The sequence below is a fragment of the Yersinia vastinensis genome (assembly GCF_044905075.1).
Taxonomy (GTDB): domain Bacteria; phylum Pseudomonadota; class Gammaproteobacteria; order Enterobacterales; family Enterobacteriaceae; genus Yersinia; species Yersinia vastinensis.
The window spans coordinates 4607212-4664882 of sequence record NZ_CP173260.1; the positions used below are offsets into that span (position 1 = coordinate 4607212).

Here is a 57671-nt window from a genome sequence, read left to right on the forward strand (position 1 = left end):
TAAAAATCACCAGCATCGCCAACAGCCACAAGCCAATCCAGATCCAAAAATCTCGTCGCCCTATACGGCCTCTAAACGAGAAACACCATTGCTGTATTGTCATCGATGACTCTATCCATTTACCTGATATAATTTTGCCAAAGTGTAACCTAACACCCCAACTAACCTATAATCTTTGCAGTGAATTTTGACATTCACTGCCCATTACCGCTTTAATCCCCTATACACTTCGAACCACGGCGTAAGTCATGAGAAATGAAATAACCGCAATGCTGACAATACTGCTGCTGATAGCAACGGTCAGCCGCGCTCATGCCGACCCTACCGATGGCGATGATAAGCCAGCAGTAGAAACGCAGCCAACAGCCCCTTATCTGCTTTCGGGCGCCCCCACCTTTGATTTAACACTGGTGAAATTTCGTGAGCGCTATAATCGTGCTAACCCGACACTCCCCATCAGTGAGTTCCACGCCATCACCGTGAAGGGTGATGCTCCGCCACTGACGCGTGCGGCCAGCAAGATTAATGAAAATCTTTATGCTTCAACCGCATTGGAAAAAGGGACAGGTAAGATTAAGACTCTCCAAATTACCTATTTGCCCATTAAAGGAAATGAAGAAAAAGCAGCTCGGCGTGTTGCAGTGAACTATATGGCGGCGCTGATGCGCCAATTTGAGCCGACACTCACTGTCGAACAAAGCCTCGACAACGTGCAGCAGCTGCTGACACAAGGTAAAGGCTTGCCTTTCTACGCCCATCCTGTCGGTGCAATTCGCTATGTTGTAGCAGATAACGGCGAAAAAGGGCTAACCTTCGCTGTTGAACCGATTAAGCTGTCACTATCTGAAGCATAATCTCGCTGCAATTAATGACGAAAAGCAAAGCCATTACCGCTAATCATCTCTATACTGTTGGACAGGTAAACTGCCTGTCGGGCAGTCATTATTATTGACCCTCGTGTCCCCTTGTTGGAGGAAGAAACATGCGTCATCCATTAGTTATGGGTAACTGGAAACTGAACGGTAGCACTCACATGGTTAACGAGCTTATCGCTGGCCTGCGTAAAGAACTGAGTACCGTTGAAGGCTGTGGCGTAGCTATTGCCCCACCCGCTATCTACCTGAGCCAAGCTAAACATGCCTTAGCAGGCAGCCGTATCGCTCTGGGCGCACAGAATGTTGATGTGAATCTGTCTGGCGCATTTACCGGCGAAACCTCTGCTGAAATGCTGAAAGATATTGGCGCGCAATACATCATTATTGGCCACTCTGAGCGCCGTACTTATCACAAAGAAAGTGATGAGTTCATCGCGAAGAAATTCGGCGTGTTGAAAGATGCGGGTCTGATCCCAGTATTGTGTATCGGTGAGTCCGAAGCAGAAAACGAAGCGGGCCAAACTGAAGCGGTTTGTGCTAAACAACTGGATGCCGTGCTGAACACTCTCGGTGTCAAAGCGTTCGAAGGCGCAGTGATTGCTTATGAACCCATCTGGGCTATCGGTACTGGCAAATCAGCGACGCCAGCACAGGCTCAAGCGGTTCATAAATTCATCCGCGACCATATTGCTAAACAAGATGCTGCTGTTGCCGCACAAGTTATCATTCAGTACGGCGGTTCTGTAAATGATAAAAATGCAGCAGAACTGTTCACCCAGCCAGATATCGATGGCGCGCTGGTTGGCGGTGCATCTCTGAAAGCGGATGCTTTCGCTGTTATCGTGAAAGCTGCTGCAGAAGCTAAAAAAGCTTAATCTTTGCTTTTAAGTTGCTGATAAAGCCGGGGTCATAGCTCCGGCTTTATATATATATTTCTTCTGGTCTCTCTTTCCATACATCAATCCCCTCAGCCCCGACTGAACCGAGGAATTTCTTTATCTCTGCCCCCTTTTTCTCAATCTCCTTCAAGTTACAGCTAAAATGTGTTCTCTTTTGAGTATCAAGAAAATGAATAACATCGCTATCTTTAAATTTAATGAGATTACAAGCATGCCCTTGTGTCGCACCCGGTAGCATACGCATTATTGCTGGACGGTTAATGGCGAGAAGAGCATTGAGTTCATCACTTTTTTGATAATAACTTAATTGAACGATCAATTCTTCCGTGAATATCCCTTGATGGAAGCGGATGTTCATATTGTCTGCAACAGAGGCCCCCCGCAAATTAGGTAGAGCAGTCAATGGGATATCTTTTTCTAATGAATCAATAACGGCGGTGGCACAAGATATGCAATTCTGTTGTCCAAAACCATGAATCCCAAATAAGGCAAGTAAAGCCGCCAAAGGCCTTAATAATAAAGGGGCTTTACCATTACGATTGATGTTTTCTAATAAATAACGCTCTACATAACTATTTTTACTATTCATCTCCTCGCACTCTACGTATTTATTTACATTACCTACGCATGTTTTTACATTACCTGCGAATTGACTTAGTTTTACCCCGTAGGGGTCCTTTTCATTTTCTATTGCGGCAGACGAATGATAGGTCTCAATATTGCTCACATGCTCCGGTTCTAATATCCCATATGCAGACCTAAATGACGCATCTATTTCGTACTCCGTCTGTATAGATTCGCTTAATAAAGGTTGTTTCTCGTCACTTTCCAGTATTGGATTCAAGCTACTATGGTTATTAGTAATTTGCATATCCCTCTCCCTATAAAGTTGTCAGCTCAATCAGTTGAGATAAATAGCGCATTTAGTTCCATATGCCGAATCGAGGAGTTCTTATCTGTAAGAATGAGAGAAATAATGAAAATAATGAGGAAATGGGGATCATCAACAAAGAGATATAATTTACCAAGTAAAACGCCCGTAAGAATTAACCTACGGGCGCTGAGTCAATTAAGACTTCATGTTAACGTTTACTGATCTCATCAAAAACGCCACCAGTAGCAAAATGTACCTGCTGTGCTTTAGTCCAGCCACCAAAGACTTCGTCAATGGTAAACAATTTGAGTTGCGGGAATTCACTGGCGAATTTGGCGGCAACCGCCGGATCACGCGGGCGGTAGTAATTCTTCGCAGCGATAGTTTGGCCTTCTGGTGAATACAGGTACTTCAAATAAGCATCAGCCACATCACGAGTTCCGCGCTTATCGACGACTTTATCCACCACAGATACCGTTGGTTCGGCCAGAATAGAGACACTTGGCGTCACGATATCGAATTGGTCTTTACCCACTTCATTAACAGCCAACAACGCTTCATTTTCCCAAGCAATCAATACATCTCCGATGCCGCGTTCAACAAAGGTATTCGTCGCACCGCGAGCACCTGAGTCCAACACTTCGACATTCTTATACAGCGTTTTGACAAACTCTTGCGCCTTAGCCTGATCATTATTGTTGTGCTCTAACGCGTAACCCCACGCCGCCAGATAATTCCAGCGTGCGCCACCAGAGGTTTTTGGATTTGGCGTGATAACCGAAGTCCCCGGTTTCACTAAATCTGACCAATCATGAATTTGCTTCGGATTCCCTTTACGCACCAGAAATACAATTGTGGAGGTATAAGGCGCAGAGTTATCCGGTAGGCGCTTAATCCAATTTTTATCAATACGACCACGTTCAGCAATAGCATCGACGTCATAAGCCAGAGCCAGAGTCACAACGTCAGCTTCAATGCCATTAATAACCGAGGTCGCTTGCTTACCAGAACCGCCATGTGATTGGCGCACTGTCACCTTATCGCCGGTTTGTTCTTGCCAGTGTTTACTGAATGCCTGGTTATATTCCTGATAAAACTCGCGTGTCGGATCATATGATACGTTCAGCAATTGAATATCTTTTGCCATGGCACCCGATGCCAGCAGCAGTAATGACAAACCTACACCCCATTTACGCATTGACCCGCTCCCCAGATTTGTTGTTATTAACTCAATGTTATTAACCTAAATGCTAATCAACCCAATTGGTTGGCTTGATACAGAGCGTGCCAGAAACTTTTCTTTCAATTAAAGAATAAAAAAGTTCTGATTATATCAATACGAAATATACCGCTAATTAAATGCAAAAAGCCCCCGCGAACGGAGGCTTTCTTTTCAGGCTATCAACTGTTTTAGAACAGTTTTTTCGCCGTGTCGTACCAATCTTCTTTAAATTTACTTTTCTTATTCTCTGGCGCGATACAAACGGAGATTAATTCATGCACCATTTTCTCGTTTTGTACGCCGACACAGAAACCGCCTTGTTTATAGTCATGATCCTGCAAAAGCAGGTCCACAGCATAAGCCCCCATACGGGAAGCCAAAATACGGTCATAAGCGACTGGAGCACCACCGCGCTGGATATGGCCCAATACGGTACCGCGGGTTTCACGACCCGTTTCTTTCTCGATGTACTTAGCCAGTTCATCGATATCGTCCAGTTTTTCAGTGATGGCAACGATAGCGTGCTTCTTACCTTTAGCGATACCGGCTTTGATTTCTTCAACTAAATCATCACGTTTAAATTCAACTTCAGGGATGGCGATAAATTCACAGCCCCCAGCAATGGCCGCCGCCAGAGTCAAATCACCGCAATACCGACCCATCACTTCAACAATGGAAATACGCTGATGTGAAGAAGAGGTATCACGTAAACGGTCAATAGCTTCAACCACAGTCCCTAATGCAGTGAAGAAACCGATCGTGTAGTCAGTACCAGCCACATCGTTATCAATAGTGCCCGGCAGGCCGACGCAGTGAATACCGCCTTCTTTGGTCAGCAAGTCTGCACCAGCATAAGAACCGTCACCACCGATAACCACTAGGCCATCAATACCACGGTCCTTCATATTCTGTAGTGCAACTTTACGTTTTTCTGGGTCACGGAATTCAGGGAAACGCGCAGAACCCAAGAAGGTGCCGCCGCGGTTAATCATATCGGACACGCTATAGCGGTCCAGCTTTTTCATACGATTCTCAAACAAGCCAAGATAGCCATCTTCAATACCGTAAACTTCTAATCCTGCTGACAAAGCTGCACGAACAACTCCACGAATGGCTGCGTTCATACCTGGCGCGTCACCGCCGCTTGTGAGTACACCGATTTTCTTGACCATGACTACCTCTGAACTTGTAGATGCGATTTTTTAAAATTCTTTATTTGCCGATTATGTCTTGCACAGGCGAACAGTACAGAAAATCAGCTTCATGAGCTTAATATCGAATATTATAGCAAAAACACCAAGCTGAATTGATTCAAGTCATGCCATTTGGCGGTATTTTCTTCACGACATAACCATTATGTAACCACAATTTACCTGCTGCTAATGCAGCAATAGTTAATGTAGCAATAACCGATGAAGAAATTATAACTCCCAATGCGCATGACGCTCTTTTGGCACCACAGAGCTGGGATCTTGATGAATAAGCACATCAGCACCGGGGAAACGATGCAACAATGCTCGCTCAACCTGCTCCGCTAATCTATGCGCGTCCATCAATGGCAGCATGTCTTCCATTTCAAGATGAAGCTGAATAAAGCGAGTTGGCCCCGACTGACGAGTGCGTAAGTCATGGGCACCAATCACCCCCGGCCATGACATAACGATATCAATAATTTCCTGCCGCTCATTATCAGGCAATGCCCTATCCAGCAAAGCTTGTACCGCCTCATATCCCATACGCAATGCGCTATAAAGAATATAAACACCGATACCCAATGCGAACAATGCATCCGCACGGTGGAAGCCATACCAACTCAATGCCAATGCAATAAGGATAGCACCATTCATCATGACGTCGGATTGATAGTGCAACATATCGGCACGAATGGCCTGACTGTGAGTTTTTCGTACGACCCAACGCTGAAATGTGACTAATATCAGTGTACTGAATAATGCAACTAACGTTACCCAGATACCTATACTAGGATCTTGCAACGGCTCAGGTGAAGCTAAATGCTGGAACCCTGTCAGGAACAGGAAAAGTGCCGAGCCGGAGATAAACATACTTTGCGCTAATGCAGCCAGAGACTCCGCCTTTCCATGACCAAAAGTATGTTCTTCATCGGCAGGCTGCAAAGAGTAACGCACGACAAAAAGGTTTGTCAGCGAGGCCCCCAGATCCACCAGCGAGTCGACTAATGCTGCCAACAAGCTCACTGAACCGGTATGCCACCAGGCAAAAATTTTAATAATCAGTAAGGTTGATGCCAACACAGTGGCACTCAGCGCAGCGGCTTTAACCAGTCGCGCATATTGCGGATCCATAACTCATCCCAAATGATATTTAAGGATGATCAGTATAACGGAAATGAACAAAAAAAAGCCCCGCCATCATGGCGGGGAAAGACAGGGATGGTGTCTATGGCAAGGAAAACAGGGTATTACTTGGTACTACTGGGTATTACAGGGTACTACTTACTTCTGGGCAGAAGAGGGTTGTGCTGCCGGTGCCTGCTGCATTTTCTCAATGCGCTGCTGATACTTTTGGTTCAAGGCAGCTTTTTGCTCTGGTGTGAGCAAGTTAAACATTTGGTGGCGGACTTTCGCCATTTCGACCTGACGATCAATTTGGTTTTTGGACATTTTCTCAGCTTGGGCTCTTACCGCAGCTTCGTCGAATTTATCAGCGGTAACCAGCTTGTGCATGGCTTCCCGGTCAGCGATATCCATGCGAGGCTGGCCTTGACGAGATTGGCGCATTAAGTCGCGCATTTGCTGACGTTGCTGTTCGGTCAGGTTGACCCCATCAAACATGTTATGGTGACCGCGACCGTCTTTCTTATTCATCATCATACCGTCACCGTGGCACCAGCCATCAGTGGCTACGGGCTTATCAGCGGCGAAGGCGGCATGAGAGCCGAGAACTAACATTGACGCCATGATTAACGTTGATACTTTAGTTACTTTGCGCATTATTAACTCCTGGTTTCTATCTGCTCTGCAATTTAGTGCTTTGCGTTTCAATGAGAAGCAGTCTAGCGGCCCGGCTGCAAACTAGCGTCAGTAGGATGTAAAACTGGAGTCAGTGCATGTAAAGCTAAGTAAAGTCATGGAATACCGGCAATTGATAACGTATTTTGCGTCAAGAGGAGAAACAATCATGCATAAAATCCTATTAGTTGATGATGATCGTGAACTGACGTCGCTGTTAAAAGAATTACTGGAAATGGAAGGTTTTAATATTGTTGTTGCCCACGATGGCGAACAGGCATTAAACCTGCTGGACAGTTCTATCGATTTGTTATTACTTGATATTATGATGCCGCGCAAAAACGGTATCGAGACATTGAAAGAGCTGCGTCAACACCACCAGACCCCCGTGATCATGTTGACTGCCCGTGGCAGCGAATTGGATCGCGTACTGGGTTTGGAATTGGGTGCAGACGATTATCTGGCCAAACCCTTTAATGACCGTGAACTTGTCGCACGTATCCGCGCTATTTTGCGCCGCTCTAACTGGAGTGAACAGCAACAAAATGTTGATCAGGGCGCGCCAATACTGGAAGTGGATTGTTTGCAATTGAATCCGGGCCGTCAGGAAGCCAGCTTTGAAGGCCAATCACTGGAATTGACCGGCACTGAATTTACCTTGCTCTACTTACTGGCTCAGCATCTCGGCCAAGTGGTTTCACGGGAGCATCTCAGCCAAGAAGTGCTGGGGAAACGATTGACGCCTTTTGACCGTGCCATTGATATGCACATATCCAATTTGCGCCGTAAATTGCCAGACCGTAAAGACGGGCTACCTTGGTTTAAAACCCTGCGTGGTCGCGGGTATCTGATGGTTTCTGAAACATGATTAACAGTTTAACGACGCGAATTTTTGCTATTTTCTGGTTTACCTTAGCACTGGTGTTAATGCTGGTGCTCATGGTGCCAAAGCTCGACTCGCGTCAACTGACTACCTTGCTCGACAGTGAACAGCGCCAAGGAACGATGCTGGAGCAACATATTGAAGCCGAGCTGGCAAGTGACCCGGCGAATGACCTTATGTGGTGGCGTCGGCTTTACCGCGCTATTGAAAAATGGGCACCACCGGGTCAGCATTTAGTCCTTGTCACCACCGAAGGTCGAGTGATCGGCGCGCAACGCCACGAAATGCAAATTGTGCGTAACTTTATCGGCCAGTCAGATAATGCTGATCAACCGAAGAAGAAAAAGTATGGCCGCGTCGAGCTCGTCGGCCCTTTCTCCATCCGTGATGGAGAAGATAATTATCAGCTCTACCTCATACGCCCAGCCAATAGCCCGCAGTCAGATTTTATTAACTTGATGTTTGACCGACCACTGCTGCTATTGATAGCCACGATGTTGATCAGTGCTCCTTTGCTGTTATGGTTGGCGTGGAGTCTGGCAAAACCGGCACGTAAATTGAAAAATGCGGCTGATGACGTCGCAAGAGGTAATCTGAAACCGCACCCTGAATTGGAGTCCGGGCCACAAGAGTTTCTGGCCACCGGGGCCAGTTTCAACCAAATGATTGGGGCACTCGATAGAATGGTTGTCGCCCAGCAGCGGCTGATTTCTGATATTTCTCATGAGTTACGTACCCCGCTGACTCGCCTGCAACTGGCTACTGCGTTAATGCGCCGCCGCCACGGAGAGGGGAAAGAGCTGGAGCGTATCGAAATGGAAGCACAGCGGCTAGATAGCATGATCAATGACTTGCTGGTGCTATCTCGCAGTCAGCATAAAAATGAGTTACATCGTGAGCCTATTAAGGCGAATGCTTTATGGTCTGATGTACTGGAAAACGCGCAATTCGAAGCTGACCAAATGGGCAAAACGCTGGAGGTGACAGCACCGCCGGGGCCATGGACTCTCTTTGGTAATCCAGCGGCCCTTGACAGTGCGCTGGAGAATATCGTGCGTAATGCACTGCGTTATTCTCATCATCACATTGCCGTGGCATTCAGCTCTGATAATCAGGGTATTACTATCACTGTCGACGATGATGGCCCAGGTGTCAGCCCAGAAGACCGCGAGCAGATATTCCGCCCCTTCTACCGCACGGATGAAGCCCGTGATCGTGAATCTGGCGGGACAGGCTTGGGGCTGGCGATTGTCGAAACAGCCGTCAATCAGCACCGCGGATGGGTGCGAGCCGAAGATAGCCCGCTGGGCGGTCTGCGCTTGATTCTCTGGCTACCACTACACCCACTCAAGTCATAAACCGTAAACCAGCATCAATCCCGCAACTACCTGATAAGTTTGATCGGGTAGCTGCGGGCTTTTAATGCTTATTCAGACCCCCGCCCTTCCTTTTCCAACAACCGCTTCTTGCGCTCGACCCCCCAACGATATCCTGACAGCGCCCCATCCTGGCGAATAACCCGATGACACGGAATTGCCACAGCCAATATATTGGCCGCGCAAGCACCAGCAACAGCACGCACCGCTTTGGGTGAACCAACCTTCGCGGCAATATCGGCATAACTGGCCGTTTTTCCCACTGGGATTTCACGCAATGCCTGCCATACTCGCTGCTGGAAAGCGGTACCACGAATGTCTAATGGCAAATCAAGCCCAAGCTGGGGTGCTTCAACCAAGCCGACCACCTGAGCAAACCATTGCTCAAATTCGGCATCCCCCCCGATTAACTCGGCCTGCGGAAACTTATCCTGTAATTGCTGCACCAACAGCAGCGGATCATCGCCCAATAAAATGGCACAAATGCCCAGGTCACTTTTTGCCGCCAAAATCGCGCCGAGAGAACTTTCTCCCACGGCAAAGCGTAACGTGGCATCACGCCCGCCCTTACGATAGCGCGTCGGCGTCATGCCCAGTAATTGATTAGATTGTTCATAAAATCGACCACTAGAGTTATAACCGGCGTCAAAAATGGCATCCGTCACTGAACCTTGTCCCGCCAATTGCGTGCGGATACGCGCACTTCGAGTTGCAGTGGCATACGCTTTAGGAGTGAGCCCGGTAAAGGCTTTAAATAGCCGATGAAAATGGAAAGGACTGAGATTCAGTTTTGCCGCCAACTCATCAAGCTTAAGGGGTGTTTCAGCCTGTTCGATTAAACGGCACGCCTGACTGATTTTTTCTGCCTGCTGCTGCTCTTTGGATAGCTCTGTGGGCTGGCACCGCTTGCAAGGACGATAGCCCGCAAGCTCAGCGGCATGGTTATCAGCAAAGAATTCAATATGTTCGGCTTTAGCCTGACGGGAGGAGCAAGAGGGTCGGCAATACACACCGGTGGTTTTCACTGCATAAACAAACTGACCATCAGCCGCCTTATCGCGATTAATCACAGCGATAAAACGCGAGTCTTGCGTAGTGTCTAACCATCCTTTCGCTGATTTCATGATGAATACCCCTTTGATACTGACTGTAGCGGCCAGCATATAAAACCACCGCTGCTTGTGCTCTCCGCTCCTTGCTTTTAAATTTTTGTTTTACGGCTCAACCGCTGCACTGATAGAGGCTTTCTGATATCCTGCGCCCCTTATTATTGGGGGACATATGCTTAATATCGTTTTATTTGAACCCGAGATCCCGCCGAATACCGGCAATATTATCCGGTTATGTGCCAATACCGGTTGCCAGCTCCACCTGATTAAACCTTTAGGTTTCACTTGGGATGACAAACGCTTACGCCGTGCGGGTCTTGATTACCATGAGTTTGCTAACATTAAGCATCACCATGATTATCAGGCTTTTCTTGACAGTGAAAACCTCGATGGCGCGCAATCGACCGGCCCACAATCGGCCCGTTTATTTGCACTGACAACCAAAGGGACACCCGCTCACAGCACTGTCAGTTATCAGGTTAATGACTATCTGCTGTTTGGCCCAGAAACCCGCGGCTTGCCACCCTATGTACTGGATGCCTTACCGGCTCAACAAAAAATCAGAATTCCGATGCTAGCCGAAAGCCGCAGTATGAATCTGTCAAATGCAGTATCTGTTGTGGTGTATGAAGCTTGGCGGCAATTGGGTTATCCGGGTGCATTACTGAAAGAATAGCGAATATAGGGCAGCGGCAACATACTTCGCTGCCACCTATAACGACCTATCCCCAAAGCCATTGGAGTTGCAGGTAAGCGGCAGGTGAATCAGCCTCGGTGAACTTACGCGAGTAAGTGATTCGGGTGAGCAAATGCAGCCAACCAGCAACCCTGCAGCGTCAAGGACGAAGGGGATCAGATGCCGTCACCGTACTCAAACCCATGACTCATCCCATTAAAATGCTGGTCCATATCCAGTGACGGTTTGTCACTCTCTGGCTTGCCAACAATTCGCGCGGGTACACCGGCGGCGGTAGTGTGGGCAGGAACAGCTTGCAACACGACTGAGCCGGCACCGATTTTGGCACCACGCCCAACTTCAATATTTCCCAGAATTTTTGCGCCCGCACCTATCATCACACCTTCACGGATCTTCGGATGGCGATCACCACTGGTTTTACCGGTCCCGCCCAAAGTGACGGATTGCAGAATGGAAACATCATTTTCAACCACTGCGGTTTCACCAATCACGATACCAGTGGCATGGTCTAGCATGATGCCGCAACCGATGGTCGCCGCTGGGTGAATATCCACACCAAAAGCGACAGAAACTTGATTTTGCAGGTAAATCGCCAGTGCTTTGCGATCTTGCGCCCACAACCAATGGCCAATACGATAAGCCTGTAAGGCGTGAAAACCCTTAAGATAAAGTAATGGCGTGGAATACTTATCAACAGCAGGGTCACGCAACCGCACCGCCAAAATATCACGCGCAGCAGAGACTATCATCTGCGCATCCGCACGGTAGGCGTCTTCAACGACCTCACGGATAGCAATAGCCGGCATGATAGGATTAGCCAACTTATTCGCCAGAATATAGCTCAATGCACTGCCTAAATTCTCATGCTTCAATAATGTCGCGTGAAAAAAGCTCGCCAGCATTGGCTCACACTCTGCCAGTGCTCTAGCTTCTGATTTAATGCTACTCCAGACCAGCTCTAACTCTTCTGACGACATTGCCTACTCCTGCCCATAAACAAGTCGCTTCGGGGAACGGCCAAAGCAACCCCATACCCTTTACATTGAGCCAGTAACCCCAATGGTGTGGATATATCATTATTATTTTATTGCAGCCAACCCACTCAACCTATCAAATGCCGCTTTTTTCATCTTTTTTGGTTCGACCTAACAAGGTCAGCGCCGCTTCGCGAGCATTTTTGTGGCAATACAGCACTTGATAAATTTGTTCAGTTATTGGCATCTCAACGCCATAACGCTGCGCTAATGCCAGAACTTCCTTGGTATTGCGGTAACCTTCAACCACCTGACCAATTTTGTCCTGCGCTTCTTGCACGCCCAATCCCTGACCCAACATGATGCCAAAACGGCGGTTACGGGATTGATTATCCGTGCAGGTTAGCACCAAATCACCTAACCCCGCCATGCCCATAAAGGTGGAGGGATCAGCACCTAATGCCGCACCTAAACGAGACATTTCAGCCAAGCCACGAGTTATCAAGGCTGTGCGAGCATTGGCACCAAAGCCAATACCATCGGACATCCCGGCACCAATCGCAATAACGTTTTTAACCGCGCCACCAAGCTGCACCCCGATAAAATCGGGATTACTGTAAACCCGGAAACTTTTACCACAGTGCAATAACTGTTGTAGATCTTCACTAAATTGCGCATCCGTTGATGCTAGCGCAATCGCAGTAGGGAGACCCGCAGCCAGTTCTTTGGCAAAAGTTGGGCCTGAAATAACAGCCAGTGGGATAGTTTCTCCCAGCGCTTCTCGCGCCACATCTGCCAGCAAACGGCCCGTTTCAGCCTCAAGCCCCTTGGTCGCCCAAACAATGCGTGCATCGGGGCGTAAATGAGGTTTGAGCTGATTCAATACCGCGCCGAAAACATGGCTGGGGACGACGACCAGTACGTCACGGCTGGCTGCCAGCGCGCGTGCGAGGTCAGTTTCCAGTAGCAAAGTCTCTGGGAAAGGAACATCGGGCAGGAAGGCTTGGTTACAGCGGTCTTGTTGTAGAACCTGAATGTGTTTAGGGTCATGGCCCCATAACACGACTTGATGGCCATTACGCGCCAGCGTAATGGCTAATGCGGTGCCGTAAGATCCGGCACCGATGACAGTCATTGAAGCATGGGTGGTGTTCATCAGGCATCCTGACGTTGTTCAGCACCTTCGCCTTCAGCCTGCTGTTGCAGATAGTTCATGAACAGGGCATCAAAGTTAACCGGTGCCAGATTCAGCTGTGGGAAAGTACCGCGAGAAACCAGACTGGTGATACATTCACGCGCATACGGGAACAGAATGTTCGGGCAATATGCACCTAAGCAATGCGCCAGTTGGGTGCCTTCGATACCGGCAACGGAGAAGATACCACCCTGCTGTACTTCACACAGGAATGCAGTTTCTTCGCCCAAAGAGGCCGTTACCGTCACACGCAGTACCACTTCATACACATCTTCAGCCAGCTGACTGGAAGCAGTATCAAGATCAAGTTTAACTTCTGGCTGCCAATCTTGCTGGAAAACCTGCGGAGCATTAGGTGCTTCGAAAGAGATATCTTTGGTGTAGATACGTTGGATCTGGAAAGCCATCTCGGTGTTGTTTTGTTCTGACATGTGTATAGATACCCTAAAGTTAGACGTCCTTATTAAACAGCACAGCCGCCGTGGGCTCTTTCCATTACTATAATGAGGCCCACTGGCGAGTTAAAGCAGTGGATCAAGCCCACCGCGCGCATCCAGGGCGTGTAAATCATCACAGCCACCGATATGCTGCCCATCAATAAATACCTGAGGCACCGTCGTCCGCCCGCTGCGAGCAATCATCTCTTCACGTTTGGCCGGGTCATTATCAATAGCGATTTCATGAAAAGCCGCTCCTTTGCTGTTCAGCAGTGCTTTAGCACGATGGCAGTAAGGGCAGGTTGCTTTGGTATAAATCTCAATTTTCGCCATGGTGAACCTCAGTTAAATTTATAATCTATTGATATGACTAATCTTTATAACAATTACTTACCGCGAGCCAGTGGCAGGTTCTCGCCACTCCAGCCAGAGATACCTTCTTTCAAGGTAAACACTCGCTCAAAACCGGCTTTATTCAGCAACTCGGCAGAAGCGCGGGAGGTTGTCCCGGTGGCACAAACTACAATGATAGGCTGTGCTTTGTGCTTTTCCAACTCGCCCAGACTGCCGTTTTTAATATCACTTGGCAGTAAATTAATAGAACTGGCGATATGGCCCTTGCGGTAATCATCACGCGTGCGGATATCAACCACAACCGCATCTTCTTTGTTAATCAGACGCGTCGCTTCACCGCGTGTAATCTCTTTCACTTTTGACAGCGTAGTTTTAAAACTGGTGAAAATAACGGCAACGAACAACGCTACCCAGGCCAGACTCAAAACCGGATGCTGGCTAATGAATTGCATAATTTCTTGCAACATGGGGGTAAAAACTCCCGTTAGTTAGGGGATAATATTCAAGGGGACAGAGTATACCTGCGCGTTGCGGCAAATACAGCCAATATGCAAGTGCTATTGCAGAAACTGCGAGCAATCTCGGGAAGTTTTATCTCCGCTTTGATGATATTTACCCAAAACCCCACACCAATGTTGATCTCTTTGGGCTATTTTTAACCGGTTTTGTAGTAAATTACCGCCTTTCTACATAATAAAAAGGTTATGCAATGTCGAGCACGAAAAAACCACTGGTTCTCACTATCCTGGACGGCTACGGCCACCGTGAAGAACAGCAAGATAACGCCATTTTAAATGCCAAAACACCGGTTATGGACCGTTTATGGCAACAACAACCCCACACATTGATTGCGGCTTCCGGTTTGGATGTCGGCTTGCCTGATGGGCAGATGGGCAACTCCGAAGTGGGTCACGTCAATCTCGGTGCTGGTCGTATTGTTTATCAGGATTTGACTCGCCTCGACAAAGAAATCCAAGACGGTGACTTTTTCACAAATCCAACACTGACTGCCGCTGTTGATAAAGCGGTCAAAGCTGGCAAAGCGGTACATATCATGGGCCTGCTGTCTGCCGGCGGTGTTCACAGCCACGAAGACCACATTCTGGCGATGGTTGAACTGGCGGCCAAACGCGGTGCGACAGCTATTTATCTGCATGCCTTCCTCGATGGACGTGACACTCCACCACGCAGTGCTGAGTCATCACTGAAACGATTCACTGAGAAATTTGCAGAGCTAGGTAAAGGCCGCATTGCCTCTATTATTGGCCGCTACTACGCCATGGACCGCGATAACCGCTGGGATCGTGTACAACTGGCTTATGACTTGCTGACTCAGGCCAAAGGCGAGTTCACCGCAGACAGTGCTGTTGCCGGTCTACAAGCGGCCTATGCGCGTGATGAAAATGACGAGTTTGTTCGACCAACGGTGATTAAAGCCGCAGGTGAAGCCGATGCGGCCATGAATGATGGCGATGCATTAATCTTCATGAACTTCCGTGCTGACCGTGCTCGTCAAATCACCCGCACCTTTGTTAATGCCGATTTTGACGGTTTCAAACGCGATAAAGTGGTGAACTTCGGCGATTTCGTGATGCTGACTGAATATGCTGCGGATATTAAAGTCGCTTGTGCTTATCCACCGGCATCTCTGGAAAATACTTTCGGTGAATGGTTGATGAAGCATGACAAAACTCAGCTTCGTATTTCTGAAACTGAAAAATATGCTCACGTCACTTTCTTCTATAACGGCGGCGTTGAAGAACCATTTAAAGGTGAAGATCGTATTTTGGTTAACTCACCGAAAGTGGCCACTTATGACCTGCAACCTGAAATGAGCTCCGCAGAACTGACGGAAAAACTCATCGGTGCAATTGCCAGCGGCAAATATGATGTGATCATTTGTAACTATCCAAATGGCGATATGGTCGGTCATACCGGTGATTATGATGCGGCAGTAAAAGCAGTAGAAACGCTGGATAATTGCATTGAGCAAGTTGTTGCTGCGGTGAAAGCCGTTGATGGTCAATTGCTGATAACTGCCGACCACGGCAACGCTGAGCAGATGCGCGACCCGGCGACGGGTCAGGCACACACCGCCCACACTAGCCTGCCTGTACCCTTGATTTATGTCGGTAATAAAGAGGTTAAAGCGGTTGAAGGTGGCAAACTTTCAGATATCGCACCAACCATGCTGTCACTGATGGAAATGGAAATCCCGCAAGAGATGACTGGTAAGCCGCTGTTCATCGTGGAATAATCCTTCGTTATGAAGGAAAGGGCATCATTTGCGATATCAATGGTTACGGAAGATACCATCACCGGCAACAAAGAGAGCATCTCCCTGTTGCCGAGTGAAGTGGTACGTCGTCCGTGGTCAGCACTGTACGCCGGCGTTTTTTGCGCTGGCGTATTGCTGTTGCCACTGATTGGCCACGCAGCTGATGCCCCTCAAACTGTAAAAACGGCAGATAACAAAACCCAGTTGAAGACTATTCAGCAAGATATCGCTGAGAAAGAAAAAAGTGTTCAGCAGCAAAAACAGCAACGCAGTTCGCTACTCGATCAGTTGAAACAGCAGGAAAATACCATTGCTCAAGCCAGCCGCAGCCTGCGTGAAACTCAAGGTACACTGACTGAGCTAGACAAAGAGATTTCCAGCCTCACCGCCTCAATCGCCAAGCTACAAAGCAAACAATCTCAGCAACAAGATATTCTGTCAAAACAATTGGATGCCGCCTTTAAACAAGGCCAGCACAGCAGTTTGCAGCTTATTTTAAGTGGTGAAGAGAGCCAGCGCAGTGAGCGTATTTTGGCCTATTTCAGTTATCTCAATGAAGCCCGCCAAAAATCGATTACAGAACTGGAACAAACTCGTACTGATCTGTCGGCTGAGAAAAAGACACTAGAACAAAAGAAAAATCAGCAAAAAGCGTTATTGGATGAGCAGAAAACGCAGCAAGAGAAGCTGGAACAAGCACGTACTGCGCGCAAGAAAACCCTCACTTCGCTAGAAGCCTCACTGGAAAAAAATCAGCAGGGTCTGGCCGAGTTAAAACTGAACGAATCACGTCTGCGTGATCAAATCGCCAAAGCAGAGCGGGAAGCCAAAGCCCGAGCTGAACGGGAAGCGAAAGAAGCGGCTCGGGTACGCGAGCAAGTGAAAGCGAAAGAACAGCAAGCTAAGAAAACCGGTTCCAGCTATAAGCCAAGTGAGAGTGAGCGCTCATTAATGGCCAGAACCGGTGGTTTAGGGCGGCCAAGCGCTCAGGCCGTCTGGCCAGTTCGCGGTAATGTGACCCATCGTTTCGGTGAAGCACTGCAAGGTGAACTACGCTGGAAAGGGATGGTGATTTCCGCACCGGAAGGCAGTGAAGTCAAAGCCATCGCCGATGGTCGGGTGCTTCTGGCTGACTGGCTACAGGGCTATGGTTTGGTTGTGGTTGTTGAGCACGGCAAAGGGGATATGAGTTTATATGGCTACAACCAGAGTGCGTTAGTCAATGTTGGTGCGCAAGTGAAAGCGGGCCAGCCGATTGCGCTCGTTGGGACCAGTGGCGGCCAAGGTGAACCTTCACTCTATTTTGAAATCCGCCGCCAAGGACAAGCTGTTAACCCACAACCCTGGTTAGGAAGATAGGGAACAACGTTAGGGAACATGTATTGCGCTATTTCAACACACGCCGATTTATCATCGTAAGCACCCTGCTCATCGCCAATGCCGCACAAGCGGGCAAACTTTCCATTGTTATTGATGACTTTGGTTATCGTCCCCAGAACGAAAACAAGATATTACAGATGCCACTGCCAATTTCAGTGGCGATCCTACCTAATGCTCCATACGCCAAAGAGATGGCAGTCAAAGCCCACAATCAAGGGCGAGAAATTCTGATTCACCTGCCTATGGCACCACTGAGTAAGCAGCCATTAGAGCGCGACACTTTGCAGCCCTCCATGAGCAGCGAAGAAATTCAGCGCATCATTCGCCAAGCGGTGAATAACGTTCCCTACGCCAGCGGCATGAATAACCATATGGGTAGCGCGATGACGTCAAGTTTTTCAGGGATGCAGAAAGTGATGCAGACGCTGGAGCATTACCAGCTCTATTTCCTCGACAGCGTGACTATCGGCAATAGTCAGGCCAGTAGGGCGGCAGAGGGAACTGGCGTCAAAGTGATCAAGCGAAAAGTCTTTTTGGATGACTCGCAAAACGAAGCGGCCATTCGACAACAATTTAATCGGGCAGTCGATCTCGCGCGCCGTAACGGCTCCGCAATAGCTATCGGGCATCCACATCCTTCCACGATTAAGGTGCTGCAACAAATGCTGCCTCAGCTGCCTTCTGACATCGTTTTGGTTAGGCCTAGTGCACTGCTAAATGAACCTGTGCACAATTATAGCGGCGGGGGCAGCGTCTCTCCGGACAAAACAAAACCGCGTGATCCGACGAAAAATGGCCGCTTGAAGGTTATCAAGCAATGCAACGCGAAAGCCAGCTACGTACCAGAGAAACTCTATGCCGATAAGATGTTTACGCTGTTAGGTGAAAGCCTAATGCAAAACCCAGCCGTGGTATTTGTACAGCGACATTGGCAGCAATACTTCCCGCCAATGCCGATCGCGCCTGAAAATGAAACAGTAGCGCCGCCCGCAGATAAATCCACAACCCAATAGATAACAACGGGGCAGCCATCACTGACTGCCCCGATTTATTTAACTATCTGATATTTTTAAATTAAATCAATCCCAACTCAATACCACTTTCCCAGACTTGCCGGAGCGCATAGCATCAAACCCTTGCTGGAATTCATCAATAGAGAAACGGTGAGTAATAATCGGGGTTAAATCCAAACCAGATTGAATCAGAGCCGCCATTTTGTACCAGGTTTCAAACATCTCGCGGCCATAAATCCCCTTGATGAACAGCCCCTTGAAAATGACCTGATTCCAATCGATGGACATGTCAGACGGCGGTATTCCCAGCATCGCAATGCGCCCACCGTGATTCATTGAGTTCAGTAATGTGCGGAATGCAGGAGGTGCGCCGGACATCTCTAGTCCTACATCAAACCCTTCGGTCATACCCAGTTCGGCCATCACATCATTCAGATTTTCTTTACTAACATTGACGGCTCGCGTCACGCCCATTTTACGCGCCAGATCCAGACGATATTCATTTACATCAGTGATAACAACATGACGGGCGCCCACATGCTTACACACTGCCGCGGCCATAATACCAATCGGACCCGCGCCAGACACCAGCACATCTTCCCCGACTAAATCAAAGGACAGCGCGGTATGTACGGCATTGCCGAAGGGGTCAAAGATAGCGGCGAGTTCATCAGAGATATTGTCGGGTATTTTGAATGCATTAAAGGCTGGGATCACCAGATATTCGGCAAAAGAACCCGGACGATTCACACCGACACCCACGGTATTGCGGCAAAGATGGGTACGGCCACCACGGCAGTTACGGCAATGCCCACACGTAATATGGCCTTCGCCAGACACCCGGTCACCAATATTAAAACCTTTAACTTCCTGACCAATCGCCACAATTTCGCCCACATATTCGTGGCCAACAACCATCGGGACAGGGATAGTTTTTTGCGACCATTCATCCCAGTTATAAATATGTACATCAGTGCCGCAAATGGCCGTTTTGCGAATTTTGATCATGATGTCGTTGTGACCCAGCTCTGGCTGTGGCACCTCGGTCATCCAAATACCTTCTTCTGCTTTCAGTTTGGACAGCGCTTTCATAGACGAAACTTTCATGAACCATTCCTTACGCAATAACGTTAAGCTGTTTACCAATACGCACGAAGGCTTCAACAGCCTGCTCGACTTGCTCTGGTGTGTGATCTGCTGACATTTGGGTACGGATGCGCGCTTGCCCTTTTGGCACTACCGGATAGAAGAAACCGGTGACGTAAATCCCCTCTTTCAGCAACGCATTGGCAAACTCTTGCGCTAATGCCGCATCGCCCAGCATCACCGGGATAATAGCGTGATCAGCACCGGCCAGAGTGAAACCCGCGGCACTCATTTTCTCGCGGAATAAACGAGCATTAGCCCATAAACGATCGCGCAGTTCTGCGCCCTCTTCCAAGAGTGATAACACTTCAATTGAAGCAGCAACAATTGCTGGAGCTAATGAGTTTGAGAACAAATAAGGGCGTGAACGCTGACGTAGCCACTCAACCACTTCTTTACGCCCCGCAGTATAACCCCCTGATGCTCCGCCCAATGCCTTACCTAAGGTGCCAGTAATAATATCGACGCGATCCATCACTTCGCAGTATTCATGAGTCCCGCGACCATTGGCACCGACAAAACCTACCGCATGGGAGTCATCAACCATCACCAATGCTTGATACTCGTCAGCCAAGTCACAGACCCCTTTCAAGTTGGCAATCACCCCATCCATGGAGAACACACCGTCGGTGGCTATCATGATATGGCGCGCACCGTCTGATTTGGCTTGCTCAAGCTGGGCCTTCAGCTCGCTCATATCATTGTTGGCATAGCGGTAACGCTTCGCTTTACATAACCGCACGCCATCAATAATAGAAGCATGATTCAGCGCATCAGAAATAATGGCATCTTCTGGCCCCAGCAGGGTTTCAAATAGGCCACCGTTGGCATCAAAGCAGGAGGAATAGAGAATGGCATCTTCCATGCCCAGAAAACTGGCCAGCTTTTGCTCCAGTTCTTTATGAGTATCTTGAGTTCCACAGATAAAACGCACCGAGGCCATACCAAAACCATGGGTATCCATGCCTTTTTTCGCGGCCTCGATCAGCCGTGGATGGTTTGCCAGACCTAAATAGTTATTGGCGCAAAAATTGATTACATGGCGGCCATCAGCCACAGCAATATCTGCTTGTTGAGCAGAGGTAATGATCCGTTCGTTTTTATACAGCCCTTCAGCACGGGTCGTTTCGAGTTGTTGTTCTAATTGCTGATAAAAAGGGTTTCTAACAAAAGGCAGGGACATGCAGTTATCTCCAGGATGGGCAATTTCACCGTATATTTTACTGCTTGACGGATGAACTGACGAGAAACCTTGGCTTATATTATAAAAAATGCAGCACATATCACGGTGAACATTCCTAAACCCGCATAGAAACTGACAGATTAGCCCCTTTCGGCTGTGCGCTATCCTATGAAATGTTATGATAACGACAAATTAGTGTGGGGCATTGTGCCCGACCAAGAAGATTAGCAAGGGTGAACCTGATGATTATCGTCACTGGCGGCGCCGGTTTCATTGGCAGCAACATCGTTAAGGCACTGAATAATATCGGCTATAAAGATATTCTGGTGGTAGACAACCTGAAAGACGGTACCAAATTCGTCAATCTGGTTGACTTGGATATTGCTGATTACATGGATAAAGAAGATTTCGTTGCCAGTATTGTTGCCGGTGATGATATGGGTGATATCGACGCCATTTTCCATGAAGGTGCCTGTTCTTCCACCACCGAGTGGGATGGTAAGTACATGATGGATAATAACTATCAGTACTCTAAAGATATCCTGCACTTCTGCCTGGATCGCGGCATTCCGTTCTTGTATGCCTCATCGGCGGCAACCTACGGTGGACGTACTGATAACTTCATCGAAGACCGTCAGTACGAACAGCCACTTAACGTTTATGGCTATTCCAAATTCTTGTTTGATCAGTATGTGCGTGAGATTCTGCCGCAAGCTGACTCACAGATTTGTGGGTTCCGTTATTTCAATGTTTATGGCCCACGTGAAGGCCACAAAGGCAGCATGGCAAGCGTTGCTTTCCACCTGAATAATCAGATCAATGCAGGTGAAAATCCTAAGCTGTTCTCCGGCAGCGAAAATTTCAAACGCGATTTCATCTATGTGGGTGATGTGGCTGACGTTAATCTGTGGTTCTGGAAAAACGGTGTCTCTGGCATTTTCAACTGCGGCACTGGTCGCGCTGAATCTTTCCAGGCTGTTGCTGATGCGGTAGTGGATTTCCACCAAAGCGGACCAGTGGAATACATTGAATTCCCAGAGAAACTGAAAGGTCGTTATCAAGCATACACGCAAGCAGACTTAACCAATTTGCGTGCTGCCGGTTATGACAAACCCTTCAAAACCGTCGCTGAAGGCGTCAAAGAATATCTGACCTGGCTCAATCGCTCAGTCTAAATCACTTGCTGCAAGGAATTGATAAACGGTATGAAAATACTGGTCATCGGCCCTTCTTGGGTTGGCGATATGATGATGTCGCAAAGTCTTTACCGCACCCTGAAGGCCGAATATCCGGCAGCAGATATTGATGTGATGGCACCCGCGTGGTGCCGTCCACTTTTGGCCAGAATGCCAGAAGTGCGTCACGCAGTCCCTATGCCATTAGGTCATGGGGTTTTTGCGTTTGATGAGCGTCGCCGCTTGGGTCTGGCATTGCGTGAGACAGGCTATGACCGCGCTTATGTGCTACCAAACTCGTTTAAATCTGCCCTGATCCCTTATTTCTCTGGGATTAAGCAGCGGATTGGCTGGCGGGGCGAGATGCGTTACTTCTTGCTCAATGATATGCGCATTTTGGATAAACACGCCTTCCCGATGATGGTTCAGCGCTATGTTGCACTGGCCTATGATAAAGAACGTATTCATTCAGCCGACGATTTACCGCAACCTTTGCTCTGGCCTAAATTAGAGGTTCGAGATGAAGAGATTGCAGAGGTTACCGCTTCATTCAATCTCACCGATAGCCGGCCTATTATTGGATTCTGCCCAGGTGCTGAGTTTGGCCCCGCAAAACGCTGGCCACATTATCACTATGCACAACTTGCCCAGAAACTGATTGATGCTGGCTATCGCGTTATCTTATTGGGGTCTGCCAAAGATAATGAAGCCGGTGAGGAAATCCGTCAGGCTCTGGGCGAAAGCACGCGCGAATACTGCCTCAATTTAGCGGGCCAAACCTCGTTAGACCAAGCTGTGGTAATGATTGCTGCCTGTAACGCAGTGGTCAGTAATGACTCCGGTTTAATGCATGTTGCGGCGGCATTAGACAAGCCATTAGTGGCCTTGTATGGCCCAAGCAGCCCGGACTTCACCCCGCCACTGTCTGATAAAGCCACCGTGATCCGCCTGATTACCGGTTACCATAAAGTGCGTAAAGGTGATAGCGCTCAAGGTTATCATCAGAGCTTGATTGATATCCAGCCAGAGCAAGTGATGGCGGCGCTCGAGGCGCAACTATCTGCATGCAAAAGCGCTGTCAGTGAGGCTGATTAATGCATGTATTGATCGTTAAAACCTCTTCAATGGGTGACGTTTTACATACGTTGCCTGCACTGACGGATGCAATGAATACTATTCCCGGCATTCGTTTTGATTGGGTAGTAGAAGAGGGATTCAGCCAGATCCCCAGTTGGCACCCTGCGGTGGATAAAGTCATCCCGGTGGCAATTCGTCGTTGGCGTAAAAACTGGTTTGGTAGTGATACTCGGCAAGAGCGCTGCGATTTTAAGCGTGTTGTACAGCAGCGCAGCTACGATGTGGTGATCGATGCTCAGGGGCTAATTAAAAGTGCCGCACTGATTACTCGTATCGCCAAAGGAATTAAACATGGCCCAGATTGCAAAAGCGCGCGCGAACCGTTTGCTAGTTGGTTTTATAACTCCCGCCATGAAATTGATACCAAACTGCATGCCGTCGAGCGCATACGCCAACTGTTTGCCAAAAGCCTCGGCTACGACAAACCAGAGAGTTACGGCGACTACGCCATCGCGCCGCGTTTTTTAAGCCAATTACCAACCGATGCAGGTCAGTATTTGGTTTTCCTGCATGCAACAACCCGCGACAGCAAACATTGGCCTGAAAGCCATTGGCTCAAATTGATTGAGCTGGTCGCGCCGACAGGCTTAAAAATAAAGCTGCCTTGGGGCGCGGAACATGAATATCAGCGCGCTTTGCGGTTAGCCGCGGATTTTCCTCATGTTGAGGTATTACCTAAACTCAGTCTTCAGCAAGTCGCTGAGGTTCTGGCGGGAGCAAAAGCTGTCGTCTCCGTGGATACCGGCTTAAGTCATTTGACCGCCGCACTGGACCGCCCCAACATAACGCTGTTCGGCCCAACTGATCCTGGCTTGATTGGCGGTTATGGAAAAAACCAGATTGCGGTTATTTCTGAGCAAAAAAGCATGGATACCATTTCGGCTGAAACCATCATGGCACGATTGGAAACACTGATTTTCTAAATTGTGTAATAACAATTGGCTCTGTTAATTATCGGAGTCAATTGTTCTCAGTATTCTGATTGTTAAGCGCCATTAATTGATTATTTAAGTTATTAAGCATGTTCGTTAATTCACATCGGGTTAATAACTGCATGCGGTTCTTTTACATACCCAATTAATGACTCAATACTATTTCGATAAAATAGACGCTATTGAGTCAGTGATAAACCACTGAAGATACAAAAATTATCAGATAAAAATATCACAATTAAATAAGCGGGTGGAATCTACGGCTACACCATGACACCCATCAAGCAATAATGACAATGATTCTCATTTTTAAACATAAAAAATCAATTTTACGACTTACCATTTGTTGAAAATTTATATTCTTTTTTATGAATGACCTGACTCTGCTCAGGTTATCAGGCGGCTCCAGTCGAAAAGAGCCTTTCTTGCTCAAATATGGTATTATTCTTAATAATCCATATAAATGAAATTGATAGAATGTTGCTGCGTTTATATCAGGTATTACTCTACCTTATTCAACCTCTGATTTGGCTGCGGTTGCTGTTACGTAGCCGTAAAGCCCCTGCTTATCGCAAGCGCTGGGGGGAACGCTATGGTTTTTGTGCTGGTAAAGTTGTTGCCGGCGGCATTATGCTGCATTCCGTTTCAGTCGGTGAAACACTGGCTGCTATCCCATTAGTTAGGGCGCTGCGCCATCGTTATCCATCATTGCCTATTACCGTGACCACCATGACCCCCACCGGCTCTGAGCGCGTCCAGTCGGCTTTTGGTAAAGATGTTCACCACGTTTATCTTCCTTATGACCTTCCCGGTTCGGTGAATCGCTTTCTTGATCAGGTCAATCCCAAACTGGTCATTATCATGGAAACTGAATTATGGCCGAACCTGATCAATGCGCTGCATCGCCGCAAAATACCCTTGGTGATTGCCAACGCACGTCTTTCTGCCCGGTCTGCCGCAGGTTATAAAAAGATCGGTAGTTTTATACGCAACATACTGCAACGAATCACACTGATTGCCGCGCAAAATCAAGAAGATGGCGATCGTTTTATCGAGTTGGGCCTTAAGCGCTCGCAACTGACCGTCACGGGTAGCTTAAAATTTGATATTTCCGTCACACCTGAATTAGCCGCCAGAGCCATAACATTGCGCCGCCAGTGGGCACCACATCGCCCAGTTTGGATTGCCACCAGTACGCATGACGGCGAAGAAACTATCTTGCTGGAGGCCCATCGCCAGTTATTGCAGCACTTCCCGACATTATTGCTGATATTGGTGCCCCGTCACCCAGAACGTTTCCCAAAAGCGGTTGAATTAACGCAAAAAGCCGGTCTGAGTTATACATTGCGCAGCAAAGGCGAAGTCCCATCGACCAATACACAAGTCGTGATTGGCGATACCATGGGCGAGCTGATGCTACTGTATGGCATTGCTGATTTAGCTTTTGTTGGCGGGAGTCTGGTTGAACGTGGTGGTCATAACCCGTTAGAGGCTGCGGCCCACGCTATTCCAGTGCTGATGGGGCCACATACGTTCAACTTTAAAGATATCTGTGCAAAGCTAGAACAAGCAGAAGGGCTGATTACCGTCACCGATACCTCCTCGTTGGTAAAAGAAATTACCATGCTGCTGACAGATGAGGATTGTCGCCTCTATTATGGCCGTCATGCAGTTGATGTCTTGCATGAAAATCAAGGTGCACTACAACGGTTATTGCACTTGCTGGAGCCTTATCTGCCGCAACGGAGCCACTAAATGAGTGCAAGAAAACGCCTGTCAGTGGTGATGATCGCCAAAAATGAAGCCTCACTACTGGCAGATTGTTTGGCATCAGTTACTTGGGCTGATGAAATAGTGGTATTGGATTCTGGCAGTGAAGATGAAACCGTCACATTGGCCCAACAATTTGGCGCAAAAGTTTACAGCAACACCGAATGGCCCGGTTATGGCAAACAACGGCAATTAGCCCAGCAATATGCCACTGGCGATTACATTCTGATGCTGGATGCTGATGAACGCGTTACCCCCGAGCTTAAAACCGCGATTGAAACCGCCTTATCAGCACCTGAAGAGGGGGCCGTTTATAGCTGTGCTCGGCGGAACCTATTTTTAGGCCGCTTTATGCGCCACAGTGGCTGGTATCCCGATAGAGTGACACGATTGTATCCGCACCACCAATACCACTATAACGACGATTTAGTTCATGAATCACTCAACAGTGGCTCTGCTAAAATTATTCCATTGACGGGTGATTTACTGCATCTGACTTGCCGTGATTTTTTTGCTTTCCAACGTAAGCAACTTAACTATGCTCAAGCATGGGCGGAGCAGCGCCATCAACAAGGCAAAAGTTGCCGTTACTTTTCAATTCTCAGCCATACTCTCGGGGCATTTTGTAAGACATGGCTATTACGTGCTGGTTTCCTCGATGGTAAACAGGGGCTATTGCTGGCAGTGGTAAATGCGCAATATACCTTTAATAAATATGCGGCTCTGTGGGCATTGAGCCATCAATATCAGAAAAGTGAGAATTCATGACCACTAAAGCCATCTATCCGGGGACATTTGACCCTATGACCAATGGGCATTTGGATTTAGTTACCCGCGCTTCAAAAATGTTTAGCCACGTGATTTTGGCTATTGCGGACAGTTCCAGCAAAAAACCCATGTTTACTCTGGCTGAGAGGGTTAATTTGGCAAAACAAGTGACCGCCTCGCTGGAGAATGTTGAAGTCTTGGGATTCAGTGAACTAATGGCCGAATTTGCCAAAAAGCATGATGCGAATATCTTGGTACGTGGCTTACGGTCAGTTTCAGATTTCGAATATGAATGGCAGTTGGCAAATATGAACCGTCATCTGATGCCAAAATTGGAAAGTGTCTTCTTGATGCCATCTGAAAAGTGGTCATTTATCTCATCTTCACTGGTGAAGGAAGTTGCGCGACATGGTGGAGACATCACGCCATTCCTTCCAGCACCAGTTACTCAGGCTTTGATGAGCAAATTAGCAAAATAAATAGCGTTAATGCTGGCAGTAGCGGCAAAAGAACGTGCTGCGCTGCCCGTGTTTTGCAATTTCAATTACATTCCCACAACGGCGGCAAAGTTCTCCCGCCCTTCCATATACCTGTAATTCTTGAGCAAAATAGCCCGGCTTGCCATCTGACTGTAAAAAGTCACGCAACGTTGTGCCACCCTGCTCAATAGAATGCAATAACACTGCTTTTATCGTGGCAACCAACAATGCGATTTCGGACTCGGCTAATGAACCGGCAGCACGATCAGGTAAAATACCTGCGGCAAACAAAGATTCACTGGCGTAAATATTACCAACACCCACCACCACTTTGTTGTCCATCAGCCACTGTTTAATCACGGTACGTTTATTCCGTGATTTTTCAAGCAGATATTCAGTTGTAAATTCATCACTCAAAGGCTCTGGCCCCAAGTGTGCTAATACGTTACTGGTTGCAAGGTCTTTCGCCCATAACCAGGCTCCAAAGCGACGCGGGTCGGTATAGCGCAGTATTTTTCCATTACCGATAACCAAATCAACATGATCGTGTTTTTCTGGCTCAGTCTCTTCAGATAGAACGCGCAGGCTGCCTGACATCCCCAGATGGACGATAATCCAACCCGTTTTCAGTTCGATCAGCAAATATTTTGCTCGGCGTTGAACACTTAATACAGGTTGGTCACTGAGCGCGAGAATTTCATCCGATACCGGCCAGCGTAAACGAGCATTCCTCACCACGGCATACAGAATGGTTTGGCCGACAAGGTAAGGTTCAATCCCGCGTCGGCTGGTTTCAACTTCTGGTAATTCAGGCATGTAACCTCCCTAACCGTATTTCACTGAACTTTATATAATAAAAAACCCGGCCGAGGCCGGGTTTTCTTAATCCACCAAAATTAAAATTATTTAATTTTAGCTTCTTTGTAGATCACGTGTTGACGGACAACTGGATCGAATTTCTTCAATTCCAATTTTTCCGGCTTAGTACGCTTGTTCTTCGTAGTGGTATAGAAGTGACCAGTACCAGCAGAAGAAACCAGCTTGATCTTCTCGCGAACACCTTTAGCCATGATTCAGTTCCTTAATACTTCTCACCGCGGGCGCGAATTTCGGCCAAGACCGTTTCGATACCCTTCTTATCAATAACACGCATACCTTTAGCAGATACGCGCAGAGTTACAAAGCGCTTCTCGCCCTCAACCCAAAAACGGTGAGAGTGAAGGTTCGGCAGAAAACGGCGTTTGGTCGCGTTCATTGCGTGGGAACGGTTGTTACCGCTCACCGGGCGCTTGCCAGTAACTTGGCAGACTCGGGACATGTCTATTCTCCAAAAATCAAATCAGCTCGAGCTTCGTATAGGATTTGGCCGCCTCGTCAGGCTTTAGAGCCCATCTCAGCAAATTCACTGAGAAGACTCACTGTCATCAGGTCAGAAACCCCTGTCACCAGGCTATAAACCTGCTGAGATAGGCTCTTCACGCCAAACCCAAGATTCTCAAAGGTGGCGTAGTATACGCTCTGAAGCGTAAGTGCTCAAGTCCCGAACAGCTAAAGATCCCGAAAGGATCAATTATTCTTTCGCTAAAGCCATCCGCGTTCGGCAAATGAGACACATTCACCCCGTCCAACCACCAAATGATCGAGCACTCGAATATCTAATAATGAGCAGGCTTTTACGACCTGCGTAGTCATCAAACGGTCGGCTTGGCTCGGTTCAGCCTTACCCGAAGGGTGATTATGCGCCAGAATTAGCGCGGCGGCATTAACCTTCAGCGCTGCACGCACAATTTCCCTCGGATGGACTTCTACGCTGCTGATGGTACCAGTAAACATCTCCTCATGGCGAATAACACGATGCTGGTTATCTAAAAACATGACTAAAAAAATTTCACGCTCACGGTGCGAAAGAATATTTTGCAGAAATTTTTGAGTAATATCGGGATTGAGCAGAACACTTTCCCGCATAAGATGAGATGAAAAACAGCGACCGGCCAGTTCTGCAATGGCCTGGATCTGGCTATATTTCGAAACGCCAATCCCTTTTTTTGCACACAATGCTGAATAATCTGCCGATAGCAGCCCATGCAGCGAACCAAATTCTTCAATCAGATATTCAGCCATTTTTATGACATGCATGCCCGGAATACCGGTGCGCAGAAAAATAGCGAGCAACTCGGCATCAGTTAGTACGGCAGCTCCATATTTCAGTAATTTCTCCCTTGGGGCCAACGACCCGTTCCACTCATCCATTCCTTGGCTCCTGTTATCCCTAAGCAGCGCGAGCAGCATGCCTGAAGGCGTTGTGGCTGACGACCTTGTGGTTATCAGCATGCGTAGCGTCTCGCAAATTTGATGATTGATGGCATCAGGAGATGCCCTGATAGCTAATCTCCACTATGGTTATGCTAAAATATCGCCTCTTACAGCTTTCATTCGGACAATCATGATGACGGGACTTTCCGGCAAACATATTGTGCTCGGGATTAGCGGGGGCATTGCCGCGTATAAATCTCCTGAGCTGGTACGCCGCTTGCGTGACAGAGGTGCAGAAGTGCGTGTGGTGATGACTAGCGCCGCCAAAGCGTTTATTACGCCACTCACGTTGCAGGCAGTCTCGGGGTATCCCGTCTCCGATGATTTACTCGATCCTGCGGCAGAAGCGGCCATGGGCCACATTGAGCTGGGTAAATGGGCTGATTTGGTGATTATGGCCCCAGCCACCGCCGATTTACTAGCTAGAGTGGCAGCTGGCATGGCAAATGACCTGCTGACCACAGTTTGTCTTGCAACATCCGCACCTATTGCCGCCGTACCGGCCATGAATCAGCAGATGTACCGAGCATCAGCAACGCAAGCGAACCTACAGACCCTCGCCAACCGTGGAATGTTACTGTGGGGGCCGGACAGCGGCAGCCAGGCGTGTGGCGATGTTGGCCCAGGCAGAATGCTAGACCCATTGGAAATTGTCGCACTGGCACAAGATTATTTTTCTGCTAAGCAAGATCTGCAACATTTGAGTGTCATGATTACTGCCGGACCAACACGAGAAGCACTTGATCCGGTGCGCTTTATCAGCAACCAAAGTTCAGGCAAGATGGGCTTCGCGATTGCTCAGGCCGCCGCCGCCCGAGGCGCAAATGTGACTCTGGTTGCTGGGCCTGTAACACTGCCAACGCCCGCAGGTGTTAAGCGCATTGATGTTGTCAGTGCGCTTGAGATGCAACAGACCGTCCAGAACTTGGTCGCCCAGCAGAATATTTTTATTTCTTGTGCTGCGGTAGCGGATTACCGTGCCGAGCAGGTTTCTGACGAGAAAATAAAAAAGCAGGGTGATGAAATTACCCTTAAGTTAGTGAAAAACCCCGATATTGTCGCAGGGGTTGCTGCGATGGCTAAAAATCGTCCTTTTGTTGTAGGATTTGCTGCCGAAACCCAGAATGTGGAAGAATACGCGCGACAGAAATTGGCACGAAAGAAACTAGACCTTATTTGCGCTAATGATGTATCGCTCGCAGAGCATGGTTTTAACAGTGATACTAATGCCTTGCACCTTTTTTGGCCGACTGGCGAGAAACGTTTACCGCTTTGCGATAAGCAGCTCCTCAGTCAGTATTTAATAGACGAGATTGTCAGCCGTTATGATGAAAAAAATCGACATTAAAATTCTGGATCCACGTGTTGGCAATGAATTTCCTTTACCAACTTATGCGACAGAAGGCTCTGCCGGTCTGGATTTGCGTGCTTGTCTGAGCGAAGCAGTAGATTTACTGCCGGGGCAAACAACCTTGTTGCCGACTGGCTTGGCAATTCATATCGGCGATAGCGCGCTGGCAGCAGTCATTTTGCCACGTTCAGGGCTTGGGCATAAACACGGCGTGGTATTAGGTAATCTGGTCGGGCTTATTGACTCTGATTATCAAGGTCAGTTGATGGTCTCCGTCTGGAACCGTGGTCAACAACCTTTCACTATCGAACCTGGTGAACGTATTGCACAGATGGTGTTCGTTCCCGTTGTTCAAGCAGAATTCAATCTGGTTGAAGATTTTGACCTGAGTGAACGTGGTACCGGTGGTTTTGGTCATTCTGGGCGCCAATAACCTACCCTAGACCTCAATATCGTAAAAAAGCTATCACATAAGCCGCCGGGGCCTGACCCCAGAGCGGCCGGTATTTGGGTTTTTGTTATTAAGTTATTTTTAGCAAGGGTCTACTCGGACATGGCAGAAAAAGAAAATACGAAAAGGAATAGGCGCGAGGAAATTTTGCAGGCTTTAGCGCAGATGCTGGAATCCAGCGATGGCAGCCAACGCATTACTACCGCCAAACTCGCCGCGAATGTGGGGGTTTCTGAAGCAGCGCTTTATCGGCATTTCCCCAGTAAAACGCGGATGTTTGATAGCCTAATCGAGTTTATTGAAGACAGTCTGATGTCCCGCATTAATTTGATTCTACAAGATGAAAAAGAGACGTTTAACCGCCTCCGGCTTATCTTGTTGTTGATATTAGGCTTTGCAGAACGCAACCCAGGGCTAACCCGAATTATGACCGGGCATGCACTGATGTTTGAGCAAGACCGCTTGCAAGGGCGAATTAACCAGTTGTTTGAACGTATTGAAGTGCAGTTGCGTCAAGTGCTTCGCGAGAAAAAGCTGCGTGATGGGCAAGGTTTTATCCATGACGAAGCCCTGCTGGCAACTCAGCTACTGGCATTTTGTGAAGGGATGCTATCGCGCTTTGTTCGTTCAGAATTTCGTTACCGACCAACACAAGAGTTTGATGCCCGCTGGCCACTGATTGTGGCTCAGTTACAATAAACTGAGGTCAGCGCCGGTTAGAAACAATGTAAAAGGGCCATTTGGCCCTTTTTGGTTAAAGAAGCCTTAGATGCCGTATTTTTGACGATACTGACGTACCGCCACCAAATGATCAGCCATTTCAGGTTTCTCTTCCAGATAACTGATGACATCTTTCAGGGTCACAATAGAAATCACTTGGCAGTGATAATCGCGCTCAACTTCCTGAATTGCAGAAATTTCACCACGCCCACGTTCCTGGCGATCCAGTGAAATCATCACCCCCGCCAAAGTCGCGCCATGTGCATTGATAATCTCCATGGATTCACGAATTGCAGTTCCCGCAGTTATCACATCATCCACCAGCATGACCCGACCTTGCAACGGACTGCCCACCAAACTGCCACCTTCACCGTGATCTTTGGCCTCTTTACGGTTAAAGCAGTAAGGTACATCGCGCTTATGATGTTCCGCCAAAGCAACTGCGGTGGTAGTCGCAATCGGAATACCTTTATAAGCTGGCCCGAATAAGAGATCGAATTCGACACCACAATCCATTAATGCTGCAGCATAAAAGCGCCCGAGTTTTGCCAGATCAAGCCCGGTATTAAACAACCCTGCATTAAAGAAATAGGGGCTAATTCGCCCTGACTTCAGGGTAAACTCGCCAAACTTCAACACCTGCTTGTTAAGCGCAAACTCGATAAACTCGCGCTGATAGGCTTTCATTGGTACTTCTCCTCTCCAGATTGTGACCGCTTTCGTTAATCACTTTGTTTAGTTATTGGGTACACCGCCAACCTGATTCATCACGATACGTGTATCAACGCGCTGAATCTGCGTTAGCAGGCAAAAAAAAGGCGACTACCAAGTCGCCTCAATCATTTATTCTGCTAACGCCGCTTTCTGCGCCTGGAAGATAGTTTCTATCCCTCCTCGGGCCAAATCCAGCAACGCCAGTAACTCTTCATGGCTGAACGGTTCGCCTTCAGCGGTGCCTTGCACCTCGATCATTCGGCCATCTTCCATCATGACGACATTCATGTCGGTTTCTGCTGCAGAATCCTCGACATATTCCAAATCGCAGAGCGCTTCGCCATTAACGATACCAACAGAAACTGCGGCTACCAGCCCTTTCATCGGGTTAGCCTTCAATTTACCGCCAGCCACCAAACTATTCAGTGCATCAGCCAACGCTACACAAGCACCACTGATTGAGGCAGTACGTGTGCCACCGTCAGCCTGCAAAACATCACAGTCTAAAGTGATAGTGAACTCACCCAGTTTCTTCAAATCAACGGCCGCACGCAAAGAGCGAGCAATCAAGCGTTGAATTTCTAAAGTGCGGCCACCTTGCTTACCTTTGGCGGCTTCGCGGGCATTACGGCTATGGGTGGAGCGTGGCAACATACCATATTCAGCTGTTATCCAGCCTTGACCTTGGCCTTTCAGAAAGCGCGGAACCCCCTCTTCGACCGTGGCGGTGCACAATACTTTGGTATCGCCAAATTCAACCAATACTGAACCTTCAGCGTGTTTCGTGTAATTACGGGTCAGGGTCAATGGGCGGACTTGTTGTGCTGCTCGGCCTGCTGGGCGCATGGGTTTTCTCCGGCTTTAAATCGATATTGGTCGCGCATTATACGGCCTTAGTGATGTAATGCCTATCCTGCCTGCGCCCCGGAGGCTATAATCCCTGCATCTTTTCTTTAAAACGGGTACGCAACAATGATCCGCAGCATGACCGCCTACGCCCGGCGTGATATTAAGGGCGAATGGGGCAGCGCAGCCTGGGAGCTGCGTTCCGTTAACCAACGCTACTTAGAAACTTATATTCGCTTACCAGAACAGTTCCGCAGCCTAGAACCTGTCATCCGCGAGCGCATCCGTGGCCGCTTGACGCGCGGTAAAATTGAGTGCAATTTGCGTTTTGAACTTGATGCCAGCGCACAAAGCTCTTTGATCCTGAATGAAAAATTGGCGAAACAATTAGTTGAAGCCGGTAATTGGGTCAAAATGCAAAGTGACGAAGGTGAAATCAATCCAGTTGATATTTTGCGTTGGCCGGGAGTCATGGCCGCAGAAGAGCAAGATTTGGATGCTATCAGCACTGAGCTGATGCAGGCGCTGGATGTGGTACTTGATGACTTTATCATTTCTCGCGAAACCGAAGGTGCCGCCCTGAAAGCCCTTATCGAGCAACGTCTCGACGGTGTGAGTGCAGAAGTGGTTAAAGTTCGTGCGCACATGCCTAATATCTTGCAATGGCAGCGTGAGCGACTGCTGAACAAGCTCGAAGAAGCGCAAGTTCAGTTAGAAAATACCCGCCTAGAACAAGAATTGGTGCTGATGGCACAGCGTGTCGATGTGGCTGAGGAGCTGGATCGTCTGGAAGCGCATGTCAAAGAAACACACAATATTCTGAAGAAGAAAGAAGCTGTTGGCCGTCGCCTTGATTTTATGATGCAGGAGTTCAACCGCGAGTCGAATACTCTGGCATCAAAATCTATTAATGCTGAAGTCACCAACTCAGCTATTGAGCTGAAAGTGCTTATCGAGCAAATGCGCGAACAGATTCAAAATATCGAATAATATATCAAGCCGTGTTTAATCGCCCTAGATTTAAAAAAGCCATTGTAAATAATGGCTTTTTTTATGGCATCCATATTATATCACCACAACATGTTATGTCGGTTATCTTATGGGGCTACTTATTTATATACTTTAGAGTTCATCATCACTTTATTGCCCATGCGAGCACTGATGAGTTTGTACCTTGATACATTCATTTCTTGCATCTTTTTTGCGATTTTCGCCTCAACCTAATCCAAGGTGCTACTACCGCAATCATTCACATCCAATTCCGATAAATAATGCACCCCAGCCTTGATCGACCATACCTTTGCCGTAATCGATTATTTGGCAAGTACGATATTTACGAGTGAAGAAACTGTACCTGAAACCCACATAAACTTTCCCCAGATAAATCTGGAGGTTTTATTATTCTGGCTGTGCCAAATGAATCAATGGGAAAGGTTTCCCCTGACCGTCTAATTCAGAACGCCCGATTTTTACAAATCCACAATGCAGATAAAAAGCCAATGCGGCAGGGTTTTGTTCATTAACATCAACGCTTAACTTTCCCTTTAAGTGTTGTGCATGAGCCAATAAAGCTTTACCAATACCTCTACTGTGAAGGGCAGGATCAACAAACAGCATTTCAACTTTACGTCCATCAAGACCAATTAACCCAACAGTTCCCTCAGTATTTTCAAATAGCCAAACCTCTAAAGCGGGTAGATAGATATCCCGTACTTGTGGCAAATAAAATTGAATATCTGCTTCAGTTAAGAATAGATGCGTTTTTCTCACCGCACTTTCCCAAATGTCGATTAAACGGGGGATATCCGCAGGTATCGCTCTTCTTATCATTCGTCCCTCAAACTTACGTGACTCTTCGGTATAGGATAATTATCACCGACTTATCACGTGTTCAACAAGCCCTCGGCTGATTTCAAACAATAAAGTGCATATACTGTTTTCTCTCTGTCATCTGGAGTATGTTGAACAAATAAAATCCATTACCACTCTTTTTCAGCCACTCCTATAGAGAAATTATGATTGCTACATCCACTTTACTGCTGTTTTCCGGGGCTTGTATTGCTCTTGCAGCAACACCTGGGCCGGATATGTTGCTAATCACATCGCGCAGTATCAGCCAAGGACGAGCCTCAGGTTTTGCCTCATTAGCAGGTATTCAACTGGGCACCTATTGCCATACCTTGGCTGCAGCATTAGGGCTTTCACAACTTTTTGTCGTCGTTCCCTTAGCTTATGATGCAGTACGAATGCTCGGTGCGTGTTATTTACTTTATCTGGCATGGAAAACATTAGCGTCTTCTCGTCACTCGGCAGGTAAAGCAATACAACAATCCGCTCCCGTGCATAAGGCATTCCGACAAGGGCTATTTACTAATTTACTGAATCCTAAAATGGCGTTGTTCGTCTTAGCGCTATTCCCACAATTTATCACCCCGCAATCAGGTTCAGTTATTATGCAGATGTTGTTATTGGCTACCATCCTCAATGCCATAGGTTTAGTGATTAATGGTGGCTTAATCTTACTGGTCAGTCATATGCGCAATCATTTTAATACCAGAGCATACTCAGCTCGCTGGCCTAACTATTTGCTGAGTGGAGTTTTTGCTGGATTAGCCTGTAAATTACTTTTCGATAGTCGAAAATAGCCACAAGATTGGATAATACGAGTCAACAAGGAAAAAGATATGCAGTTAACCGTCTTGGTTGATAACAATACTCTGATAGATAAATATCTTACCGCTGAACCCGGTGTCTGTTATCACCTTCGAATTGATGGAAAAACATTTCTTTTTGATACGGGCTACTCTGACGTCTTTTTACACAATGCGGCGATTTTAGGCATTGATGTTAGTAAAATTGATAGTGTAATTATCTCTCATGGCCATAATGATCACACTTGGGGCTTAACTCATCTTGCGCAATATCTTGATCGGATAAACCACCCTAGTACCAAGAAAATAAAGCTTGTAGCCCACCCAAATGCTTTTCAACCTAAATACCATGAAGATAAATCAATAGGTGCTAATTTACCGGCGGATAGCTACCCAACATTTTTCGAGCGGGTTAACCAAAAGGGTGTTTACCATCTTACTGATAACTTACTTTTTTTAGGTGAGATTGAGCGCAATAACAATTTTGAAGGGCGATATCCTATTGGGAAAACAGTCGATTGTTGTGGTCATGAAATTGATGATTTTGTCCTAGATGACAGCGCAATAGTTTATACCAGCCCAACGGGAATTGTGATTATCACCGGTTGTTCTCATTCTGGCATCTGCAATATTGTCGATTATGCTATTAAAATAACAGGTGATAAACGAGTTCGAGCTGTTATTGGTGGATTTCATTTATTAAATACAGAAACATCTATTCTCAACAGAACATCTCACTATTTCCAACAACTTAATGCTGAAGCGTTATATCCCTGTCACTGTACCGATCTCAAAGCCAAAATAGCACTGGCAAGTGCGGCTAATATAGAAGAGGTGGGGGTCGGAGTAGTACTTAACTTTAAGTAAATTTATTACTTAATAAAGGAAAGTACGAGAAATGTCCTATTATTTCATTCCCATAGCATTTGTATGGGTAAACGTATAGTCAGCCATTTAAAGCTAATGCATAATCGCTGCCGGAAATTTAACGTTTAAATAAAAAGGAACTTGTCATGCTTAAGAACGTACTTTTTTTTGATGCGCTGCTGACACCAAAAATTCTCACCGGTTTATATTGGGTTTTACTGGTACTTATCATTATCTCTGGCGTATTTGTAATGGTACAGACTAGTATCATCGCGGGCTTTTTCAGCATTATTGCTGGCGGTCTTTCTTCTCGTATTTGTTTTGAGATGATTATGATCGCCTTCAAAAACAATGAATACCTGAAGAAAATCGCTGAAAAATCCTGATAATGACTTGTCTTGGGTATTCTTATGTTTATTCAAAATAGAATACCCAGATTACCCATCACTTAAATACCTTTACTGCAAACCCGCTAAAACAGCACTTTCCCTCAACACCTGTACGAGTTAAACCTTCATCTTCTTTGCTGTAGCCTTTTTAAGACTTTACCTAAATGAGCATAACAACATAAAAAATTAGTGTTTTTTATTTTTTTCATGCTTAACTTTCATCACAGCCCAAAAGTAGAAAGGGCATTTAATATGATTATCGCTACTATCAACGATCAGGTATGAAGAAATTACATATACTTTATTTGTTGGGCACTATCGATGGGGTCGGTTTCTTGAGACCAAAATTACCATCATGACTGGGCAAGCCAGGGATAAGGCTGTCTAATTTTTTGGCTAAGGTAAGTAACAGACACGTATACACTTTTAGGGGATCGCATATGTTCGAAGACCAAGACACATCGATCCTTAACACTTATTTTGGGACTCATAGTCCATTTTGGCGACTTGCTTTTGATAGCCAGGCTTTAGAATTATCAGCAAATAAAGAGACAACAAACATTGCAATACCCCTTAATTCTGTTCAAACAATGAAAATCCGGGGCTTAACGGGTATTACCGCAAGTTTAGACATTGAAATTCAAATTTATGACCACCCTCTCCATTTACATCTCGTTGGCCGTAAAATTAATGATAAAGAATGGGGTGGAACGGCTTCTGCTTATGCTGATACTGAGTCTGTGGCTCGTGATTTAGTTATGGGCCTTTCTTTTGCAGAACAAGTTGTTTCTGAAGCCAATTCAGTTATTGTTATTCTCGATAAAGATGGTTACGTCCAACGTTTTAACCATCTTAGTGAAGAATATACCGGTAAAAAAGAACAAGATGTTATTGGCAAAAATGTCTACGACTTGTTTATGACAGCTAAAGAAGGGGCATCATCACGAAAAAATATTGAAGGCTTTTTCCAGCGTGGTGCATCTTACGAAGTTGAGCGTTGGGTTAATACTGTAAAAGGTAAGCGCCTTTTCTTATTCCGTAATAAGTTTGTACACAGTGGTAGTGGGAAAAATGAACGCTATCTTATCTGCTCCGGTACTGATATTACCAAAGAACGACGTGCTCAAGAACGCCTCAGAATTTTGGCCAACACGGATATGATTACCGGTTTACCCAACCGCCATGCAATTCATGAACGTATTAACAGCGCAATTCAAACTCGCGAAGATACCTCGGTGGGGATTATTTACCTTGATCTAGATAACTTCAAAAAAGTGAATGACCATTATGGTCATATGTTTGGTGATCGATTACTAAAAGATGTCTCGCTGGCTATTTTAAGTTGTCTGGGTGAAAGTGAAATGCTTGCCCGATTAGGGGGCGATGAGTTTATTGTACTGGTCGAAAACGCCACAATGAACGCACTTGAAAAGACAACCCAGCGTATCCTCAACCGTATGAAATTACCTTTCCGAGTGGGGTTAATCGAAGTCTATACCGGCTGCTCAATTGGTATAGCGCTATGTCCGGAGCATGGCGACACACTGGAAAATATTATCCGCAGCGCAGATACCGCAATGTACACCGCGAAAGAGCATGGAAAACAAACCTATTCTATTTTCTCACAGCAGATGAATAAAAAAGTCTCAGAATACGTTTGGTTGGATACCAATTTACGCAAAGGCTTAGAACAACATCAGCTACAAATCTTTTATCAACCTAAAATTTCCACCAAAACAGGAAAAGTGCACAGTGTTGAAGCATTAGTCCGATGGCTATCCCCAGAAAGAGGTTTAATTCCACCTTTGGAGTTTATCTCATATGCAGAAGAATCAGGGTTGATTAGGCCTTTAGGAAAATGGGTACTACAAACATCAATGCAGCAGGCCGTCGATTGGAAGAAACGCGGAATTAACCTGCGAGTTGCCGTGAATGTTTCTGCTCGCCAATTAATCGATGAAGCGATCGTCACCAGTTTTATTGAGTCCCTTGAGGCCAGCCATCTAGAACAGAGCTTGGTGGATGTTGAACTAACCGAAAGTTGCTTAATTGATAATGAAGATGCAGCTATCAACATAATGAAACAACTAAGAAATTTAGGTGCTCAAGTTCATTTGGATGATTTTGGTACGGGCTATTCCTCACTTTCTCAACTAGCTCGTATCCCTATCGATGCCATTAAATTGGACCAAAGCTTTGTTCGCCATATTGATAACAATCCCATTTCACAGTCACTGGTACGAGCCATTATTGTTGTCGCAGAAGCGCTTAAAATGCAGGTTATTGCCGAAGGTGTAGAAACGAAAGAAGAAGAAGCATTTTTGGATGCGATTGGTATCGATGAAAAACAGGGTTTTCTTTACGCCAAACCAATGCCCGCAGATGAACTGGAGCATTGGCTGGTCACACAACACCCTCACCTTTTACTGGATTAGGTGTACAAGGCTACATTGCTTTTGGCATTGCCGAAGTATGCCGGTCTTGCAACATCACTAACCTTTCAATATAAGCAATATCTTTTGGTTCAATAGCAAATGCTGAATCTACCCAGTCCTCAGTAATATCCATCAACTCAGAACGCGTTAATTGCAAAACACGCTGACGAACACGAACCATCGCCCTCATACCATTTAGTTTAGGTTTTATTGTGTCAATAAAAGTGCGAGTCGCAAGATAAGCATCACCCGGTTGAAATAACTTATCCACTAATCCACGGCTCTCATACCATTCCGCAGCATGGGATTCCCCCGTCCAAATTAATTGCTCCGCGACTCTCATGCCCGCCTTTCTGGCAACCAGAGAATACCCTCCCATGCCAGGGAATAGATTAAATGCTATCTCTGGAAACCCCATTCTGGCTGTCGTCTGCGCCAATACGAAATGATGTGCTAATGCCGCTTCAAATCCTCCCCCCAATGCACTACCTTCAATCATCGCAATAGATATCGCCCCTGTATCAAACCCACGTGCGGCCGCATGGACACAATCGACACAAGCACGGGCATATGCCATGAGTGCCTCACGCTTACGATTCTTTATCATTTGTGCAAAAAAGTTTAAATCCCCCCCTACATTAAACATATTGGGCACCACTGAGCCTGTTACCCAAAAATCAATGGGCAAATTTGACTCTTTAGCCGCTTGCACTAATGTCATAATATTTTCAATTAATTCTAGGTTAAAACAGGGGCGCGGATGAGCACGTAGTAACATCCACATGGTATTACGACCTTCCTCGTAATAAGCCGATATTTGAGATAAATGGCCGGCTTCAGTAAAAGGTCGGCAGCTAGGCAGATTAATCATATTCATATTCCATCCAATGAGTTAGTTGAACACAGATAGTGCTATCGCCTTATCCTCCTTGAGGAAATGCTATATTTGCCTTAATGACGGCAACTTAAGCTGGCAGATAAATAGTGAGTCACCCAGTGGATAAATGAGGGGGAATGCAGTAAAAATTTAAACACGTAGAATATTTAGGACACGATTAAAGAATGAATAGAATATATATGTTCAAGAAGGTTGAATTTCAGATGAAAAAAATCTGCCGTTATGGATAAAATGCTGGCCGAATTTTTAGCCATAACAGATTTCTTATGCTGTAAATTCTGTACTTTTCTTGGCATTAATAACTATTGCAGCCTTAGTTTTACTGGCTAGCCACGATCGTAGAAATATTCAACTGCATTATATTTTTCAGTTGCTGATTATAGAAATTGCATTGGCTTATTTCTTTTTACACTCCGAAAGTGGCTAGTGTGCGATTAAATTTAAATGAATCATTGCTGACATATCGCCACGTTAATTTTCACTCTAGATTTACTAATGGCAAATAAAGGCATTTTTATTTTTTTATTTATAAAAATCAGTGAGATAATTAATATTTCAATTAGATTAAATAATCCGATATGAATAACTTAGAAAATCTCAGTCGCGACATTCTCACTGAGTGATTACTCTGCCGCCTTTGCAGCCCTTAAGAAATTTATCCCACTATGCTACTCAGTGTTCTTTATATTATTGGTATCACAGCTGAAGCCATGACCGGAGCACTGGCTGCGGGCCGCCGTCAAATGGACATGTTTGGTGTTATTATCATCGCATCTGCAACTGCCATTGGTGGCGGTTCAGTCAGAGATATGCTGCTAGGCCACTATCCACTTGGCTGGGTTAAGCACCCTGAATACATTGTCATTGTTGCAATTGCCGCGATCGTGACTACCTGGATGGCACCATTAATGAAGCATTTGCGACACTTGTTTCTTGTACTTGATGCTATCGGGTTGATTGTCTTTTCTATTATTGGCGCACAGATTGCCCTTGATATGGGCCACAGCACTATCATTGCCGCCATTGCCGCCGTGATAACTGGGGTCTTTGGCGGAGTCCTGCGTGATATGTTCTGCAACTGTATCCCTTTGGTATTTCAGAAAGAGATCTATGCAGGTATCTCGTTTGCCGCAGCCTGGATCTACATTGCCCTACAATACACGCCACTCTCACACAACTGGGTTATTATCATTACACTCGTTACTGGGCTAAGTGCGCGCTTGCTGGCATTGAGATTCCGACTTGGTTTACCCGTATTCAAGTATGAACATTCGGAACACTAAACCAAGTTCACGGGTATGGCGCTTCGGGTTGAAACCCCACAATACCCTGTTGCGATAAAAAATCGGCTATCACATGTATCTCGGGGTGGTGTAAGAACTGATTGATTTGTTTTGCTCGTACCGCCCCTATTCCTGAAATCAACTGCCACTCTGCAATACTCCGTTGCTGTAAAGATTGCCACTGAGAATCCACGGGTATCCCCTGTGGAAACCCCAAAGCAAGCAACCACTGAATAAAGGGCTTCTGCTTTGCTCGCTGAAATTGTTGATACATTTTTTCTGCTCGTGCAGGGCCAACCCCCGGAACCGATGCAATCTGCTCTGTGCTCAGTGATAACCATCCGACCATATCACTGACCAATCCATGCTGGACAAGCTCACGCCAAAGCCCACGACTCACACCTCGCATATCCAGCCCCTTGGCACCACTAAGCCATGTTAGACGAGCGAGAAACTGTGGTTCACACTCAGGAGGCAATAAACGAAAGCAACTCAATTGATGGAAATCATTCACGACAGGTGGGTCAATCTCATGCCGTTGACTGACTCGCCAAACCACATTGTCCAGCCGAGGAATACCTTGCCCAGCTAATGCAATAGTCACTTGATCCCCAACAGTAATATTCCACTGTTGCCAACGGCTAACAGACCCAATATTTACTCGTCGAATCCATTTATCATCAATTTTCACAGGGGAAACCTGTAAAACCACCGTCATTTTACCCGTGCGGCCGACAGTAAAATGAACATTCTGGATTTCAGTAGTTTTCTGTGAAGGTGGGTATTTCCATGCCACTGACCAGTTTCCTGATGCTGCTTGCCAATAGCGACCAGCCGGTTCTTCCTCTTGGCGGATAACGATGCCATCGGTCACAAAAGGCAATGGTGTTTGATACCAGTGATCACGCCATTGAATGACATCCTGACTTGAAGCTACAGGTTTGCTGTATTGAACAACCAGAGGGAAGCCCATAGCTTTCAATAGCGTGGTTTTCTCTACCATATTTTTTGGCCCATCCGGCCAGGCCCAAATATAAATACCCAGCTTATCTAGCAAAGATGATGAAGATTTACGCATCAGAGCACCGGCAACCGATGCCCTGGCATTGACCCCGCCGGATTGGGCTTGCTGATGACTCTCCATTAGTAGAAATAGCTCTCCTTGCAGAGTCAACAATGGGGGAGCTATGGCGATATATTGTGGGATGGCAGGAATAAATGGCGCTTTATCAGTCCAGTTCTGACCTCGCAGGCCATTCCCTCGACTCAGAAGTTGCGTCAGTTTTCCAAAGCGGTACTCCAACGTAACAGCAACACCGTCAACCTTGGGTTGAACCCAGAGGTTTTTTCTCTCAGACATCCAGTCAACGAGAGCAGCCTCATTTTTAAGTTTTTTTAATCCAGTATGAGCAACAGGATGAGGAAACGAACCATTACCCGGAATTAATATGTTATTCGCCTTATCTGGTCGCCCACGACACGTTTGCCACTGATGCAATTTATCTCGCAATTGATCGTAAATATCGTCATCCAGCAAACTAACCCCTTGCTGGTGATAAGCCACGTCCCACTTATTTAGCTGTTGTTCCAATAGATTAATTTCACGCAATATTCTGCTTTGCGGCCATTGAGGACAGACAGCTTCAGCCCTAACCTCCCAATGTATAAACGCCATCATTAACAGAATAAGTATTTTCAAATTTTGTACATTCATCCACACCTCCTCCTTGGCTACGGCAGTAAAACCCGAAATATTCTGTTCGTCGAAGGTGAAAAGATTTAAATGCGTGCACTGCTCAACAATACTTTTACGCTTGCTGTAACTTACTAAAATTACGCAACACTCCCCGCAAAAACATAAAATCGAACTGTTTATAGACAAAACATTCAGGTGAAATGCGTTGTAACGCTGCATGACGCGTAGCAGCCGTGTATACTGTGCGGAGATTCACACTTCTGCTTTCTATAAATCAACCTAATCAACTGAAACGTCATCATGGTTCAAGGCACGCTATATATAGTTTCCGCACCCAGTGGGGCCGGGAAATCAAGCCTGATTCAGGCTTTGTTGAAAACACAACCTTTGTACGACACGCAGGTTTCTATTTCTCATACCACACGTGCTAAACGTCCAGGGGAGAATCACGGTGAGCATTACTTCTTTGTGTCTAAAGAAGAGTTTTGCCAGATGATTGATGACGATGCTTTTCTTGAGCATGCTAAAGTATTTGAAAATTACTACGGCACCTCACGTCTAGCCATTGAGCAGGTTCTCGCAACGGGCGTCGATGTGTTTTTAGATATCGACTGGCAAGGCGCGCAGCAAATTCGTGCAAAAATGCCAACCGCACGCAGTATTTTTATTTTGCCCCCATCCAAAGAAGAATTGGATCGCCGTTTACGTGGCCGTGGGCAAGATAGCGAAGAGGTTATTGCCAAGCGAATGGCGCAAGCTGTCGCGGAGATGACCCATTACGCAGAATATGATTATTTAATCGTGAATGATGATTTCAATCTGGCATTGTCTGATTTGAAAACCATTATTCGTGCAGAACGCCTGCGTTTAGGCCGCCAGAAACAGCGGCATGACGCTTTAATCAGCAAATTATTGGCAGACTGAACAGAGTTTCAGTATCATGCCCAGTCATTTCGTCACCTGTGGAGTAGCAGAATTATGGCACGCGTAACTGTTCAAGACGCTGTAGAGAAAATTGGTAACCGTTTTGACCTGGTGTTGGTCGCTGCTCGTCGGGCACGTCAAATCCAGTCCGGCGGCAAAGACGCACTGGTTCCAGAAGAAAACGATAAAGTTACTGTAATTGCGCTGCGTGAAATCGAAGAAGGTCTGATTACTAATCAGATTCTTGATGTTCGTGAACGCCAAGAACAGCAAGAGCAGGAAGCCGCAGAGATCCAAGCGGTTACCGCCATTGCTGAAGGTCGTCGTTAATTAGACAGCGAGTCTGCTTTGTACCTGTTTGAAAGCCTGAATCTGCTGATTCAACGTTACCTGCCAGAGGAGCAGATTAAGCGCCTCAAACAGGCATATCTTGTCGCACGTGATGCTCACGAGGGTCAGACACGTTCCAGTGGTGAGCCTTATATCACTCACCCGGTTGCTGTGGCCTGTATTCTCGCGGAGATGCGGCTCGATTACGAAACCTTAATGGCGGCACTGTTGCATGACGTCATCGAGGATACCCCTGCGACATATCAAGATATGGAGCAATTGTTTGGGAAAAGCGTAGCCGAGCTGGTCGAGGGTGTTTCTAAACTCGATAAACTGAATTTTCGTGACAAGAAAGAAGCTCAGGCGGAGAACTTCCGTAAAATGATCATGGCGATGGTGCAGGATATCCGCGTCATTTTGATCAAGCTGGCTGACCGCACACACAATATGCGAACTCTGGGCTCGTTACGCCCGGATAAGCGCCGTCGTATTGCCCGCGAAACCCTTGAAATCTATAGCCCCCTTGCCCACCGGCTAGGTATTCACCATTTAAAAACCGAGCTCGAAGAGCTGGGTTTTGAAGCGCTCTACCCCAATCGCTACCGTGTCATTAAAGAAGTGGTGAAAGCCGCACGCGGTAACCGCAAAGAGATGATTCAGAAAATCCTAGCGGAGATTGAAGGGCGTCTTACAGAGGCGGGTATCCCTTGTCGGGTCAGTGGTCGTGAAAAGCATCTCTATTCCATCTATTGCAAGATGAACCTGAAGGAGCAGCGTTTTCACTCCATCATGGATATCTATGCTTTTCGAGTTATCGTTAAAGAAGTCGATACTTGCTACCGTGTACTGGGTCAGGCTCACAGCCTGTATAAACCCCGTCCGGGCCGCGTAAAAGACTATATCGCCATCCCTAAGGCTAACGGCTATCAATCGTTGCATACCTCATTAATCGGCCCTCATGGGGTGCCGGTAGAGGTGCAAATCCGTACTGAAGATATGGATCAGATGGCCGAAATGGGGGTTGCTGCGCACTGGGCTTATAAAGAGCAAGGTGAATCCGGTACTACCGCACAAATCCGCGCCCAGCGCTGGATGCAAAGTTTGCTGGAACTTCAGCAAAGTGCGGGCAGCTCATTTGAATTTATTGAAAGTGTAAAATCTGATCTCTTCCCAGATGAGATTTATGTTTTCACCCCGGAAGGACGCATTGTTGAATTACCTGCTGGCGCAACGCCTGTCGACTTTGCTTATGCTGTGCATACCGATATCGGCCATGCTTGTGTAGGCGCTCGTGTTGACCGTCAGCCATACCCACTTTCTCAGTCACTGAGCAGCGGCCAAACTGTGGAGATCATTACCGCTCCGGGTGCGCGCCCAAATGCTGCTTGGCTGAATTTTGTCGTCAGTTCGAAAGCGCGCGCCAAAATTCGTCAATTACTGAAAAACCTTAAGCGTGATGAGTCGGTCAGCCTTGGCCGTCGGTTACTGAATCATGCCTTGGGGAATGGCCGAAAACTTTCTGATATTTCAGAAGAAAATATCAAGCGAGAGCTGGATCGCATGAAGCTGGCTACGCTGGATGATTTACTGGCAGAAATTGGTCTAGGCAATGCAATGAGTGTGGTCGTGGCTAAAAATCTGTTGGGTGACCCATCAACACTTGCAACCACCTCCTCCGGTACGCGTAATCTGGCAATCAAAGGGGCCGATGGCGTCCTGATTACCTTCGCCAAGTGCTGCCGTCCGATTCCAGGTGACCCAATTATCGCCCATATCAGTCCGGGTAAAGGTTTGGTTATCCATCACGAATCCTGCCGCAATATTCGTGGTTACCAAAAAGAACCAGAGAAGTTTATGGCGGTTGAATGGGATCAAGAGACTGAGCAAGAGTTTATTGCTGAAATTAAAGTCGATATGTTCAACCAGCAAGGTGCTCTGGCAAATCTCACTGCGGCAATTAATGCAGCGGAATCTAATATTCAGAGTCTGAATACTGAAGAGAAAGATGGCCGGGTATACAGCGCCTTCATTCGCCTGACTACTCGTGACCGAGTCCATCTGGCTAACATTATGCGTAAGATTCGTATCATGCCAGATGTGGTTAAAGTCAGCCGTAATCGTAATTAACGCCTATGAATCCTCAACGCTACGCGCGGATTTGTGAAATGCTTGCGACCAGACAGCCGGATCTGACGGTCTGTCTGGAGCAAGTGCATAAACCCCATAATGTATCCGCGATTATTCGTACTGCTGATGCCGTCGGAATTCATCAAGTACATGCCATTTGGCCAACAACTCAAATGTATACCCGGCTCTCTTCGGCTGCCGGCAGCAATAGCTGGGTTCAGGTTAAGACACATTCTCATATTGCCGATGCCATTGTTCATCTAAAATCGCAAGGCATGCAAATTCTAGCCACTCATCTTTCTGATAAAGCTGTTGATTTTCGTGAAATCGACTATACCCGCCCTACCTGTATTTTAATGGGGCAGGAAAAGACCGGCATATCTCAAGAAGCGCTGGCACTGGCTGATCAGGACATCATTATTCCGATGATCGGCATGGTTCAATCGCTAAATGTGTCGGTAGCCTCCGCGTTGATTTTGTATGAGGCACAGCGGCAACGGCAAAATGCAGGTATGTATCAGCGAACGCAGAGTGTTTTACCCGAAGATGAGCAGCAGCGACTCTTGTTTGAAGGTGGTTACCCCGTGTTGGCACAAGTTGCTAAACGCAAAGGGCTTCCCCGACCCCATATTGATGAGCAAGGTCAGGTCATTGCCGATGCGCAATGGTGGTCAGCCATGCAATCCACGGAGTCTTAAATGAAAGGCCGCCTACTGGATGCCGTACCCCTCAGTACACTTTCCGGTGTTGGCGCAAGTCAGGCTGCGAAACTGGCTAAAATGGGTCTGGAAACCATTCAAGACCTGTTGCTGCACCTGCCACTACGTTATGAAGACCGTACCCGCCTATACCGTATTGGTGATCTGATGCCCGGACTTTCAGTGACGGTCGAGGGTGAGGTTTTGCGTTCCGATATCAGCTTTGGTCGTCGAAGAATGATGACCTGCCAAATCTCCGACGGTACTGGCGTTCTTACCCTGCGTTTTTTCAACTTCAATGCTGCAATGAAAAACAGCTTGTCTCCGGGCAAGCATGTTATTGCCTATGGTGAAGCCAAGCGGGGTAATACGGGGCCGGAAATCATTCACCCTGAATATCGGGTGCATGGAGAGAATATTGGCGTCGAATTGCAGGAATCACTAACCCCCGTGTATCCCACAACGGAAGGGATTCGTCAGGCCACTTTGCGTAAACTGATCGATCAGGCACTAGCCATGCTGGATACCTGTGTTATTGCTGAGTTACTCCCCATTGAGCTGAGTCGCTCTCTGATCAGCCTACCAGAAGCTATTCATACCCTGCATCGTCCACCAGCCGATATTCAACTGCTTGATTTAGAGCAAGGCAAGCACCCTGCCCAACGGCGGCTGATTATGGAGGAGTTACTGGCCCATAATCTCAGTATGCTGGCGGTCAGAGCTGGTGCGCAAAGTTATCGAGCACTGCCCCTGTTAGCAGATGAGCAGCTAAAACAACGCTTCCTGTCAGCCCTACCGTTCACGCCAACCCGCGCCCAACAGAGGGTAGTGGCAGAAATCGAGCAAGATATGACACATAACTTCCCCATGATGCGGTTGATTCAAGGGGATGTGGGGTCAGGGAAGACGTTGGTTGCTGCACTGGCGGCTCTACGGGCAATTGCTCACGGCAAACAAGTGGCATTGATGGCACCTACCGAATTATTGGCGGAGCAACACGCGTCAACTTTTCGTCAATGGCTTGAACCATTAGGTCTAGAAGTTGGCTGGTTGGCTGGGAAACAAAAAGGTAAAGCACGGCTGGCACAACAAGAAGCTGTCGCCAGCGGTCAGGTTTCCATGGTTGTCGGCACTCACGCTATGTTTCAAGAACAAGTTCAGTTTTCCGGATTAGCGCTGGTAATTATTGATGAGCAACATCGTTTTGGTGTTCATCAGCGTCTCGCATTATGGGAAAAAGGTGAGGAGCAAGGCTTCCACCCACACCAATTGATTATGACGGCGACGCCCATTCCGCGAACGTTGGCTATGACGGCTTATGCAGACCTCGACACGTCAGTGATTGATGAACTCCCACCCGGCAGAACACCCGTCACGACAGTGGCCATTCCTGATACTCGCCGTAGTGATGTTATTCAGCGAGTTAAAAATGCGTGTTTGGAAGAGGGCCGACAAGCCTACTGGGTTTGCACCTTGATTGAAGAGTCTGAATTGTTAGAGGCACAAGCCGCCGAAGTGACTTGTGAAGAATTGAGAGTAGCCCTGCCAGAAATTAGGGTCGGTTTAGTTCATGGTCGGATGAAAGGGCCAGAAAAACAGGCTGTTATGCAGGCTTTTAAACAGGGTGAATTGCAGTTACTGGTTGCCACCACGGTGATTGAGGTTGGAGTTGACGTCCCCAATGCCAGCCTGATGATAATCGACAACCCAGAACGCTTAGGATTAGCGCAATTGCACCAATTACGAGGCCGTGTTGGGCGTGGAGCTGTTGCCTCACACTGTGTGTTGCTCTACAAAACGCCGCTGAGTAAAACTGCCCAGATGCGTTTACAAGTGTTACGTGACAGTAATGATGGCTTTGTTATTGCACAAAGAGATTTAGAAATTCGTGGCCCCGGCGAATTATTAGGGACACGCCAGACCGGCAGCGCCGAGTTTAAAGTGGCTGATTTACTGCGTGATCAGGCAATGATTCCCGAAGTGCAGCGGGTCGCTCGCCACCTGCATCAACAATATCCCGAACATGCACGGGCATTGATAGAGCGTTGGTTGCCGGAGCGAGTCCGTTATACCAATGCCTAACTATTTAATTAATGAGTCTAGGGCTGGTGAATAAACCAGCCCTTAGTGCCAATTACCCCACAACTGCAGGGAAGATTGGTAGCAACAGATAAAGCTTAATCACGATCACGTTAACAATATCAATAAAGAACGCGCCAACCATTGGTACCACCAAAAAAGCTAAATGTGACGGGCCAAAACGGTCAGTTATTGCCTGCATATTGGCAATAGCGGTGGGGGTTGCACCTAAACCAAAACCACAATGCCCTGCCGCCAACACAGCTGCATCATAGTTTTTACCCATCAGCCGATAAGTGACAAAAATAGCGTACAACGCCATTGCCAATGCCTGAACCGACAAGATAACGAGCATCGGCAGTGCCAACGAGGCCAACTCCCACAGTTTCAAGCTCATCAGTGCCATCGCCAGAAACAGTGACAAACTGACGTTACCTAATATTGATACCGCGCGATCAAAAACCTTATAAAAACCTATCGTTGACAATGTGTTGCTGAGGATAACCCCAACAAATAACACACAGACAAAGGTCGGCAATTCAAACATTGTGCCCTGCAACCCGCTGGCAATCACTTGGCCAACCATTAAGCAAATGGCAATCATGGCGATGGTTTCGACCAATACCAACGAGGTAATCATGCGCCCGGCAGAAGGTTTTTCAAACGCGGAAGGCACTTCGCTATCTTCCGGTGTGCCGTCTGGTGTGGAAGAGTGCTTGACCAGATAGCGGGCAACCGGGCCGCCAATTAATCCGCCCAGCACGAGACCAAAGGTCGCGCAGGCCATGGCAACTTCAGTTGCATTTTCAAAGCCATAACGCTCAACGAAAACTTTACTCCAGGCAGCCCCCGTGCCGTGCCCACCTGATAACGTAATTGAACCGGCCAATAACCCCATCAGTGGGTCTAACCCCATCAATTTTGCGAGCGCAATACCAATCGCGTTCTGCATCAAGAGTAAACCGACGACGACAAATACGAAGACGCCCAAGGCCTTTCCACCAGCACGTAAACTGGCCAGATTGGCATTTAGACCAATAGTTGCAAAGAATGCCAGCATCAAGGGATCTTTCAGCGACATATCAAAACTGATTTCCCAACCGAGGGTCTTTTGCATCAATAGCAGCATAAAAGCCACCAGCAACCCACCGGCAACCGGCTCAGGAATAGTGTACTTTTTGAGAAAAGGAACGGTTTTTACGAGCTTTCGGCCTAACAATAAAACCAGACAGGCCGCAACAAGCGTGCCATAGGTATCGAGATGAAACATCTTGGTACTCCATGCGATTAAAATATCGAATAAAAATATGACGTTAGACGGTTCCTTAATAAACGCCAAAATAGTAGAAGGGGATTAGAAAAAAAAACGCCACGAATTACAAGTTTTGTAATAGAAAAAAAGAGAATCTTGCCAGAGATAAATATTTAACAAAATACAGCGCAACCGATTGCTTTTGTGAAGCGGATCATTAAAATGCCCTCTTTGCCGATCCGGGAATGCCACTCCATGTCTACGCAATCCGCCGAACTTGATACGCCATCACAGGCAACAACTCGCCCTAGTGAACTTATTTATCGCTTAGAAGACCGCCCACCACTGGCCCAAACACTGTTTGCCGCCTGCCAGCACTTATTAGCCATGTTTGTCGCAGTGATAACTCCTGGCCTATTGATTTGTCAGGCATTGGGATTGCCAGCGGAAGATACCCAACGGATTATCAGTATGTCGCTGTTTGCATCCGGTCTGGCATCACTGTTACAAATTAAAACCTGGGGGCCAGTTGGCTCAGGTTTGTTATCGATTCAGGGCACGAGCTTTAACTTTGTTTCTCCACTGATCATGGGGGGACTGGCACTAAAAAATGGTGGGGCAGATATCCCAACTATGATGGCTGCGTTGTTCGGCACTTTAATGGTCGCATCCTGCACTGAAATCATCCTCTCCCGCTTCCTGCATCTGGCACGCCGAATTATCACGCCGTTGGTTTCCGGTATTGTAGTGATGATTATCGGTCTGTCATTAATTCAGGTTGGGCTAACATCTATTGGCGGTGGTTATGGTGCGATGAGCGACCATACCTTTGGTGCCCCGAAAAATCTGTTATTAGCCGGCGCAGTGTTGTTAGTCATTATTTTACTCAATCGCCAGCGCAATCCGTATCTGCGTGTAGCTTCTTTAGTTATCGCCATGGCGGTGGGGTATCTGTTGGCTTGGACGCTGGGCATGTTGCCGGAAAGTCGCCCAGTCGTCGACACCGCTCTGATTACTATCCCAACACCACTGTATTATGGTCTGTCTTTTGACTGGAACCTGCTGATCCCCCTGATGCTTATCTTCATGGTGACCTCACTTGAAACCATTGGAGACATTACGGCGACCTCCGATGTATCAGAGCAACCGGTACATGGCCCGCTGTATATGAAGCGCCTGAAAGGCGGTGTCTTGGCGAATGGCTTGAATTCCATGTTATCAGCCGTGTTCAACACCTTCCCTAACTCCTGTTTCGGTCAGAACAATGGCGTGATCCAGTTGACTGGGGTTGCCAGCCGTTATGTCGGTTTTGTTGTGGCACTGATGCTAATTGTTCTGGGTTTATTCCCAGCAGTGGCGGGATTTGTGCAACATATTCCTGAGCCTGTACTGGGCGGCGCAACTCTCGTGATGTTCGGCACCATTGCAGCCTCCGGCGTGCGTATCGTGTCACGTGAGACCCTTAATCGCCGCGCGATTATGATTATGGCGCTATCATTGGCAGTTGGCATGGGTGTGGCACAACAGCCATTGATTCTGCAATTTGCTCCTGACTGGGTCAAAACTTTACTTTCTTCTGGGATTGCGGCCGGTGGTATTACTGCCATTGTACTTAACCTCCTCTTCCCACAAGAAAAATAATCTTTTCGTTCACGCATCACTGAAATGGCCGGTCGTAAATGATACCGGCCATTTTTTTATGCTCCGATAACTGATTGTCTATTGAGCTAATGGACAATTTGCGGCATAAACAGGGTTCCGTATACCGACAGGCGTGGAAAAACCGGATGAAATTTCTCGGGAAAGTGCTGCTAACGTTATTATTGCTACTAGTGCTGTCTGTAGTGCTGTGTTACGTATTACTTCAGACCAGTTGGGCTGCTGGCTGGTTCAGCCGTTGGGTTAGTGATAACAGCGAATATCGCCTCTCTCTGGGGAAAATAGATCACTCATGGTCCCAACCTGGGCAAATCAGTTTTACTGATGTCACTTTGGGCCGCGCCAATCAGCCACCTTTCCTTGTTGCACAAAAGGCCCTCTTTGGTTTGAGTTGGCGGCAACTAACCGAACCTCGCCATCTTCTCAGCCTGACGTTGCAAAATGGCAACTTAACGCTGAATAACAGCACATCACCATTACCGTTGCAGGCTGATACTTTACAGCTGACTAATATGGCCCTGAATACCACAATTGAGCCAAAAAGCGCGACTGGCCAGTGGAAAGTTGTCGGCCAGCAAGTGAATGGTGGCCTTGTCCCTTGGCAACCTATGCCGGGTAATAGCTTAGGCGAAAATGCCCAATTTCAATTCAGTGCGGGTTCGTTGAACATTAATGGCATCACCGCCCAGCAACTTTATCTGCAAGGTTCAATACAGCAAAATGCACTTACGCTGAATAATTTTGGGGCCGATATTGCACAAGGGGAACTCACTGGCAATGCGAGCCAATCGGCTGACGGTAGTTGGTTAATCGATCGCTTGCGCTTGAGTAATATTCGCCTACAAACACCAGCCACCTTAGAGGATGTTTGGAATACGTTTTTAAAACTGCCACCAATCACATTAAAACGCTTCGATTTAATTGATGCGCGCGTTGAAGGGAAAAACTGGGCATTTAATGATTTAGATTTGATGCTAAAAAATATCACCTTCAAACAAGGTGACTGGCAAAGTGATGATGGGGAATTGTCCTTTAATGCCGGTGATATTATTAAAGGTAATGTTCATCTGATTGACCCGATTGCGACATTTACCTTATCACCCGCTGGCGTGAATATTAACCAATTTTCAACCCGCTGGCAGGATGGTCTATTAAGAACTCAGGGGAGTTGGGCGCGAGAGACCCATCGCCTACAACTGGATGAATTAACGCTGGTTGCGTTGGTTTATACCCTGCCTGCCGATTGGAAACAGCAATGGCAACAGACACTGCCTAATTGGCTGTCAGAGGTATACGTTGGTAAATTAAGTGCTAACCGTAACTTGTTAATTGATATTAGCCCTGACTTCCCGTTCCAGATTACGTCGCTGGATGCCGCAGGATCTAACTTACAATTGGCAAAAAATCATCAGTGGGGTATGTGGTCTGGTTCACTGATGTTGAATGCTGGAAATGCGACATTTAATAAAAATGATGTGCGCCGTCCATCACTTGCTTTGAGTGCCAATGAACAGCAAATTACATTTAGTGATTTAAGTGCTTTCACCAAAGAGGGGTTACTTGAGGCTAGTGGTGATATTGATCAAACACCAGCACGGAACTTATCTCTGGCGCTGACTGGCCGTTCCGTTGACCTTAATATTCTGCAAAACTGGGGCTGGCCAGCATTACCACTACAAGGGCTTGGTAATCTGAAATTACAGATAAAGGGTAATTTGGTCGCAGATACACCGTTGAAACCAACTGTTAGTGGCTCTCTAGAAGCCACAGATAGCCACGGGCAGCACGTTAATCAAACGATGCAACATGGTGAAGTACATAGCGTAGCGGGGCAATAAAGCGGCTTGCGGAGTCTCTTTTAGCTGACTTCTACGTGGTGTTGAGTAAAACCGCCGATTGCGTGAAAGAATATGCGTAATCGGCATAAAAATCCTACATTAGTGGAAAAGATCCTGAGTATTCAAAGAAACTCTGCGGAACGTAGTTATTGATTTTCTTTTCATAGCAATATTCTACTAGCTGCTTTTTACTGGTCACACCCGCTTTACTGTATATTTTTTGGGTAATGTTACAGACTGTTCGTGATGATAAATGGAGTTTTTTAGCGATCTCTTTACTTGAAAAGGTATGTAAAATATAAAACAACACCTCCCATTCTCTTTTAGTGAACAAATCAGATGGAGGGGTAAATATCAGTGATGTTGGTACTTTTATTTTATCTAAATGCGTTAAAATTGTATCTTCCACTGGTCGTACATGGAAAATGACCCCTTGAGAAATTCCATTTTTATCTATCAATGGGTATTTATCGCAGAACTTAGGTTGAAAATAGGAACGTCCATACCACTTATGAATTTCAGCAGAGGTTATTCGATCCTGTGATAATTCAACTTTACGGTCATGTGCCTGAAATTCAGTTTGAAACTCCGATATCAGAGTAGGAAGCTCGCCATCTAACTGCCCCTCTACACTATACTTATCAGGTAATCCCATTAATTTATTGTTCTCCTTATTTGAGTAAATAAATCTTGATTGGTTATCCCGTGCTCCCCATGGTTCAGAACTATTCTCCCAAAACCGTATTAATGTTTCGAGAGAGTTTAACAGTGTCTTATCCATTGATATTTCTCTCCTAAATTAAAATACGCCTTATCCTACATCAGTGGAAAAGATCCTGAGTATTCAAAGAAACTCTGCGGAACGTAGTTATTGATTTTCTTTTCATAGCAATATTCTACTAGCTGCTTTTTACTGGTCACACCCGCTTTACTGTATATTTTTTGGGTAATATTACAGACAGTACGTGATGACAAATGGAGTTTATTAGCAATTTCACTACTTGAAAATGAATGTAGAATATAAAAAAGTACTTCCCACTCTCTTTTTGAGAATGATTCTGATGGTGGGGTAAAGATAAGAGATGTTGGGACTTTTATTTTATTTAAATGAGTCAATATTATATCTTGTACTGGTCTGGCATGAAAAATAAGCCCTTGGGATAGGCCATTTTCATCTATCAATGGATATTTATCGCAGAAATAGGGCTGAAAATAAGTTCGTCGTTCAAAAGCGTGTATTTCAATTGTTGTTGCGCGTTCTTGCGATAAAATGGCTTGGCGGTCATGCTCTTGGAACTCAGCTTGAAACTCTGCTGTTGGTGCAGGAAGCTCCCCATCTAATCGTCCTTCAACATTAAATTTATCCGGCAAACCTAATAACTCACCGAACCTATCGTTTGCATAGATGAATACAGATTCATTGTTCTTTATTCCCCAAGCTTCTGAGCTACTTTCCCAGAATGGGATGAGCATTTTAAGCGAGTCTAACAGTGACTTTTCCATGTATTGTCCTCTTAATTTTAAATTTTCCTTACATAAGTGGGAAGGATCCTGAGTATTCAAAAAAACTTTGAGGTACATAATTATTGATTTTGTTTTCATAACAATAATCGACCATCTGCCGCTTACTCGAAACATCCGATTTTCTATAGATATTTTGGATGATATTACCCACGGTTCTTGGTGATAAATGGAGTTTTTTAGCAATCTCTGTACTTGAAAATGAATGCAAAATATAAAATAGTACTTCCCACTCTCTTTTTGAGAAAAGATCAGAAGGGGGGTAAAAATAAGTGATGTAGGGACTTTTATCTTATTTAAACGGGATAATATTGTATCTGTTACAGGTCTACCGTGAAAAATTATACCCTGTGACACGCCATTTTCATCTATGAGTGGGTATTTATCACAGAAGTAAGGTGTAAAATATGAGTTACCATCATATAGCTGTATATCAACAGATGTTACTCGATCTTGCAATAATTCGACCTTGCGATCATGTGCCTGAAATTCTTCTTGAAATTCGGCTGAGGGGGTTGGAATCTCACCATCTAATCGGCCTTCTAAACAATATTTATCAGGGACATTAAATAATTTATTAACTCTACGATTTGCATAAACAAACCGTGATTGATTATCCTTTACCCCCAATATTCTGAGCTGTTCTCCCAAAACCTTATTAGCATTTCAATTGACTTTAATAGCTTTTCTTTCATTATATATTCCTTCAATATTTAATTTTTTCTTATCCTTCTTATAATGGTGCATCCACTATAATCAATAAATCTGCTAGGCCATATTTCTTCGGGAGAAATGCCTATCGCTTTTGCAATAATCATTTCACCTTTGGGCCATGGGCGTGTCAGTGCATTAGAGAGCGTACCGGGTGATAATCCACTTTCTCTAGATAAAGCAGAGAGAGAGCCTTTCTTCTTGCGTATCGCAGCCAGAATTTCTTGTCTATGCCAGTCTTTATTCATTTTATTTACTCCTATATCTTATTAATAACAAGAAATATAATAATCATTAAAGCTGAATAATTAACATCGAGCCGGAATTAACAATGATTATTGTGCCATTAAATAACGATCATCGGCTATCGTCTAGTGTATTATTTACTCTATTTACGTAAGCACTATTGTTCGTACAGTTTTTGAAAATTTAATTGAAACTATCAATAACCAATTAAATAATTGTATGCTTATTACAAGAGGACTTAAGAAGTAAAACACCAAGTATTATTAACAAGTCATCAGTGATGATGGTGTACGGGAAGACTATAATAGCTATTATTATGCAAATAACACTGGCAATTATTCCGCGCTTTATAAAAAACATGAGTGAATATATTTCTTAAAGATTTCTTTTTTATTTGACTTAACACGTAAATAAACATTACGCGGATATTATATCTAGAGAATAATCCACATTTTGTTTAAAAATACAGTAACAGATGAAAATAAATACCCGCTCATCTGTTATCAATGAGCGAGTCAGTATAAAA

Annotated in this window: 57 protein-coding genes and 2 pseudogenes (1 of these 59 running past the window's edge); 31 read left to right on the forward strand and 28 right to left on the reverse strand. The window is 46.4% G+C overall.

What is annotated here, in order from left to right; translation table 11 throughout:
- On the reverse strand, positions 1–103 hold the beginning of the coding sequence (locus tag ACIOG0_RS21310; protein WP_050101073.1) for a DUF805 domain-containing protein. It extends 332 nt beyond the left edge of the window; 103 of the gene's 435 nt are visible here — the first part of the coding sequence; it begins with the start codon at positions 101–103; the stop codon falls past the left edge of the window.
- Between the two features lie 145 nt (positions 104–248).
- Between ACIOG0_RS21310 and ACIOG0_RS21315 the strand changes: the two genes are divergently transcribed.
- Both ACIOG0_RS21315 and tpiA read left to right on the forward strand, forming a co-directional pair.
- The gene (locus ACIOG0_RS21315; protein WP_050101074.1) at positions 249–854 is read left to right on the forward strand and encodes a DUF1454 family protein; all 606 of its coding nucleotides are present in this window, start codon (positions 249–251) and stop codon (positions 852–854) included.
- 128 nt (positions 855–982) lie between these two features.
- A complete protein-coding gene (gene tpiA / locus ACIOG0_RS21320; RefSeq protein WP_050101075.1) occupies positions 983–1750 on the forward strand; it encodes a triose-phosphate isomerase in 768 nt (255 codons plus the stop codon).
- Positions 1751–1796: 46 nt separating this feature from the next.
- Here tpiA and ACIOG0_RS21325 read toward each other — a convergent pair whose 3' ends face one another.
- The 5 genes from ACIOG0_RS21325 to cpxP form a co-directional block, all read right to left on the reverse strand.
- A complete protein-coding gene (locus ACIOG0_RS21325; protein ID WP_145581959.1) occupies positions 1797–2645 on the reverse strand; it encodes a hypothetical protein in 849 nt (282 codons plus the stop codon).
- A gap of 211 nt (positions 2646–2856) precedes the next feature.
- Positions 2857–3846, reverse strand: coding sequence for a sulfate ABC transporter substrate-binding protein (locus ACIOG0_RS21330; RefSeq protein WP_050101077.1), 990 nt, complete (start codon positions 3844–3846; stop codon positions 2857–2859).
- Between the two features lie 212 nt (positions 3847–4058).
- Positions 4059–5042, reverse strand: a complete 984-nt coding sequence (pfkA, locus tag ACIOG0_RS21335; RefSeq protein ID WP_050101078.1) for a 6-phosphofructokinase — start codon at positions 5040–5042, stop codon at positions 4059–4061.
- Between the two features lie 249 nt (positions 5043–5291).
- Complete coding sequence (gene fieF, locus ACIOG0_RS21340; RefSeq protein WP_050101079.1) at positions 5292–6194, reverse strand: CDF family cation-efflux transporter FieF; 903 nt, start codon at positions 6192–6194, stop codon at positions 5292–5294.
- A 150-nt stretch (positions 6195–6344) separates the two neighbouring features.
- Positions 6345–6842, reverse strand: a complete 498-nt coding sequence (gene cpxP, locus ACIOG0_RS21345) for a cell-envelope stress modulator CpxP (RefSeq protein WP_050296337.1) — start codon at positions 6840–6842, stop codon at positions 6345–6347.
- A 187-nt stretch (positions 6843–7029) separates the two neighbouring features.
- Between cpxP and cpxR the strand changes: the two genes are divergently transcribed.
- Together cpxR and cpxA are read left to right on the forward strand one after the other, a co-directional pair.
- Positions 7030–7728: an envelope stress response regulator transcription factor CpxR gene (gene cpxR, locus ACIOG0_RS21350; protein WP_050101081.1), complete on the forward strand. Its 699-nt coding sequence runs from the start codon at positions 7030–7032 to the stop codon at positions 7726–7728.
- Complete coding sequence (gene cpxA / locus ACIOG0_RS21355; protein WP_050101082.1) at positions 7725–9101, forward strand: envelope stress sensor histidine kinase CpxA; 1377 nt, start codon at positions 7725–7727, stop codon at positions 9099–9101. Before cpxR ends, cpxA begins: the two co-directional genes overlap by 4 nt.
- 68 nt (positions 9102–9169) lie before the next feature.
- Here the strand turns inward: cpxA and ada are convergent, their stop codons facing one another.
- Positions 9170–10243: a bifunctional DNA-binding transcriptional regulator/O6-methylguanine-DNA methyltransferase Ada gene (gene ada / locus ACIOG0_RS21360; protein ID WP_404704909.1), complete on the reverse strand. Its 1074-nt coding sequence runs from the start codon at positions 10241–10243 to the stop codon at positions 9170–9172.
- A 157-nt stretch (positions 10244–10400) separates the two neighbouring features.
- Between ada and trmL the strand changes: the two genes are divergently transcribed.
- Complete coding sequence (gene trmL / locus ACIOG0_RS21365; protein ID WP_050101083.1) at positions 10401–10904, forward strand: tRNA (uridine(34)/cytosine(34)/5-carboxymethylaminomethyluridine(34)-2'-O)-methyltransferase TrmL; 504 nt, start codon at positions 10401–10403, stop codon at positions 10902–10904.
- A 176-nt stretch (positions 10905–11080) separates the two neighbouring features.
- Here trmL and cysE read toward each other — a convergent pair whose 3' ends face one another.
- The 5 genes from cysE to ACIOG0_RS21390 form a co-directional block, all read right to left on the reverse strand.
- The gene (gene cysE, locus ACIOG0_RS21370; protein ID WP_050101084.1) at positions 11081–11902 is read right to left on the reverse strand and encodes a serine O-acetyltransferase; all 822 of its coding nucleotides are present in this window, start codon (positions 11900–11902) and stop codon (positions 11081–11083) included.
- Positions 11903–12035: 133 nt separating this feature from the next.
- On the reverse strand, positions 12036–13055 hold the full coding sequence (gene gpsA, locus ACIOG0_RS21375) for an NAD(P)H-dependent glycerol-3-phosphate dehydrogenase (protein WP_128451826.1): 1020 nt from the start codon (positions 13053–13055) through the stop codon (positions 12036–12038).
- Positions 13055–13525 (reverse strand): protein-export chaperone SecB, encoded by a 471-nt coding sequence (gene secB / locus ACIOG0_RS21380; RefSeq protein WP_050101086.1) that lies wholly within the window; start codon positions 13523–13525, stop codon positions 13055–13057. The genes gpsA and secB overlap by 1 nt, the downstream gene beginning before the upstream one ends.
- Positions 13526–13615: 90 nt before the next feature.
- Positions 13616–13864 carry a glutaredoxin 3 gene (gene grxC / locus ACIOG0_RS21385; RefSeq protein WP_050101087.1) on the reverse strand — a complete coding sequence of 83 codons (249 nt, stop codon included), beginning with the start codon at positions 13862–13864 and terminating at the stop codon, positions 13616–13618.
- A gap of 53 nt (positions 13865–13917) precedes the next feature.
- Positions 13918–14352: a rhodanese-like domain-containing protein gene (locus tag ACIOG0_RS21390; protein WP_050101088.1), complete on the reverse strand. Its 435-nt coding sequence runs from the start codon at positions 14350–14352 to the stop codon at positions 13918–13920.
- Between the two features lie 242 nt (positions 14353–14594).
- On the opposite strand from ACIOG0_RS21390, the gene gpmM reads away from it, so the two are divergent.
- The 3 genes from gpmM to ACIOG0_RS21405 are packed head-to-tail and all read left to right on the forward strand — an operon-like array spanning position 14595 to position 18556.
- Positions 14595–16142 carry a 2,3-bisphosphoglycerate-independent phosphoglycerate mutase gene (gene gpmM, locus ACIOG0_RS21395; protein ID WP_128451825.1) on the forward strand — a complete coding sequence of 516 codons (1548 nt, stop codon included), beginning with the start codon at positions 14595–14597 and terminating at the stop codon, positions 16140–16142.
- Positions 16143–16151: 9 nt separating this feature from the next.
- Positions 16152–17522, forward strand: coding sequence for a murein hydrolase activator EnvC (envC, locus tag ACIOG0_RS21400; protein ID WP_050101090.1), 1371 nt, complete (start codon positions 16152–16154; stop codon positions 17520–17522).
- Between the two features lie 23 nt (positions 17523–17545).
- The gene (locus ACIOG0_RS21405; RefSeq protein ID WP_050141072.1) at positions 17546–18556 is read left to right on the forward strand and encodes a divergent polysaccharide deacetylase family protein; all 1011 of its coding nucleotides are present in this window, start codon (positions 17546–17548) and stop codon (positions 18554–18556) included.
- 66 nt (positions 18557–18622) lie between these two features.
- Here the strand turns inward: ACIOG0_RS21405 and tdh are convergent, their stop codons facing one another.
- Entirely contained in the window at positions 18623–19648 is a 1026-nt protein-coding gene (gene tdh, locus ACIOG0_RS21410; RefSeq protein WP_004710489.1) for an L-threonine 3-dehydrogenase, read from the reverse strand.
- A 25-nt stretch (positions 19649–19673) separates the two neighbouring features.
- Entirely contained in the window at positions 19674–20885 is a 1212-nt protein-coding gene (gene kbl, locus ACIOG0_RS21415; protein WP_050101092.1) for a glycine C-acetyltransferase, read from the reverse strand.
- Positions 20886–21127: 242 nt separating this feature from the next.
- On the opposite strand from kbl, the gene rfaD reads away from it, so the two are divergent.
- The 6 genes from rfaD to coaD all read left to right on the forward strand — a co-directional run bounded on the left by rfaD (position 21128) and on the right by coaD (position 27146).
- Entirely contained in the window at positions 21128–22060 is a 933-nt protein-coding gene (gene rfaD / locus ACIOG0_RS21420; RefSeq protein ID WP_050101093.1) for an ADP-glyceromanno-heptose 6-epimerase, read from the forward strand.
- 30 nt (positions 22061–22090) lie between these two features.
- Positions 22091–23155 (forward strand): ADP-heptose--LPS heptosyltransferase RfaF, encoded by a 1065-nt coding sequence (rfaF, locus tag ACIOG0_RS21425; protein ID WP_050101094.1) that lies wholly within the window; start codon positions 22091–22093, stop codon positions 23153–23155.
- Positions 23155–24120, forward strand: a complete 966-nt coding sequence (rfaC, locus tag ACIOG0_RS21430) for a lipopolysaccharide heptosyltransferase RfaC (RefSeq protein WP_050296335.1) — start codon at positions 23155–23157, stop codon at positions 24118–24120. Before rfaF ends, rfaC begins: the two co-directional genes overlap by 1 nt.
- A gap of 486 nt (positions 24121–24606) precedes the next feature.
- Complete coding sequence (gene waaA / locus ACIOG0_RS21435; RefSeq protein WP_050101096.1) at positions 24607–25884, forward strand: lipid IV(A) 3-deoxy-D-manno-octulosonic acid transferase; 1278 nt, start codon at positions 24607–24609, stop codon at positions 25882–25884.
- On the forward strand, positions 25885–26667 hold the full coding sequence (locus ACIOG0_RS21440) for a glycosyltransferase family 2 protein (RefSeq protein ID WP_050101097.1): 783 nt from the start codon (positions 25885–25887) through the stop codon (positions 26665–26667).
- On the forward strand, positions 26664–27146 hold the full coding sequence (gene coaD, locus ACIOG0_RS21445; RefSeq protein ID WP_050101098.1) for a pantetheine-phosphate adenylyltransferase: 483 nt from the start codon (positions 26664–26666) through the stop codon (positions 27144–27146). Before ACIOG0_RS21440 ends, coaD begins: the two co-directional genes overlap by 4 nt.
- 6 nt (positions 27147–27152) lie before the next feature.
- On the opposite strand, the gene mutM is transcribed toward coaD, so the two are convergent.
- From mutM to radC, 4 genes are all read right to left on the reverse strand, one after another.
- The gene (mutM, locus tag ACIOG0_RS21450) at positions 27153–27962 is read right to left on the reverse strand and encodes a bifunctional DNA-formamidopyrimidine glycosylase/DNA-(apurinic or apyrimidinic site) lyase (protein WP_128451823.1); all 810 of its coding nucleotides are present in this window, start codon (positions 27960–27962) and stop codon (positions 27153–27155) included.
- Positions 27963–28048: 86 nt separating this feature from the next.
- Entirely contained in the window at positions 28049–28216 is a 168-nt protein-coding gene (gene rpmG / locus ACIOG0_RS21455) for a 50S ribosomal protein L33 (protein ID WP_004392084.1), read from the reverse strand.
- 11 nt (positions 28217–28227) lie between these two features.
- Positions 28228–28464 (reverse strand): 50S ribosomal protein L28, encoded by a 237-nt coding sequence (gene rpmB, locus ACIOG0_RS21460; RefSeq protein WP_005164747.1) that lies wholly within the window; start codon positions 28462–28464, stop codon positions 28228–28230.
- Positions 28465–28727: 263 nt separating this feature from the next.
- A complete protein-coding gene (gene radC, locus ACIOG0_RS21465; protein ID WP_050101100.1) occupies positions 28728–29396 on the reverse strand; it encodes a RadC family protein in 669 nt (222 codons plus the stop codon).
- A 193-nt stretch (positions 29397–29589) separates the two neighbouring features.
- Here radC and coaBC point away from each other — a divergent pair, with 193 nt between their 5' ends.
- The 3 genes from coaBC to slmA all read left to right on the forward strand — a co-directional run bounded on the left by coaBC (position 29590) and on the right by slmA (position 31960).
- Entirely contained in the window at positions 29590–30807 is a 1218-nt protein-coding gene (gene coaBC / locus ACIOG0_RS21470) for a bifunctional phosphopantothenoylcysteine decarboxylase/phosphopantothenate--cysteine ligase CoaBC (protein ID WP_050141068.1), read from the forward strand.
- On the forward strand, positions 30785–31243 hold the full coding sequence (dut, locus tag ACIOG0_RS21475; protein WP_050101102.1) for a dUTP diphosphatase: 459 nt from the start codon (positions 30785–30787) through the stop codon (positions 31241–31243). The genes coaBC and dut overlap by 23 nt, the downstream gene beginning before the upstream one ends.
- A gap of 120 nt (positions 31244–31363) precedes the next feature.
- Positions 31364–31960 carry a nucleoid occlusion factor SlmA gene (gene slmA, locus ACIOG0_RS21480; protein WP_004710465.1) on the forward strand — a complete coding sequence of 199 codons (597 nt, stop codon included), beginning with the start codon at positions 31364–31366 and terminating at the stop codon, positions 31958–31960.
- 66 nt (positions 31961–32026) lie between these two features.
- On the opposite strand, the gene pyrE is transcribed toward slmA, so the two are convergent.
- Together pyrE and rph are read right to left on the reverse strand one after the other, a co-directional pair.
- Complete coding sequence (gene pyrE / locus ACIOG0_RS21485; protein WP_050141067.1) at positions 32027–32668, reverse strand: orotate phosphoribosyltransferase; 642 nt, start codon at positions 32666–32668, stop codon at positions 32027–32029.
- Between the two features lie 156 nt (positions 32669–32824).
- The gene (gene rph, locus ACIOG0_RS21490; RefSeq protein WP_050101104.1) at positions 32825–33541 is read right to left on the reverse strand and encodes a ribonuclease PH; all 717 of its coding nucleotides are present in this window, start codon (positions 33539–33541) and stop codon (positions 32825–32827) included.
- 126 nt (positions 33542–33667) lie between these two features.
- On the opposite strand from rph, the gene ACIOG0_RS21495 reads away from it, so the two are divergent.
- Complete coding sequence (locus ACIOG0_RS21495) at positions 33668–34531, forward strand: YicC/YloC family endoribonuclease (protein ID WP_050101105.1); 864 nt, start codon at positions 33668–33670, stop codon at positions 34529–34531.
- 408 nt (positions 34532–34939) lie between these two features.
- On the opposite strand, the gene ACIOG0_RS21500 is transcribed toward ACIOG0_RS21495, so the two are convergent.
- On the reverse strand, positions 34940–35371 hold the full coding sequence (locus ACIOG0_RS21500) for a GNAT family N-acetyltransferase (RefSeq protein WP_050101106.1): 432 nt from the start codon (positions 35369–35371) through the stop codon (positions 34940–34942).
- Positions 35372–35556: 185 nt separating this feature from the next.
- Between ACIOG0_RS21500 and ACIOG0_RS21505 the strand changes: the two genes are divergently transcribed.
- From ACIOG0_RS21505 to pdeR, 4 genes are all read left to right on the forward strand, one after another.
- Complete coding sequence (locus ACIOG0_RS21505) at positions 35557–36186, forward strand: LysE family translocator (protein ID WP_050101107.1); 630 nt, start codon at positions 35557–35559, stop codon at positions 36184–36186.
- Positions 36187–36225: 39 nt separating this feature from the next.
- Positions 36226–37059, forward strand: a complete 834-nt coding sequence (locus tag ACIOG0_RS21510; protein WP_050101108.1) for an MBL fold metallo-hydrolase — start codon at positions 36226–36228, stop codon at positions 37057–37059.
- A gap of 146 nt (positions 37060–37205) precedes the next feature.
- Positions 37206–37445, forward strand: coding sequence for a DUF4282 domain-containing protein (locus ACIOG0_RS21515; protein ID WP_050101109.1), 240 nt, complete (start codon positions 37206–37208; stop codon positions 37443–37445).
- Between the two features lie 443 nt (positions 37446–37888).
- Positions 37889–39883 carry a cyclic di-GMP phosphodiesterase gene (gene pdeR, locus ACIOG0_RS21520; RefSeq protein ID WP_050101110.1) on the forward strand — a complete coding sequence of 665 codons (1995 nt, stop codon included), beginning with the start codon at positions 37889–37891 and terminating at the stop codon, positions 39881–39883.
- A gap of 10 nt (positions 39884–39893) precedes the next feature.
- Here the strand turns inward: pdeR and ACIOG0_RS21525 are convergent, their stop codons facing one another.
- Positions 39894–40760, reverse strand: a complete 867-nt coding sequence (locus tag ACIOG0_RS21525; RefSeq protein ID WP_050101111.1) for a crotonase/enoyl-CoA hydratase family protein — start codon at positions 40758–40760, stop codon at positions 39894–39896.
- Positions 40761–41070: 310 nt separating this feature from the next.
- On the opposite strand from ACIOG0_RS21525, the pseudogene ACIOG0_RS21530 reads away from it, so the two are divergent.
- A pseudogene (locus ACIOG0_RS21530) lies at positions 41071–41205 on the forward strand (Na+ dependent nucleoside transporter N-terminal domain-containing protein); the annotation flags it as partial.
- 241 nt (positions 41206–41446) lie between these two features.
- On the forward strand, positions 41447–42064 hold the full coding sequence (locus tag ACIOG0_RS21535) for a trimeric intracellular cation channel family protein (RefSeq protein ID WP_050101112.1): 618 nt from the start codon (positions 41447–41449) through the stop codon (positions 42062–42064).
- A 7-nt stretch (positions 42065–42071) separates the two neighbouring features.
- Here ACIOG0_RS21535 and ligB read toward each other — a convergent pair whose 3' ends face one another.
- The gene (gene ligB / locus ACIOG0_RS21540; protein ID WP_128451821.1) at positions 42072–43778 is read right to left on the reverse strand and encodes an NAD-dependent DNA ligase LigB; all 1707 of its coding nucleotides are present in this window, start codon (positions 43776–43778) and stop codon (positions 42072–42074) included.
- 282 nt (positions 43779–44060) lie between these two features.
- Between ligB and gmk the strand changes: the two genes are divergently transcribed.
- Genes gmk through recG form a run of 5 tightly spaced genes read left to right on the forward strand, consistent with a single transcriptional unit; the run spans position 44061 to position 49921 of the window.
- Entirely contained in the window at positions 44061–44684 is a 624-nt protein-coding gene (gene gmk, locus ACIOG0_RS21545; RefSeq protein ID WP_050101114.1) for a guanylate kinase, read from the forward strand.
- A 54-nt stretch (positions 44685–44738) separates the two neighbouring features.
- Positions 44739–45014, forward strand: coding sequence for a DNA-directed RNA polymerase subunit omega (gene rpoZ, locus ACIOG0_RS21550; protein WP_004392061.1), 276 nt, complete (start codon positions 44739–44741; stop codon positions 45012–45014).
- Positions 45015–45032: 18 nt separating this feature from the next.
- On the forward strand, positions 45033–47141 hold the full coding sequence (gene spoT / locus ACIOG0_RS21555) for a bifunctional GTP diphosphokinase/guanosine-3',5'-bis pyrophosphate 3'-pyrophosphohydrolase (RefSeq protein WP_050101115.1): 2109 nt from the start codon (positions 45033–45035) through the stop codon (positions 47139–47141).
- Positions 47142–47146: 5 nt separating this feature from the next.
- Positions 47147–47839 (forward strand): tRNA (guanosine(18)-2'-O)-methyltransferase TrmH, encoded by a 693-nt coding sequence (gene trmH, locus ACIOG0_RS21560; RefSeq protein WP_050101116.1) that lies wholly within the window; start codon positions 47147–47149, stop codon positions 47837–47839.
- Positions 47840–49921 (forward strand): ATP-dependent DNA helicase RecG, encoded by a 2082-nt coding sequence (gene recG / locus ACIOG0_RS21565; RefSeq protein ID WP_050101117.1) that lies wholly within the window; start codon positions 47840–47842, stop codon positions 49919–49921.
- 52 nt (positions 49922–49973) lie between these two features.
- Here the strand turns inward: recG and gltS are convergent, their stop codons facing one another.
- A complete protein-coding gene (gltS, locus tag ACIOG0_RS21570) occupies positions 49974–51188 on the reverse strand; it encodes a sodium/glutamate symporter (RefSeq protein ID WP_050101118.1) in 1215 nt (404 codons plus the stop codon).
- 237 nt (positions 51189–51425) lie between these two features.
- Between gltS and ACIOG0_RS21575 the strand changes: the two genes are divergently transcribed.
- Positions 51426–52811: an NCS2 family protein gene (locus ACIOG0_RS21575; RefSeq protein WP_050101119.1), complete on the forward strand. Its 1386-nt coding sequence runs from the start codon at positions 51426–51428 to the stop codon at positions 52809–52811.
- A gap of 146 nt (positions 52812–52957) precedes the next feature.
- Positions 52958–54667, forward strand: coding sequence for an AsmA family protein (locus ACIOG0_RS21580; protein ID WP_145581961.1), 1710 nt, complete (start codon positions 52958–52960; stop codon positions 54665–54667).
- A 94-nt stretch (positions 54668–54761) separates the two neighbouring features.
- Here ACIOG0_RS21580 and ACIOG0_RS21585 read toward each other — a convergent pair whose 3' ends face one another.
- The 4 genes and pseudogenes from ACIOG0_RS21585 to ACIOG0_RS21600 all read right to left on the reverse strand — a co-directional run bounded on the left by ACIOG0_RS21585 (position 54762) and on the right by ACIOG0_RS21600 (position 57147).
- Positions 54762–55448: a PAS and helix-turn-helix domain-containing protein gene (locus tag ACIOG0_RS21585; protein ID WP_128451817.1), complete on the reverse strand. Its 687-nt coding sequence runs from the start codon at positions 55446–55448 to the stop codon at positions 54762–54764.
- A gap of 35 nt (positions 55449–55483) precedes the next feature.
- Positions 55484–56170, reverse strand: coding sequence for a helix-turn-helix transcriptional regulator (locus tag ACIOG0_RS21590; RefSeq protein ID WP_050101122.1), 687 nt, complete (start codon positions 56168–56170; stop codon positions 55484–55486).
- Between the two features lie 28 nt (positions 56171–56198).
- Positions 56199–56883, reverse strand: a pseudogene (locus ACIOG0_RS21595) (helix-turn-helix transcriptional regulator).
- Between the two features lie 18 nt (positions 56884–56901).
- Positions 56902–57147, reverse strand: coding sequence for a helix-turn-helix transcriptional regulator (locus tag ACIOG0_RS21600; RefSeq protein ID WP_050101124.1), 246 nt, complete (start codon positions 57145–57147; stop codon positions 56902–56904).
- Positions 57148–57671: the final 524 nt, after the last annotated feature.

Bases quoted from the DNA above. Each gene is read 5' to 3' on its own strand.
- ACIOG0_RS21315 (WP_050101074.1), top strand. From the start codon at position 249: ATGAGAAATGAAATAACCGCAATGCTGACAATACTGCTGCTGATAGCA.
- tpiA (WP_050101075.1), top strand. From the start codon at position 983: ATGCGTCATCCATTAGTTATGGGTAACTGGAAACTGAACGGTAGCACT.
- ACIOG0_RS21325 (WP_145581959.1), bottom strand. From the start codon at position 2,645: ATGCAAATTACTAATAACCATAGTAGCTTGAATCCAATACTGGAAAGT.
- ACIOG0_RS21330 (WP_050101077.1), bottom strand. From the start codon at position 3,846: ATGCGTAAATGGGGTGTAGGTTTGTCATTACTGCTGCTGGCATCGGGT.
- pfkA (WP_050101078.1), bottom strand. From the start codon at position 5,042: ATGGTCAAGAAAATCGGTGTACTCACAAGCGGCGGTGACGCGCCAGGT.
- fieF (WP_050101079.1), bottom strand. From the start codon at position 6,194: ATGGATCCGCAATATGCGCGACTGGTTAAAGCCGCTGCGCTGAGTGCC.
- cpxP (WP_050296337.1), bottom strand. From the start codon at position 6,842: ATGCGCAAAGTAACTAAAGTATCAACGTTAATCATGGCGTCAATGTTA.
- cpxR (WP_050101081.1), top strand. From the start codon at position 7,030: ATGCATAAAATCCTATTAGTTGATGATGATCGTGAACTGACGTCGCTG.
- cpxA (WP_050101082.1), top strand. From the start codon at position 7,725: ATGATTAACAGTTTAACGACGCGAATTTTTGCTATTTTCTGGTTTACC.
- ada (WP_404704909.1), bottom strand. From the start codon at position 10,243: ATGAAATCAGCGAAAGGATGGTTAGACACTACGCAAGACTCGCGTTTT.
- trmL (WP_050101083.1), top strand. From the start codon at position 10,401: ATGCTTAATATCGTTTTATTTGAACCCGAGATCCCGCCGAATACCGGC.
- cysE (WP_050101084.1), bottom strand. From the start codon at position 11,902: ATGTCGTCAGAAGAGTTAGAGCTGGTCTGGAGTAGCATTAAATCAGAA.
- gpsA (WP_128451826.1), bottom strand. From the start codon at position 13,055: ATGAACACCACCCATGCTTCAATGACTGTCATCGGTGCCGGATCTTAC.
- secB (WP_050101086.1), bottom strand. From the start codon at position 13,525: ATGTCAGAACAAAACAACACCGAGATGGCTTTCCAGATCCAACGTATC.
- grxC (WP_050101087.1), bottom strand. From the start codon at position 13,864: ATGGCGAAAATTGAGATTTATACCAAAGCAACCTGCCCTTACTGCCAT.
- ACIOG0_RS21390 (WP_050101088.1), bottom strand. From the start codon at position 14,352: ATGTTGCAAGAAATTATGCAATTCATTAGCCAGCATCCGGTTTTGAGT.
- gpmM (WP_128451825.1), top strand. From the start codon at position 14,595: ATGTCGAGCACGAAAAAACCACTGGTTCTCACTATCCTGGACGGCTAC.
- envC (WP_050101090.1), top strand. From the start codon at position 16,152: ATGAAGGAAAGGGCATCATTTGCGATATCAATGGTTACGGAAGATACC.
- tdh (WP_004710489.1), bottom strand. From the start codon at position 19,648: ATGAAAGCGCTGTCCAAACTGAAAGCAGAAGAAGGTATTTGGATGACC.
- kbl (WP_050101092.1), bottom strand. From the start codon at position 20,885: ATGTCCCTGCCTTTTGTTAGAAACCCTTTTTATCAGCAATTAGAACAA.
- rfaD (WP_050101093.1), top strand. From the start codon at position 21,128: ATGATTATCGTCACTGGCGGCGCCGGTTTCATTGGCAGCAACATCGTT.
- rfaF (WP_050101094.1), top strand. From the start codon at position 22,091: ATGAAAATACTGGTCATCGGCCCTTCTTGGGTTGGCGATATGATGATG.
- rfaC (WP_050296335.1), top strand. From the start codon at position 23,155: ATGCATGTATTGATCGTTAAAACCTCTTCAATGGGTGACGTTTTACAT.
- waaA (WP_050101096.1), top strand. From the start codon at position 24,607: ATGTTGCTGCGTTTATATCAGGTATTACTCTACCTTATTCAACCTCTG.
- ACIOG0_RS21440 (WP_050101097.1), top strand. From the start codon at position 25,885: ATGAGTGCAAGAAAACGCCTGTCAGTGGTGATGATCGCCAAAAATGAA.
- coaD (WP_050101098.1), top strand. From the start codon at position 26,664: ATGACCACTAAAGCCATCTATCCGGGGACATTTGACCCTATGACCAAT.
- mutM (WP_128451823.1), bottom strand. From the start codon at position 27,962: ATGCCTGAATTACCAGAAGTTGAAACCAGCCGACGCGGGATTGAACCT.
- rpmG (WP_004392084.1), bottom strand. From the start codon at position 28,216: ATGGCTAAAGGTGTTCGCGAGAAGATCAAGCTGGTTTCTTCTGCTGGT.
- rpmB (WP_005164747.1), bottom strand. From the start codon at position 28,464: ATGTCCCGAGTCTGCCAAGTTACTGGCAAGCGCCCGGTGAGCGGTAAC.
- radC (WP_050101100.1), bottom strand. From the start codon at position 29,396: ATGGATGAGTGGAACGGGTCGTTGGCCCCAAGGGAGAAATTACTGAAA.
- coaBC (WP_050141068.1), top strand. From the start codon at position 29,590: ATGATGACGGGACTTTCCGGCAAACATATTGTGCTCGGGATTAGCGGG.
- dut (WP_050101102.1), top strand. From the start codon at position 30,785: ATGATGAAAAAAATCGACATTAAAATTCTGGATCCACGTGTTGGCAAT.
- slmA (WP_004710465.1), top strand. From the start codon at position 31,364: ATGGCAGAAAAAGAAAATACGAAAAGGAATAGGCGCGAGGAAATTTTG.
- pyrE (WP_050141067.1), bottom strand. From the start codon at position 32,668: ATGAAAGCCTATCAGCGCGAGTTTATCGAGTTTGCGCTTAACAAGCAG.
- rph (WP_050101104.1), bottom strand. From the start codon at position 33,541: ATGCGCCCAGCAGGCCGAGCAGCACAACAAGTCCGCCCATTGACCCTG.
- ACIOG0_RS21495 (WP_050101105.1), top strand. From the start codon at position 33,668: ATGATCCGCAGCATGACCGCCTACGCCCGGCGTGATATTAAGGGCGAA.
- ACIOG0_RS21500 (WP_050101106.1), bottom strand. From the start codon at position 35,371: ATGATAAGAAGAGCGATACCTGCGGATATCCCCCGTTTAATCGACATT.
- ACIOG0_RS21505 (WP_050101107.1), top strand. From the start codon at position 35,557: ATGATTGCTACATCCACTTTACTGCTGTTTTCCGGGGCTTGTATTGCT.
- ACIOG0_RS21510 (WP_050101108.1), top strand. From the start codon at position 36,226: ATGCAGTTAACCGTCTTGGTTGATAACAATACTCTGATAGATAAATAT.
- ACIOG0_RS21515 (WP_050101109.1), top strand. From the start codon at position 37,206: ATGCTTAAGAACGTACTTTTTTTTGATGCGCTGCTGACACCAAAAATT.
- pdeR (WP_050101110.1), top strand. From the start codon at position 37,889: ATGTTCGAAGACCAAGACACATCGATCCTTAACACTTATTTTGGGACT.
- ACIOG0_RS21525 (WP_050101111.1), bottom strand. From the start codon at position 40,760: ATGAATATGATTAATCTGCCTAGCTGCCGACCTTTTACTGAAGCCGGC.
- ACIOG0_RS21535 (WP_050101112.1), top strand. From the start codon at position 41,447: ATGCTACTCAGTGTTCTTTATATTATTGGTATCACAGCTGAAGCCATG.
- ligB (WP_128451821.1), bottom strand. From the start codon at position 43,778: ATGAATGTACAAAATTTGAAAATACTTATTCTGTTAATGATGGCGTTT.
- gmk (WP_050101114.1), top strand. From the start codon at position 44,061: ATGGTTCAAGGCACGCTATATATAGTTTCCGCACCCAGTGGGGCCGGG.
- rpoZ (WP_004392061.1), top strand. From the start codon at position 44,739: ATGGCACGCGTAACTGTTCAAGACGCTGTAGAGAAAATTGGTAACCGT.
- trmH (WP_050101116.1), top strand. From the start codon at position 47,147: ATGAATCCTCAACGCTACGCGCGGATTTGTGAAATGCTTGCGACCAGA.
- recG (WP_050101117.1), top strand. From the start codon at position 47,840: ATGAAAGGCCGCCTACTGGATGCCGTACCCCTCAGTACACTTTCCGGT.
- gltS (WP_050101118.1), bottom strand. From the start codon at position 51,188: ATGTTTCATCTCGATACCTATGGCACGCTTGTTGCGGCCTGTCTGGTT.
- ACIOG0_RS21575 (WP_050101119.1), top strand. From the start codon at position 51,426: ATGTCTACGCAATCCGCCGAACTTGATACGCCATCACAGGCAACAACT.
- ACIOG0_RS21580 (WP_145581961.1), top strand. From the start codon at position 52,958: ATGAAATTTCTCGGGAAAGTGCTGCTAACGTTATTATTGCTACTAGTG.
- ACIOG0_RS21585 (WP_128451817.1), bottom strand. From the start codon at position 55,448: ATGGATAAGACACTGTTAAACTCTCTCGAAACATTAATACGGTTTTGG.
- ACIOG0_RS21590 (WP_050101122.1), bottom strand. From the start codon at position 56,170: ATGGAAAAGTCACTGTTAGACTCGCTTAAAATGCTCATCCCATTCTGG.
- ACIOG0_RS21600 (WP_050101124.1), bottom strand. From the start codon at position 57,147: ATGAATAAAGACTGGCATAGACAAGAAATTCTGGCTGCGATACGCAAG.